Origin of the sequence: Hydrogenophaga atypica (assembly GCF_042665215.1) — a bacterium.
GTDB classification, from domain to species: Bacteria; Pseudomonadota; Gammaproteobacteria; order Burkholderiales; family Burkholderiaceae_C; genus Hydrogenophaga; species Hydrogenophaga defluvii_A.
Genome location: NZ_JBHTCA010000030.1, coordinates 1 through 43,752 on the forward strand (window position 1 = coordinate 1; position 43,752 = coordinate 43,752).

41 protein-coding genes, 1 tRNA gene and 1 pseudogene are annotated in these 43,752 nt (G+C 64.6%); 18 read left to right on the forward strand and 25 right to left on the reverse strand.

Annotation, left to right across the window (positions count from 1 at the left end; genetic code table 11):
- Positions 1-161 precede the first annotated feature (161 nt).
- Positions 162-467: pseudogene (locus ACFQPB_RS21065) on the forward strand (SOS response-associated peptidase family protein); the annotation flags it as partial.
- Between the two features lie 146 nt (positions 468-613).
- Here the strand turns inward: ACFQPB_RS21065 and ACFQPB_RS21070 are convergent.
- The 5 genes from ACFQPB_RS21070 to ACFQPB_RS21090 all read right to left on the reverse strand — a co-directional run bounded on the left by ACFQPB_RS21070 (position 614) and on the right by ACFQPB_RS21090 (position 2,543).
- Positions 614-907, reverse strand: a complete 294-nt coding sequence (locus tag ACFQPB_RS21070) for a hypothetical protein (protein ID WP_382227675.1) — start codon at positions 905-907, stop codon at positions 614-616.
- A 275-nt stretch (positions 908-1,182) separates the two neighbouring features.
- The gene (locus ACFQPB_RS21075; RefSeq protein ID WP_382227678.1) at positions 1,183-1,461 is read right to left on the reverse strand and encodes a hypothetical protein; all 279 of its coding nucleotides are present in this window, start codon (positions 1,459-1,461) and stop codon (positions 1,183-1,185) included.
- A gap of 203 nt (positions 1,462-1,664) precedes the next feature.
- Positions 1,665-1,883, reverse strand: coding sequence for a hypothetical protein (locus ACFQPB_RS21080; protein WP_382227680.1), 219 nt, complete (start codon positions 1,881-1,883; stop codon positions 1,665-1,667).
- A gap of 25 nt (positions 1,884-1,908) precedes the next feature.
- Complete coding sequence (locus ACFQPB_RS21085; RefSeq protein ID WP_382227683.1) at positions 1,909-2,160, reverse strand: hypothetical protein; 252 nt, start codon at positions 2,158-2,160, stop codon at positions 1,909-1,911.
- Between the two features lie 38 nt (positions 2,161-2,198).
- Positions 2,199-2,543: a hypothetical protein gene (locus ACFQPB_RS21090; RefSeq protein ID WP_382227685.1), complete on the reverse strand. Its 345-nt coding sequence runs from the start codon at positions 2,541-2,543 to the stop codon at positions 2,199-2,201.
- Positions 2,544-3,035: 492 nt separating this feature from the next.
- On the opposite strand from ACFQPB_RS21090, the gene ACFQPB_RS21095 reads away from it, so the two are divergent.
- Positions 3,036-3,878 carry an SIR2 family NAD-dependent protein deacylase gene (locus ACFQPB_RS21095; protein ID WP_382227688.1) on the forward strand — a complete coding sequence of 281 codons (843 nt, stop codon included), beginning with the start codon at positions 3,036-3,038 and terminating at the stop codon, positions 3,876-3,878.
- 803 nt (positions 3,879-4,681) lie between these two features.
- On the opposite strand, the gene ACFQPB_RS21100 is transcribed toward ACFQPB_RS21095, so the two are convergent.
- The 5 genes from ACFQPB_RS21100 to ACFQPB_RS21120 form a co-directional block, all read right to left on the reverse strand.
- Positions 4,682-4,757: transfer RNA gene (locus ACFQPB_RS21100), tRNA-Thr, on the reverse strand.
- A gap of 36 nt (positions 4,758-4,793) precedes the next feature.
- Positions 4,794-5,810: a class 1 fructose-bisphosphatase gene (locus ACFQPB_RS21105; protein ID WP_382198065.1), complete on the reverse strand. Its 1,017-nt coding sequence runs from the start codon at positions 5,808-5,810 to the stop codon at positions 4,794-4,796.
- A gap of 6 nt (positions 5,811-5,816) precedes the next feature.
- On the reverse strand, positions 5,817-8,525 hold the full coding sequence (gene pepN / locus ACFQPB_RS21110) for an aminopeptidase N (RefSeq protein WP_382227690.1): 2,709 nt from the start codon (positions 8,523-8,525) through the stop codon (positions 5,817-5,819).
- A 2-nt stretch (positions 8,526-8,527) separates the two neighbouring features.
- Positions 8,528-9,632 (reverse strand): peptide chain release factor 2 gene (gene prfB / locus ACFQPB_RS21115; protein ID WP_382198069.1). Its coding sequence is split into 2 segments (ribosomal slippage): positions 8,528-9,550 and positions 9,552-9,632, totalling 1,104 coding nucleotides; the frame shifts between segments, so codons are not numbered across the junction.
- A gap of 86 nt (positions 9,633-9,718) precedes the next feature.
- Positions 9,719-10,624: an alpha/beta fold hydrolase gene (locus tag ACFQPB_RS21120; protein WP_382227692.1), complete on the reverse strand. Its 906-nt coding sequence runs from the start codon at positions 10,622-10,624 to the stop codon at positions 9,719-9,721.
- Between the two features lie 25 nt (positions 10,625-10,649).
- Between ACFQPB_RS21120 and ACFQPB_RS21125 the strand changes: the two genes are divergently transcribed.
- On the forward strand, positions 10,650-12,377 hold the full coding sequence (locus tag ACFQPB_RS21125) for an acyl-CoA synthetase (protein WP_382227694.1): 1,728 nt from the start codon (positions 10,650-10,652) through the stop codon (positions 12,375-12,377).
- Between the two features lie 263 nt (positions 12,378-12,640).
- On the opposite strand, the gene ACFQPB_RS21130 is transcribed toward ACFQPB_RS21125, so the two are convergent.
- The gene (locus tag ACFQPB_RS21130) at positions 12,641-13,585 is read right to left on the reverse strand and encodes a LysR family transcriptional regulator (protein ID WP_382227697.1); all 945 of its coding nucleotides are present in this window, start codon (positions 13,583-13,585) and stop codon (positions 12,641-12,643) included.
- A gap of 181 nt (positions 13,586-13,766) precedes the next feature.
- Here ACFQPB_RS21130 and ACFQPB_RS21135 point away from each other — a divergent pair, with 181 nt between their 5' ends.
- From ACFQPB_RS21135 to ACFQPB_RS21160, 6 genes are read left to right on the forward strand one after another with little or no spacing between them, the layout of a single operon-like run.
- Positions 13,767-14,393, forward strand: coding sequence for an extracellular solute-binding protein (locus tag ACFQPB_RS21135; RefSeq protein ID WP_382227700.1), 627 nt, complete (start codon positions 13,767-13,769; stop codon positions 14,391-14,393).
- Positions 14,393-14,956 (forward strand): extracellular solute-binding protein, encoded by a 564-nt coding sequence (locus ACFQPB_RS21140; RefSeq protein ID WP_382227703.1) that lies wholly within the window; start codon positions 14,393-14,395, stop codon positions 14,954-14,956. Before ACFQPB_RS21135 ends, ACFQPB_RS21140 begins: the two co-directional genes overlap by 1 nt.
- Before the next feature lie 4 nt (positions 14,957-14,960).
- Positions 14,961-15,974, forward strand: coding sequence for an ABC transporter ATP-binding protein (locus ACFQPB_RS21145; RefSeq protein ID WP_382227706.1), 1,014 nt, complete (start codon positions 14,961-14,963; stop codon positions 15,972-15,974).
- Positions 15,971-16,924 (forward strand): ABC transporter permease, encoded by a 954-nt coding sequence (locus ACFQPB_RS21150; protein ID WP_382227709.1) that lies wholly within the window; start codon positions 15,971-15,973, stop codon positions 16,922-16,924. The genes ACFQPB_RS21145 and ACFQPB_RS21150 overlap by 4 nt, the downstream gene beginning before the upstream one ends.
- Positions 16,914-17,720, forward strand: a complete 807-nt coding sequence (locus tag ACFQPB_RS21155; RefSeq protein WP_382198082.1) for an ABC transporter permease — start codon at positions 16,914-16,916, stop codon at positions 17,718-17,720. Before ACFQPB_RS21150 ends, ACFQPB_RS21155 begins: the two co-directional genes overlap by 11 nt.
- Before the next feature lie 11 nt (positions 17,721-17,731).
- Positions 17,732-19,186 (forward strand): gamma-aminobutyraldehyde dehydrogenase, encoded by a 1,455-nt coding sequence (locus tag ACFQPB_RS21160; protein WP_382198084.1) that lies wholly within the window; start codon positions 17,732-17,734, stop codon positions 19,184-19,186.
- Between the two features lie 21 nt (positions 19,187-19,207).
- Here ACFQPB_RS21160 and ruvC read toward each other — a convergent pair whose 3' ends face one another.
- The 9 genes from ruvC to ACFQPB_RS21205 are packed head-to-tail and all read right to left on the reverse strand — an operon-like array spanning position 19,208 to position 27,938.
- Positions 19,208-19,756 (reverse strand): crossover junction endodeoxyribonuclease RuvC, encoded by a 549-nt coding sequence (ruvC, locus tag ACFQPB_RS21165; protein WP_382198085.1) that lies wholly within the window; start codon positions 19,754-19,756, stop codon positions 19,208-19,210.
- Positions 19,753-20,739, reverse strand: coding sequence for a phosphatidate cytidylyltransferase (locus tag ACFQPB_RS21170; RefSeq protein WP_382227712.1), 987 nt, complete (start codon positions 20,737-20,739; stop codon positions 19,753-19,755). The genes ruvC and ACFQPB_RS21170 overlap by 4 nt, the downstream gene beginning before the upstream one ends.
- Before the next feature lie 2 nt (positions 20,740-20,741).
- The gene (locus tag ACFQPB_RS21175; RefSeq protein WP_382227715.1) at positions 20,742-21,368 is read right to left on the reverse strand and encodes a lysophospholipid acyltransferase family protein; all 627 of its coding nucleotides are present in this window, start codon (positions 21,366-21,368) and stop codon (positions 20,742-20,744) included.
- Positions 21,369-21,378: 10 nt separating this feature from the next.
- Positions 21,379-22,119: a monofunctional biosynthetic peptidoglycan transglycosylase gene (gene mtgA, locus ACFQPB_RS21180; RefSeq protein ID WP_382227718.1), complete on the reverse strand. Its 741-nt coding sequence runs from the start codon at positions 22,117-22,119 to the stop codon at positions 21,379-21,381.
- Between the two features lies 1 nt (position 22,120).
- Positions 22,121-22,951: a shikimate dehydrogenase gene (gene aroE / locus ACFQPB_RS21185; RefSeq protein ID WP_382227720.1), complete on the reverse strand. Its 831-nt coding sequence runs from the start codon at positions 22,949-22,951 to the stop codon at positions 22,121-22,123.
- A 5-nt stretch (positions 22,952-22,956) separates the two neighbouring features.
- Positions 22,957-23,811 carry an energy transducer TonB gene (locus tag ACFQPB_RS21190; protein ID WP_382198093.1) on the reverse strand — a complete coding sequence of 285 codons (855 nt, stop codon included), beginning with the start codon at positions 23,809-23,811 and terminating at the stop codon, positions 22,957-22,959.
- A complete protein-coding gene (locus ACFQPB_RS21195) occupies positions 23,808-25,874 on the reverse strand; it encodes a ribonuclease catalytic domain-containing protein (RefSeq protein WP_382227723.1) in 2,067 nt (688 codons plus the stop codon). The genes ACFQPB_RS21190 and ACFQPB_RS21195 overlap by 4 nt, the downstream gene beginning before the upstream one ends.
- Before the next feature lie 60 nt (positions 25,875-25,934).
- Positions 25,935-27,320, reverse strand: coding sequence for a DNA repair protein RadA (gene radA, locus ACFQPB_RS21200; protein ID WP_382227726.1), 1,386 nt, complete (start codon positions 27,318-27,320; stop codon positions 25,935-25,937).
- 12 nt (positions 27,321-27,332) lie between these two features.
- Positions 27,333-27,938, reverse strand: a complete 606-nt coding sequence (locus ACFQPB_RS21205; protein ID WP_382227729.1) for a YqiA/YcfP family alpha/beta fold hydrolase — start codon at positions 27,936-27,938, stop codon at positions 27,333-27,335.
- Positions 27,939-27,960: 22 nt separating this feature from the next.
- On the opposite strand from ACFQPB_RS21205, the gene rodA reads away from it, so the two are divergent.
- The 5 genes from rodA to ACFQPB_RS21230 all read left to right on the forward strand — a co-directional run bounded on the left by rodA (position 27,961) and on the right by ACFQPB_RS21230 (position 32,252).
- Positions 27,961-29,118 carry a rod shape-determining protein RodA gene (gene rodA, locus ACFQPB_RS21210; protein ID WP_382227732.1) on the forward strand — a complete coding sequence of 386 codons (1,158 nt, stop codon included), beginning with the start codon at positions 27,961-27,963 and terminating at the stop codon, positions 29,116-29,118.
- Positions 29,115-30,014, forward strand: a complete 900-nt coding sequence (locus tag ACFQPB_RS21215) for an NAD(P)-dependent oxidoreductase (protein WP_382227735.1) — start codon at positions 29,115-29,117, stop codon at positions 30,012-30,014. Before rodA ends, ACFQPB_RS21215 begins: the two co-directional genes overlap by 4 nt.
- A gap of 44 nt (positions 30,015-30,058) precedes the next feature.
- Entirely contained in the window at positions 30,059-31,519 is a 1,461-nt protein-coding gene (tldD, locus tag ACFQPB_RS21220) for a metalloprotease TldD (protein ID WP_382227738.1), read from the forward strand.
- 116 nt (positions 31,520-31,635) lie between these two features.
- Positions 31,636-31,911 (forward strand): type II toxin-antitoxin system Phd/YefM family antitoxin, encoded by a 276-nt coding sequence (locus tag ACFQPB_RS21225; protein WP_382227764.1) that lies wholly within the window; start codon positions 31,636-31,638, stop codon positions 31,909-31,911.
- Complete coding sequence (locus ACFQPB_RS21230) at positions 31,911-32,252, forward strand: type II toxin-antitoxin system RelE/ParE family toxin (protein WP_382227741.1); 342 nt, start codon at positions 31,911-31,913, stop codon at positions 32,250-32,252. Before ACFQPB_RS21225 ends, ACFQPB_RS21230 begins: the two co-directional genes overlap by 1 nt.
- A 328-nt stretch (positions 32,253-32,580) precedes the next feature.
- Here ACFQPB_RS21230 and ACFQPB_RS21235 read toward each other — a convergent pair whose 3' ends face one another.
- Positions 32,581-33,462, reverse strand: a complete 882-nt coding sequence (locus ACFQPB_RS21235; RefSeq protein ID WP_382198115.1) for a patatin-like phospholipase family protein — start codon at positions 33,460-33,462, stop codon at positions 32,581-32,583.
- A 387-nt stretch (positions 33,463-33,849) separates the two neighbouring features.
- On the opposite strand from ACFQPB_RS21235, the gene ACFQPB_RS21240 reads away from it, so the two are divergent.
- Together ACFQPB_RS21240 and ACFQPB_RS21245 are read left to right on the forward strand one after the other, a co-directional pair.
- On the forward strand, positions 33,850-34,974 hold the full coding sequence (locus tag ACFQPB_RS21240; protein ID WP_382198117.1) for a 3-deoxy-7-phosphoheptulonate synthase: 1,125 nt from the start codon (positions 33,850-33,852) through the stop codon (positions 34,972-34,974).
- Positions 34,975-35,070: 96 nt separating this feature from the next.
- The gene (locus ACFQPB_RS21245) at positions 35,071-35,391 is read left to right on the forward strand and encodes a hypothetical protein (protein ID WP_382227744.1); all 321 of its coding nucleotides are present in this window, start codon (positions 35,071-35,073) and stop codon (positions 35,389-35,391) included.
- An 89-nt stretch (positions 35,392-35,480) separates the two neighbouring features.
- Here the strand turns inward: ACFQPB_RS21245 and mpl are convergent, their stop codons facing one another.
- Both mpl and ACFQPB_RS21255 read right to left on the reverse strand, forming a co-directional pair.
- Positions 35,481-36,980 carry a UDP-N-acetylmuramate:L-alanyl-gamma-D-glutamyl-meso-diaminopimelate ligase gene (gene mpl, locus ACFQPB_RS21250; RefSeq protein ID WP_382227747.1) on the reverse strand — a complete coding sequence of 500 codons (1,500 nt, stop codon included), beginning with the start codon at positions 36,978-36,980 and terminating at the stop codon, positions 35,481-35,483.
- Between the two features lie 39 nt (positions 36,981-37,019).
- Positions 37,020-38,651, reverse strand: a complete 1,632-nt coding sequence (locus ACFQPB_RS21255) for a long-chain-fatty-acid--CoA ligase (protein WP_382227750.1) — start codon at positions 38,649-38,651, stop codon at positions 37,020-37,022.
- A gap of 69 nt (positions 38,652-38,720) precedes the next feature.
- On the opposite strand from ACFQPB_RS21255, the gene ACFQPB_RS21260 reads away from it, so the two are divergent.
- The gene (locus tag ACFQPB_RS21260) at positions 38,721-39,320 is read left to right on the forward strand and encodes a hypothetical protein (RefSeq protein ID WP_382227752.1); all 600 of its coding nucleotides are present in this window, start codon (positions 38,721-38,723) and stop codon (positions 39,318-39,320) included.
- Positions 39,321-39,350: 30 nt separating this feature from the next.
- The gene (locus ACFQPB_RS21265) at positions 39,351-39,875 is read left to right on the forward strand and encodes a TlpA disulfide reductase family protein (RefSeq protein ID WP_382227755.1); all 525 of its coding nucleotides are present in this window, start codon (positions 39,351-39,353) and stop codon (positions 39,873-39,875) included.
- 21 nt (positions 39,876-39,896) lie between these two features.
- Here ACFQPB_RS21265 and ACFQPB_RS21270 read toward each other — a convergent pair whose 3' ends face one another.
- Together ACFQPB_RS21270 and ACFQPB_RS21275 are read right to left on the reverse strand one after the other, a co-directional pair.
- Positions 39,897-42,299, reverse strand: coding sequence for a sensor domain-containing protein (locus ACFQPB_RS21270; protein WP_382227758.1), 2,403 nt, complete (start codon positions 42,297-42,299; stop codon positions 39,897-39,899).
- On the reverse strand, positions 42,296-43,579 hold the full coding sequence (locus ACFQPB_RS21275; protein ID WP_382227761.1) for an HD-GYP domain-containing protein: 1,284 nt from the start codon (positions 43,577-43,579) through the stop codon (positions 42,296-42,298). Before ACFQPB_RS21275 ends, ACFQPB_RS21270 begins: the two co-directional genes overlap by 4 nt.
- Positions 43,580-43,752 lie beyond the last annotated feature (173 nt).

Genomic DNA, 43,752 nt, shown 5'->3' on the forward strand with positions numbered 1-43,752 from the left:
GCTCCTGGTGGCACTTCCACGGGCCAAGACCGTCGATGACTACGAGGCCTTGCTGCCCTGGAGCATCGCTGCGCTCAAGACCTGAACGGAAGGACTGCGCAAGGGGTGCGGTCTATTGACCGCTTACCGATGAACCGTGTTGGGAGACAGGCAAAAATGTCTGGTGGACGTTCAGCCGCGCCGACGGTGCGCCCTGGGGTCTGGCCGGCCTGTGGAACACCTGGGTGAACAAGGCCACGGGCGAGATGCACGAGAGCTACACCATGCTGACGGTGAACGCCGACGATCATCCCATCATGAGCCGCATGCACAAGCCCGACACAAAGCTACTAGCGGATCAGCAGGACAAGCGCAGCGTGGTGGCCATTGAGCTGGAAGACGTGGAACAGTGGCTGGCCGGCACTGTGGAGCAGGCACGCGAGCTGTTTCATCCGCCGCGCGTGGAACTGTTGGCCGTCACTCCCTGAGCTGGCCCTTGGCGACGATCTGGGCAAGTTGGCGGGCACCAGCCTGTTTACAAAAGCTAAATTCCGGGCCGCGTCGGGCGAGTGATGCCGGGCTGGCTCGCATCACCAAAGGCCAATGCCCACAGTTTTGGGTATGGCTGTAATCGTTATTCCTTCACCGTCCACTGAACATCAGGGCGAAAAGCCTTGTCGATGACTGGTGCGCAGATGTAGCGATAGCGGTATTTGGCTTCGTAAAGCTTACGCAATTCCTCACAGTGGGAAAGTGCCCACTCACCCTTAGGATCGTTGTAGTTCACAAGGTTAACAATGCTGTTTCCTTCCTGGACACTCTCGCGGTAAAGAGTGATCGGCTGGCTCTTTGACGGCTGGCCAAAAGCCGTGATCGCCAGGGGCATGGAAAGAAGCGCAACGATCAAAGGTCGAGCACGCACGGCCATTGTGAGGACTCCTGTGAAAGTTGTCGTAGGTGTACCGGACCTTACATCATGTCCGGGAGTGGCACGTTTCGTGAAACGTCAGTCCCCGCCCTGTCCCGGTGCTGTCCCATGAGACACGGGAAGCGACCGGCGAAAACCAAATGGTTTCCAGATGGTTTCGATTTGGAAACCGTCTGGGTCTTCAGGTGGGCAGCGTATCGGGTGGTCAATTTCCTGGCAGTCGACAGCCCTTGCCCTCGGGTGCCGCCCTGGTGGCAGAGCAAGGCATTAACACGTTATCTAATTGCTTCTGACGGTGTGACCAAGGTCTTACCGTTATACAAAATAGTGCTGGTCAAAAAGCCTCGGTCAATCAACACCACAGATGCGCCGACCTTAAGTACGGTGCATTTTCCAGCCATCATCAGTTGCGTAAGCGAGTTGCCGTCTGTGATGGCACTCAGGTACTCCTTTGATACACAGGCGGGGAGGGCTTGTCGCACCTGCTCTGCTGCTGCCGTTCCAACAGCGGCAAGCAAGCCAACTGACAATGAGACATGAGCTAGTTTTTTCACTTAACAACCTTGATTAGAGAGCCAACGATGGCATGGGGATTGAACGATTTGGGATAGCGTGGGAGCGTAAAGCAAGATGTCAGCGTGAGCCCATAGTTTGCCTGGGCCTCCCCAGAATATGGGATCATGGGTGAGGGCTACGCCGCCCGGAACTGGATCACCTCGGCGCCCACGCGCAGCTTGTCCAGACAGTCGGCCATGCGTCACCGGAGCAGGCGATAGGCGATTTCAACCAGCCACTTCATGGGCACGGGGATTTGGACTGGCTCTGGCGGTTCAGCGCGTTGATGCCGCCTCGGCGCGTGTAGGGTGGCAATGGTGCGTTGGTCGTTCACCTCGATGGTGGTTTTCATCGACTCTGGCAACAGCCCCAGCGGCTCGCGGTCGTAGTCGAACAGTCGGGGCTTGTGGTCGGTGGCCATGTGAGGCTCGGTGAAGCGGGTGCCGTTATTCGGGCGCTGCCTGAGCGATTCGAGGCGATGCCGGTGGGTAGTTGCGCCAAGCCCCCGGCGTGTTCATCAGCACTTCCTCGGGCGACTCGGGCACGTTGCGAATCTCCATCGAGCCCGGCACCTGTTGAGGGTCACGGTCGGGCCAGTAGTGCGTCGCCTCATCCGGTCGGTATTTGCCCTTCATCACGTACCGGCCACGGCCATCCTCGCGCTTGAGGGACCAACTCCAAAATTCTGTCGGCTTCATCGGCATCTCCTTTGCCGGCAGTCTGAGGCCCGGCCGTATCAAAAGGTGATCCGCTCGATTTCGGCTGCATTCAAGAGCATGTCGGTGTGCTCGTCACAGACATCGAAGTCGTCCGATAACGCCGCCCGAAGCTGAGCTACGAAGGCGCCGCAGTCTCGCGCGAGGGTGGCCAGCGAGTCGCCAGCCGGCCAGGGATGGTCGTCGTACACATGCCGCTCCCAGCGCTTGATGATGGAATTACCGGCTTCGATCAGCGTGCCGGGTAGCGGCAGCATGTTCAGGTCAATCGGGTAGTCGAAGCGCTCAAACGTTTCTGAGTTGCCAGACCAGACGCAGACGCCCACAAGGTTGTCGAAGAAGAATCGGAGTTTGTACTTGGCCATGGCGTTGCCTCCATGTTGGAGCTTTGGGAGCACACCGGGCCCAGCGCGTCAACCGCCCGAGCGGTTCCCCTTTTCCCAGGGGCCAAAGCGGTCGCCAGTGTAGTCCGGATGGCAACGGCTGTTCAACGTCCGTTCAACGGTTGCTCAACGTTCGCTGAACCCTTGCGGCGCAGGGACTTCACCGTGAGCGAGCGCGTGGAAATCGGCAAGGCGCTGGAGGGGGAGTTGTCCAAGCGGGTGGGTGTGAACTAGCACAAGAAGGGTCCGGAAAATTTTCCGGACCCACCAAAAGGCGACACCCGCGACCTCGCCGCCAAAGCTGCCGGCTTCGGCAACGGCAAGACCTACGAGCAGACCAAGGCTGTGCACGCGCGCGAAACCCCTGCGGCACAATCCCGCCCAGCCAAGGAGGCCATCGAGTGGCCGACAAAGTGTTGCAGGCATCGCCCCGCTTGGTGCCGGCGATGGCATCAGCGTGCGAAGATCGCTTGCATGGATAGCCATTCAGACCTGATTGACCACGCGGCAGATTTGATTGCTCAGTCACACGCGTTGGTGGTCGCGTGCGGTGCTGGCATGGGCGTTGACTCCGGGTTGCCCGATTTCAGGGGCACAGAAGGTTTCTGGCGTGCCTACCCAGCCCTCGGGCGCGAAGGGATCGAGTTTTACCGGATAGCGAACCCTCAGGCCTTTCACGTCAATCCGGCACGTGCGTGGGGCTTTTACGGCCACCGCTTGAACCTCTACCGTCAGACCAAGCCCCATGAAGGCTTTTCGCTGCTCAGTGGTTGGGCTGAAAAGACATTGGACGGCGGGTGTGTTTTCACCAGCAACGTGGACGGTCACTTTCAACTGGCTGCGCCCGACCTGAAGCCCATCGAGGAGTGCCACGGTTCAATCCACCACCTACAGTGCTTGGCAGGCTGCAGCCCCCAAATCTGGCCGGCTGACGAGTTTTCACCTGTGGTTGACGAGGTCAACTGTCTGCTGCTGAACGAGCCACCACGTTGCCCGAAATGCGGGGCGCTGGCTCGGCCAAACGTGATGATGTTTGGCGACTTTGATTGGCAAGAGGAACGCCAACAGAACCAGAGCAAAGCCCTTGAGCAATGGTTGTCGCGGGCTTCCCGTCCCGTGGTCGTGGAGATCGGTGCTGGAACAGCCATTCCATCGGTGAGGCACTTCACCCACCGAGTGCTGCACGAACTCGATGGCCGTCTGGTCCGCATCAATCCGCGCGAGTGGACTGTGCCAACACCAAGGGATGTAGGCATTCCAATGGGTGCGCTACAGACACTGCAAGCTATCGACAGAGCATTGGCAGAAAGGTGGTGACGAAACTGTCATGGTTGTTTGGCTGCCTATCTTCGGAAATTCCGAATCTGCAGGTCATCTTTTCACCGTGAACAGATTGGGCCCACACACCCGAATCGGGCAGTTGCGCCGACAGCCCCAACCGTCGCGTGCAACGGCAAGACCTACGCGGTGTAGGTTTTGATAGGTGGATGCACTAAGTGCGCCCCCCCAAGGCCACCCCTTAGCTGGCACCGCCGGCACTTGTTTGCAGGCTAACAAACCGCTGTCGTGGTGTCGGCCCAGGACTGGGCTACCGCACAGACTGTTGGCCACCCTAATGGTGCAACGTTGCACGATTTCAGCACAGCAGAAAAGCGGGCGGCTGAATCGGGCGCACAATACTTACCGCTCCGGTATCGCTTCGGGCGTTGGACGGCAGGACACTGTTTGCAATGGTGTCGAAATCCGTCGTACCGGGGTACTTTCTCATGCTGGTCATCGCCAGCGTCTTGCGCCAGCACCAGCGCAGACCATTCTGTCCACTTCGTGAAACCGCTAACCGTGCAGCACGCGTGCCGACGCGTTATTGGCGCGTGAACGACTCGTGACGGTCCGTGCACGAAGCGTGACCCTGGCAAAAGAAGCCTGGCGCGCGGCCGGGTGTGGTGGGTGGCCCAGATACTCAAATTTCCCGGAGCCGCACAGGTTGACCGGTTGGAAACGGGTGTTTGAAGCTGTCTGGACCGGCCTAGATTTGGCCAAGTTGCCTACAGATTGCCTACAAGCAACAGGCAAAAGAAAAGCGGGTTAGTGGTTACTTACCATCTAACCCGCTTGGATGTTGGTGCCGGAGAGAGGAGTCGAACCCCCGACCTTCTCATTACGAATGAGCTGCTCTACCAACTGAGCTACACCGGCGTAGCCCGAGATTCTAGCAAATCCTGGGCGGGGGTTTCAGGCCGGCGAGGAGGGATCGAGGTGGTATCGGGTGACGCGCTCGACTTCGTTCTTCGAGCCCAGGATCACGCTCACGCGCTCGTGCAGCTTGGTGGGCTGGATGTCGAGGATGCGCTCGCGGCCGTTGGTGGCGGCGCCACCGGCCTGTTCCACCAGCCAGCCCATGGGGTTGGCCTCGTACATCAGGCGCAGCTTGCCTGGCTTCTCGGGTTCACGCTTGTCCCAGGGGTACATGAAGATGCCGCCGCGGGTGAGGATGCGGTGCACGTCGGCCACCATGGAGGCGATCCAGCGCATGTTGAAGTCTTTGCCGCGTGGGCCTTCCTTGCCGGCCAGGCATTCGTCCACGTAGCGCTTGACCGGGGCATCCCAGTGGCGCATGTTGCTCATGTTGATGGCGAATTCCTTGGTGTCGGCGGGAATCTGCACGTTTTCCTGCACCAGCACGAAGGAGCCCTGTTCCCGGTCGAGCGTGAACATGGCCACGCCGTCACCCACGGTCAACACCAGGGTGGTTTGTGGGCCATAGACGCAGTAGCCGGCGGCCACCTGTTGCTTGCCCGCCTGCAGGAAGTCGCCTTCGTCCACACCCCGGTCACCTTCGGGCATTTTGAGCACGCTGAAGATGGTGCCGATGCTGACGTTGACGTCGATGTTGGAGGAGCCGTCCAGGGGATCGAACAGCAGCAGGTATTCGCCTTGCGGGTAGCGGTTGGGCACCACGTAGATGCCTTCCATTTCCTCGCTGGCCATGGCCGCCAGGTGGCCGCCCCATTCGTTGGCTTCGATCAGCACCTCGTTGGCGATGATGTCCAGCTTCTTCTGCACTTCGCCCTGCACGTTTTCGCTGCTGGCCGTGCCCAGCACGTCGCCTAAAGCGCCTTTGTTGACGGAGTGGCTGATGTGTTTGCAGGCGCGGGCCACCACTTCCAACAGCAGGCGCAGCTGGGGCGGGATGCGCCCGTCCACGCGCTGTTGTTCAACGAGGTAGCGGGAGAGGGAGATGCGTTTCATGGCGTGTCAATCTTTCAGGGCGTGGGTCACGACTTCGCGCACGTCGTTGCTCAGGTCGGGCTTGGCGGCCACGCGGGCAATGGCTTCACGGGCGGCGCTGCGGTAGGGCTCGGCCAGCTTTTTCCAGCGGTCCAGCGCGCGTGCCAGGCGGGCGGCCACCTGGGGGTTGAAGCCGTCGATATCCATCACGCGTTCGCTCCAGAACACGTAGCCACCGGCATCGGCGCGGTGGAAGGCGGCCGGGTTGGCCTGGCAGAAGGTGGTGAGCACACTGCGCGCGCGGTTGGGGTTGCGCGGCTGAAAGTCAGGGTGCTGCATCAACTGGCGCACGGTGGGCAGGATGTTGCCTCCACGGTCGGGCGCGCCGGCCTGCAGGGCAAACCATTTGTCAAGTGCCAGTGCCTCGTCTTTGAACAGCGCGTGGAAGCGCTGCAGCGCGGGCTTGGCCAGTTCACTGCCGCTGACCACCAGGGCCGACAAGGCATTGAAGCGGTCGGTCATGTTGCCAGCGTCCTTGAAGCGCTGGTAGGCCTTGCCCGGCCACACGGTGTTACCGCTGTCGGCGGCAGCCAGGCACAGGTGCGTGAGCGCCAACCCCGCCAGGGCGCGGCGGCCGGCGCTGGTGCTGTCGGGCGAGTAAGCGCCGTTGCCCTCAAAGGCCTCGAAGGCCCAGGCCCAGTCGTCGAACAACTGGCGCGCCATCTGGGCGCGCATGGCTTCGCGCACGGCGTGCACGCGCTGCGGGTCCACCTCGGCCAGTTGCTCGGCGATGTAGGTTTCGGCCGGCAGGGTCAGCACCAGGTCCTTGAAGGCGGCATCCAGATCGGGGTGACGCAGCACCGCGCGCATGGCGGTGATGAAGGCCGGATTCAGTGGCTCGGTGGGCACCGGGCCGGGCTCGTTGATGGCCTTGAGCGCGCGGCGCAGGGCCAGGCGTTGTGCGGCTTCCCAGCGGTTGAAAGCGTCGGTGTCGTGGGCCAGCAGCACCAGCAACTCGGCGTCGGTGTAGTCACATTCCAGCACCACCGGGGCGCTAAAAGCCCGCAGCAGCGAGGGCACGGGTTCGGCGTCGACGTTGATGAAGGTGAGCGTTTCGCTGGCCTGCGTCAGCACAAAGTTGCGCGTGCCGGCCTCGGCGTTGCTCCAGTGGGCCAGTTGCAGCGGCAGCTCGCGGCCTTCGTGACTGAGCAGCCCCAGGTTGACCGGAATCACAAAGGGTTCTTTGTGGTCTTGGCCAGGCGTGGTCGGGCAGCTTTGCGACAGGGTCAGCGTGTAGGTGCGCTCGGCGGCGTTGTAGGCGCCTTCGGCCTTCACGCGGGGCGTGCCGGCCTGGCTGTACCAGCGCTTGAACTGCGGCAGGTGGTTCGCGAGTTCGCTGCCGGGGTTGGCGTCGGCGATGGCTTGCGCGAAGTCGTCGCAGGTCACGGCCTGGCCATCAAAGCGCTCGAAGTACAGCTTCATGCCACGCGCAAAGCCATCACGGCCGACCAGCGTCTGCATCATGCGGACGACTTCGGCGCCCTTTTCGTAGATGGTGACGGTGTAGAAGTTGTTGATCTCGGCGTAGCTGTCGGGCCGCACCGGGTGGGCCATGGGGCCGGCATCTTCGGGGAACTGGGCGGTGCGCAGCACGCGCACGTCCTCGATGCGTTTGACCGCCCGCGCCGACGGGCTGGGGCACAGGTCCATGCTGAATTCCTGGTCGCGGAAGACCGTCAGGCCTTCTTTGAGGCTCAGCTGGAACCAGTCGCGGCAGGTGATGCGGTTGCCGGTCCAGTTGTGGAAATACTCGTGACCCACCACGCTTTCGATGTTGGCGTAGTCGGTGTCGGTGGCCGTGGCGGGGTTGGCCAACACGTACTTGGTGTTGAAGATGTTCAGGCCCTTGTTCTCCATCGCGCCCATGTTGAAGTCGCTGGTGGCGACGATCATGAAGCGCTCCAGATCCAGCGGCAGGCCGAAGCGGGCTTCGTCCCACACGACAGAGGCCATCAGCGAGTTCATCGCGTGTTCGGTTTTGTCCAGGTCGCCAGGGCGCACGTAGACCTGCAACAGGTGCTCAGCGCCATTGCGTGCGATCACTTTTTGTTCTCGGTGCACGAGCTTGCCGGCCACCAGGGCGAAGAGGTAGCAGGGCTTCTTGTGCGGGTCCACCCACTTGGCGAAGTGGCGGCCATCTTCCAAATCGCCGCTGTCCACCAGGTTGCCGTTGCTCAGCAGCACCGGGTAGAGCGTTTTCTCGGCCTTGAGGGTGACGGTGTAGGCCGACATCACATCGGGCCGGTCCAGGAAGTAGGTGATGCGGCGAAAGCCCTCGGCCTCGCACTGCGTGAAGAAGGTGCCCTGGCTCACGTACAGGCCCATGAGCTGGGTGTTCTTGGCCGGATTGCAGGTCGTGAAGATTTCCAGGTCGAAGGGCTCGGTGCCCCCGTCGTCCAAGCCCGGCAGGTTCTCCAGCACCAGCTGGCCGCCGTCCATTTTGAACGAGCAGCCACCGCCGTTGACCATGACCCGCGCGAGGTTCAGGTCCTCGCCGTCCAGGCGCAGCGGCTGCGTCGGCACGTCCGGGTTGCGGCGCAGGCGCATTCGGTTGAGCACGCGGGTCTTGGCCGGGTCGAGGTCGAAGCTCAGGTCGACGCTGTCGATCCAGAACGCCGGGGCGGCGTAGTCTTCACGGCGCACCACGGTGGTGGGGCCTTCACGCAGAGAAGTCATGTTCAGACGCCTTGTTTCAGTGATGCTTCGATGAAGGGGTCGAGGTCGCCGTCCAGCACCTTTTGTGTGGCGGAGATTTCGACGTTGGTGCGCAGGTCCTTGATGCGGCTGTTGTCCAGCACGTAGGAGCGGATCTGGTGGCCCCAGCCGACGTCGGTCTTGGTGTCTTCCAGCTTCTGCTGCTCTTCCATGCGCTTGCGCATTTCAAAGTCGTACAGGCGTGAGCGCAGGCGCTGCCAGGCGACGTCGCGGTTGCTGTGCTGGCTGCGGCCATCTTGGCACTGCACCACGATGCCGGTGGGGATGTGCGTCAGGCGCACGGCCGAGTCGGTTTTGTTGATGTGCTGACCACCGGCACCGCTGGCGCGGAAGGTGTCGGTGCGCACGTCGGCCGGGTTGATGTTGATCTCGATGGAGTCGTCGATCTCGGGGTAGACGAACAGCGAGGCGAACGAGGTGTGGCGCCCGCCCGAGCTGTCAAAAGGCGACTTGCGCACCAAGCGGTGCACGCCGGTCTCGGTGCGCAGCAGGCCAAAGGCGTACTCGCCTTCCACTTTGATGGTGGCGCTCTTGATGCCGGCGGTGTCACCCGGGGTTTCTTCTTCCACCGTGGCCTTGAAGCCCTTGCGTTCGGCGTAGCGCAGGTATTGGCGAAGCAGCATGCTGGCCCAGTCGCAGGCCTCGGTGCCGCCGGCGCCAGCCTGGATGTCGACAAAACAGTTCAACGGGTCGGCCGGGTTGTTGAACATGCGACGGAATTCGAGCTTTTCCACCTCGGCCTGCAGCTTGGCGCCTTCGGCCTCGATGGTGGCCACACCGGCCTCGTCGTCCTCAGCGGCGGACATCTCGAACAGCTCCGAGTTGTCGGCCAGTTCGCTGGTGAGTTGGTCCAGCACCAGCACCACACCTTCCAGTGAGCGTTTTTCCTTGCCCAGTTCCTGGGCGCGCTTGGGGTTGTCCCAGACGGTGGGGTCTTCCAGCGCGGCGTTGACTTCGTTGAGTTTCAGGGCCTTGGCATCGTAGTCAAAGATACCTCCGTAGCTCGACCACACGCGCGGTGAGGTCGGCCAGTTGGTTCTTGAGGCTGTTCAGGCGTTCGGCTTCCATGGGGCATCTTTCGAGAAGAGATTCGGGGCGGCCAGGGCAGAGGCGCTGGCGAAACCCCTCATTTTCTCACGCGGCGCTGCCCACGGTCATTGCGCCAGAAAATCCTCTATGAGCGCGGCCAACGCCTGGGGCTGGTCGTGGTGCAACATGTGGCCGGCGTCTGCCACCTCGGCGATGCGCACCTGGGGCACAGCCTGCAGCCGTTGGTGGTACTCGTCCAGGGTGTAGCGGCCCTTCCACCAGACGTCGAAGTGTTTGTCGGTGGACTCCACCGCCAGCACCGGTGCGCTGATGCGCTGGAAGATGGCTTGCACCTCGTCCACCCGGTACAGCTGAGCGTTCACGATCTTGTGCGCAGCGTCACCCAGCACCGCCCAGCGCCCATCGGCCTGCGGCGCGGCCCAATGCCGGGCCAGCCATTCGGCCTTGTCGGCGCTCAGGCGTGGGTTGGTTTTCATGAGCCGCGCCGCCACACCCGAGGCACTGTCGTAGGTGGTCAAGGCCAGGTCGCCGCGCGGCAGGCTTTTGAGCTGGTCCATCCACTGCGCGTAGCGGCCGGGTGCCTGCGCGGGCCGTGTGGCCGGCATGCCAAAGCCTTCCAGGTTGATCAGCCGGCGGATGCGTTCGGGCCGCACACCTGCGTACATCATGGCCACGTTGCCGCCCATGCTGTGGCCCAGCAGGTCGATGGGTTGGTCGCCCGCCAGGTGGTCCACGATGTGGTCCAGGTCGGCCAGGTAGTCGGGAAACCAGTAATTGTCGGTGGGTGGGCCTTCCGTCAGGCCGTAGCCGCGCCAGTCGGGGGCGATGATCCAGCGCTCGGCTTGCAGCGCATCCACCACAAACTGGAACGAGGCCGACACGTCCATCCAGCCATGCACCAGCACCAGTGGCGGCACACCGGCTTGGGGTGTGCCCCAGTGGCGCAGGTGGTAGCGCATGTGCCTGAAGGGCACAAACTCGGAGCGGGAAGGGCGTTGGGCTTGGTACATTTTCACGATCTTACGGAGACACACCATGCCCCGCAGTCCAGGCCGAGACAAACCTGCCGATCACTACGCCCACCTTCACGCGAACTTCCGTTGGCAGGTGCCCGCGCAGTTCAACATGGCCGAGGTGTGCTGCCGCCGCTGGGCCGCCACACCCGCCTTGGGTCGCGAGACCGCGCTCATTGCCGAGGGCCCCAACGCCCCGGCCCGACACCACAGCCGCGCCGAGCTGGCCGAGGCCGCCAACCGCCTGTCCAACCTGTTGCGTGGGCTGGGGGTGCAACGCGGCGACCGCGTGGCCATTGTGTTGCCCCAGCGGTTCGAGACGGCCGTTGCCTACATGGCGGTGTTGCAGCTGGGTGCGGTGGGCATGCCCTTGTCGCAGCTCTTTGGCCCCGAAGCGCTGGCCTTCCGCTTGCAGGACAGCGAGGCCGTGGTCGCCATCTGTGATGAGGCGACGCTGGCCAACGTGCTGTCGGTGCGCGCCGAATGCCCGGCCTTGCGGCAGGTGCTGGGTGTGGGTGCGGCCGGTGCTTCGGCCGACATCGATTGGGGCACGGCCCTGGCCAAGGTGCAAAGCCGCTTTGAATTGGTGCCCACCCTGGCCGACGACCCGGCCGTGCTCATCTACACCAGCGGCACGACCGGCAACCCCAAGGGGGCCTTGATCCCTCATCGCGCGTTGATTGGCAACCTGACGGGTTTTGTCTGCAGCCAGAACTGGTTTGGTTTCGATCCGTGGGATGCGAGCGTGAAGTCGGACGCCGTGTTCTGGTCGCCCGCCGATTGGGCCTGGACGGGCGGCCTGATGGACGCCTTGTTGCCCAGCCTCTATTTCGGCCGGCCCATCGTCGGTTACAACGGCCGCTTCACCCCGGAGGTGGCCTTCGAACTGATGCAGCGCCACGGCGTGACGCACAGCTTTTTGTTCCCGACCGCGCTCAAGGCCATGATGAAGGCCGTGCCCAAGCCTCGGGGCCGCTATCGACTGAAGTTGCAGGCCCTGATGAGTGCAGGCGAAGCCGTGGGCGACGCGGTGTTTGCCTACTGCCGCGAGCAACTGGGCGTGACGGTCAACGAGATGTTTGGCCAGACCGAGATCAACTACATCGTGGGCAATTGCAGCCGCCTGTGGCCGGCCAAACCCGGCAGCATGGGCAAGGGCTACCCGGGCCACCGCGTGGCGGTGATCGACGACGACGGCAACGAATGCCCGGTGGGTGTGCCGGGCGATGTGGCGGTGCATCGCCTGGATGCACACGGCCAGCCCGATCCCATCTTCTTTTTGGGCTACTGGAAAAACGAAGTCGCCACGCGCGGCAAATACACGGGTGATCCGGCCAGCAGTTGGTGCCGCACGGGTGACATGGCCACCCGCGACGCCGACGGCTACCTTTGGTACCAAGGCCGTGCCGACGACGTGTTCAAGTCGTCCGGCTACCGCATCGGGCCGAGCGAGATCGAAAACTGTCTGGTCAAACACCCTGCCGTGGCGAACGCGGCGGTGGTGCCCAAACCCGATGCGGAGCGGGGCGCCTTGGTGAAGGCTTATGTGGTGCTGGCGGCGGGCTTTGATGGCTCTCCATCTCTGGTGGTCGAGCTGCAAAAACATGTGAAGGGGCAACTGGCGCCCTACGAATACCCCAAGGAAATCGAGTTCATCGACGCCTTGCCCATGACCACCACGGGCAAGGTGCAGCGGCGGGTGTTGCGGTTGAGGGAGGAGGAATTGGCTTTGAAGTCGTCTCGTTCATAGACCTCGCGGGCTCGCGGGTGCGGGGTACGCTGCTCCGCGACTGTCCTCCGCCCCGCTGCGCGGGGCTCCCCCTTTATGTCGCTGCGCAGCGTACCCCGCACCCGCGAGCCGAAGTGCGGTTTGCATGCAAGCGTTCGCGTGCCTACAGGTGGGCGGTGACCGGGTGTCCGGCGCAGCGGCATAAAGGAGGAGGCCGAAGGCCGGGGGACAGCCGCGGAGCCGGATACCCGGTCGCCGCACACCGCCTCCGCCAAAAGGAAGCCTCAAGCCACAGGCCGCCGCGACCGCGACTGATCCCGCGCCACCTCGATGAATTCCAGCACCTCCGCCCGGGGTTGCGAACCGCGCCGCCACACCAGGCCCACGTCCACCGTGGGCACCGCATCGCGCAGGGTGCGCACCTCCACGTGTTCGGCGTCCAGCGTCCAGGGGCGGTACAAAAAGTCGGGCAGCACCGCCAGCCCTGCGCCCACACCCACCAGCGAACGCACCGCCTCCAGCGACGAGGTTTTCAGCACCGCCCTTGTCTTGAGCTGGTGGCGCGCCCACACGTTGCGCATCAGCACCTCGATGCGGTCGGCCTGCAGCACGATCTGGTCGTGCTCCGCGCATTCGGCCAGGCTCACCTCGGGCTGCGCGGCCAGCGGGTGGTCGGCCGCCATCCACACGCGGTTGGGTGAGCGCGTCAGCGTTTCGGCCACCAGCGCCTGCGGCTCGCCCAGGGCGTTGCTCACCATGATGGCGATGTCCAGCTCGCCGTTGATGAGCAGGTGCTCCAGAAAGGGCGGCGCGTCTTCCACCACGTGCAGGTCCACCCCCGGGCAGGTGCGCTTGAAGCGGGCGAACAGCTCCGACAGGTAATAGCCCGCCACCAGGCTGGTCACGCCCACGGCCAGGGTGCCACCCAGCGGTTGGGCGGCCTGCTGCACACCGCGTGTGGCGTCGGCCACGGCGCCAATCACCCGCCGCGCCTTGACCAGAAACCGGTGGCCTTCGGGCGTCAGTCGCATGCCCTTGGGGCTGCGCTCGAACAGCTGCAGCCCCAGCGCATCCTCCAGCTCCAGCACGCTTTTGGTGATGGCCGACTGCGCGATGTTGAGCATGCGCGAGGCGGCCGCCACCGAGTCGGATTCGGCCACGGCCAAGAAGTAGCGGAACTGTTTGAGTGTGAGGTGGCGGTTCATCTTGGTGCGCAGGCGGTTTGACATGCCCTGTTGCAGTGCAAAAACGATATGGGTAAACCCTAACTATCTATTTTTTAGATAGCTTACCGCAGGAATATTGAATTTTGAAAGTCGCTTGACCTTTCCTAGGATGCGTGCACTGACAACACGCCGGGTGGCGGGTTGCGGCAGTGCCAACTTCCTCCGATCGAAAGGTGACCGACACATGAAACCTGCACAACAACCCCTGGTCCGCGCTGTTGCCGGCGTGGTGGCCACCGCGTTCACGCTGGGCACGTTCGCGCCGCTGGCCCAGGCGCAGACCGCGCTCAAACAAATCGGCAAAGGCGAAGGCCAGGTCGACATCGTGGCTTGGCCCGGTTACATCGAACGTGGCCAGACCGACAAGAACTTTGACTGGGTGACCGACTTTGAGAAGAAGACGGGCTGCAAGGTCAACGTCAAGACCGCCGGCACCTCCGACGAAATGGTGGCGCTGATGAACGAAGGTGGCTTCGATTTGGTCACCGCGTCGGGCGACGCCTCCATGCGCCTGATCGCCGGCAAGCGGGTGCAGCCGATCAACGTGGACCTGATTCCCAGCTACAAAAACATCGACCCGCGCCTGCAGAAAGCGCCCTGGCACTACGCCAACAACACCCACTACGGTGTGCCCTACCAGTGGGGCTGGAACGTGCTGATGTACAACACCACCGTCTTCAAGGACAAGCCGCCCACCAGCTGGAACGTGGTGTTCGAAGAGATGAACCTGCCCGACGGCAAGAGCAACAAGGGCCGCGTCCAGGCCTTTGACGGTCCGATCTACATCGCCGACGCCCCGCGCTCTACCTGATGAAGAAAAACCCGGCGCTGGGCATCAAAGACCCCTACGAGCTCAACGAAACGCAGTACAAGGCCGCGCTCGACTTGCTGCGCGGCCAGCGCAAGCTGGTGGGCAAGTACTGGCACGACGCCTTTGTGCAAATCGACGACTTCACCAACGAAGGGGTGGTGGCTTCGAGCAGCTGGCAGTTCATGGCCAACATCCTGAAGAGCAAGAACCGCCCGGTGGCCACCGTGGTGCCCGTGGAAGGCGCCACCGGCTGGGCCGACAGCACCATGATGCACGCCGAGGCCAAGAACCCCAATTGCGCCTACATGTGGATGGAGCATTCGCTCAACCCCAAGCTGCAGGGCGATTTGGCGGCCTGGTTCGGCTCGGTGCCTTCGGTGCCTGCCGCCTGCAAGGGCAACAAGCTGCTGGGTGACGACGGCTGCGCGCGCCAGGGCTACAACAGCTTCGAGCGCATCAGCTTCTGGAAGACGCCGACCACCAAGTGCAGCACGCAGAACAACGCCTGTGTGCCGTACCACAAGTGGGTGTCCGACTACATCGCCGTCCTGGGCGGCCGCTGATCCCATGACCGTCGCCGTCACCCTTGAAGCCGTTTCCTGCGTGTTCGGCAGTGGCGCACAAACCGTGCGCGCTGTGGAACACGTGGACCTCACCATCGAGGGCGGCGAGTTCTTCACCTTGCTCGGGCCCTCGGGCTCGGGCAAGACGACCTGCCTGCGCATGATCGGCGGCTTCACCCTGCCCACCTCGGGGCGCATCCTCATCGGTGGACAGGACGTGTCGCAGCTGCCGCCCTATGCGCGGCCGGTGAACACCGTGTTCCAGGATTACGCGCTGTTCCCGCACATGAACATCCGCGACAACGTGGCCTACGGCCTCATGGTCAAGGGTGTGGACAAGGCCCAGCGCCTGCGCCGTGCCGACGACATGCTGGAGCTGGTGCGCCTGGGCGGCGTGGGCGACCGCCGCCCGGCCCAACTGTCGGGCGGTCAGCGCCAGCGGGTGGCCCTGGCGCGCGCGCTCATCAACGAGCCGCAGGTGCTGTTGCTCGACGAGCCTTTGGGCGCGCTGGATTTGAAGCTGCGCGAGCAGATGCAGACCGAGTTGAAGGCCTTGCAGCGCAAGCTGGGCATCACCTTTTTGTTCATCACCCACGACCAGCACGAGGCGCTTTCGATGAGCGACCGCATTGGCGTGTTCAACAACGGCCGGCTGGAGCAGGTGGGCACGCCGCAGGCCATTTACAACGCACCGGCCACACGTTTTGTGGCCGACTTTGTGGGCGCCGCCAACGTGTTCCAGGGCGAGCGCGCGCGCCAACTCGCTGGCGTGGACAGCGTGATGCTGCGGCCCGAACGTATTCAACTGGGCGCCGCCCACAGCGCACGCCTCAGCGGCCCAGTGCTGGACGTGCAGTATTTCGGCGCCTTCTCGCGCTTGCGCATGGACTGGGCGGGTGAGCCGGTGGTGGTGGACCTCAACCCACTTCAACTCCCGGTTGTGCCTGAAGCTGGCGACACGGTGCACCTGCACTGGAGCCAGGACGCTGTGCATGCGCTGCAGGGGGCGGCCGCATGAACACCATGACCTTGCCGGTGCCGATGGCCAGCGCTGGCGGCCCGCTGCGCCGCCTGTCGGACCTGCTCTACACCCGCCGTGGCCTGGCCCTGGGGCTGCTGCTGGTGCCGCCGCTGCTGTGGTTTGGTGTGGTCTACCTGGGTTCGTTGTTTGCGCTGCTGGCCAACAGCTTTTTTGGACTGGACGAGTTCTCTGGTGTGGTGGACCGCACCCAGCTTACCCTCGTCAACTTCCGCGACATGCTGCAGCCCGCCAACGTGGACGTGGTGCTGCGCACCGTGGCCATGGCGCTGGCCGTCACCGTGGCCTGCACCGCCATCGCCTTTCCCATCGCTTACTACATGGCCCGGTATGCGCGTGGGTCACAAAAGGCGCTGCTCTACATCGCGGTCATGCTGCCCTTGTGGTCCAGCTACCTGGTGCGCCTGTACGCGTGGAAGCTGTTGCTGGCCAAGGAAGGCGCCATCAGCTGGGTGCTGGCCGAGCTGCACCTGAGCTGGCTGCTGGAGGCGCTGCTGGCCACGCCGGGCATTGGCGGCAACTCGCTGTCGTTCTCTCGCCTGGGCACCTTCATCGTCTTCGTCTACATGTGGTTGCCTTTCATGATCCTGCCCATCCAGGCGGCCATCGAACGCATCCCCGGCTCGCTGCTCGAAGCCTCAGGCGATCTCGGTGCCAAAGGCAGCACCACCTTCTGGAAAGTGATCTTTCCGCTCGCCATGCCAGGCATCGCCGCCGGTTCCATCTTCACCTTCTCGCTCACCCTGGGCGACTACATCATCCCGCAGGTCATCGGCGACTCCACCCTGTTCATCGGCCAGGTGGTCTACCGACAGCAGGGCGTGGCCGGCAACATCCCGTTTGCGGCGGCTTTCTCGCTGGTGCCCATTGTGGTGATCGGGGTCTACCTGTGGATTGCCAAGAAGCTGGGAGCATTCGATGCGCTCTGATCCCAACAAAGCCGGCTGGGGCCTCAAAGCCGCCACCTGGGCCGGCGTGCTGTTCCTGCACATTCCGCTGGCGCTCATCATCCTCTACGCCTTCAGCGCGGAGGACAAAAGCTACGTTTTCCCGCCACCAGGCCTGACCACGCAGTGGTTTGCCGCCGCCTGGGCGCGCGACGACGTGTGGGCCGCCATTGGCCTGTCCTTCCGCGTGGCGCTGATCGCCACCGGCATCGCCATGGTGCTGGGCACCCTGGCGGCGGCGGGGCTGGCGCGCACCCGCTTTTTTGGGCGCGATGCGGTGTCGCTGCTGCTCATCCTGCCCATCGCGCTGCCCGGCATCATCACCGGCATCGCGCTGCGCACGGCCTACCACACGATGGAGATCCCGTTCAGCTTCTGGACCATCGTCATCGGCCACGCCACCTTCTGTGTGGTGGTGGTCTACAACAACGCGGTGGCGCGGCTGCGGCGCACCTCGCCGTCGCTGATCGAGGCGTCCATGGACCTGGGCGCCGACACCTTCCAGACCATCCGCCACGTCATCCTGCCGCAGCTGGGTTCGGCCTTGCTGGCGGGCGGCCTGCTGGCCTTTGCGCTGAGCTTTGACGAGGTCATCGTCACCACCTTCACCGCCGGTCAGCAGACCACGCTGCCCATCTGGATGCTGCAGGAGCTGATCCGGCCGCGCCAGCGCCCGGTCACCAACGTGGTCGCGGTCGTGGTCATCGTGCTGACCTTCATCCCCATCCTGGCCGCGTACTACCTCACGCGGTCCGACGAACAACCCAGCAGCCGCTAAGGAGCATCACCATGGGCAAGACCCCCGATTTCCAGAACGCCATCCACACCGAGCTGTTCATCGACGGCCAGTTTGTGGCCGGTGAAGGCGAGGCCGAGCGTGTGCTCAACCCGGCCACCGGCGAAATCATCGCCAGCGTGCCCGAGGCCTCGTACGAGCAAATCCACCGCGCCGTGCTGGGCGCCAACCGCGCCTTTGAAAGCTGGAGCGACACCACGCCGGGCGAACGTTCGCGCCTGTTGCTCAAGATCGCCGACGCCATCGAGGCCCATGCCGAAGCCTTTGCGCGGCTCGAATCGCTCAACTGCGGCAAGCCCTATGTGCGGGCACTCGAAGACGAAATCCCGGCCATCGCCGACTGCTTTCGCTTTTTTGCCGGTGCCGCCCGCACCATGAACGGCCCGGTCGCGGGCGAGTACCTGGGCGGCCACACCAGCCTGATCCGGCGCGACCCTGTCGGCGTGATCGGATCGATTGCACCCTGGAACTACCCGTTGATGATGGCCGCCTGGAAGGCCGCGCCGGCCCTCGCCGCCGGCAACACCGTGGTGCTCAAGCCGAGCGAACAAACCCCGCTGACCGCACTGCTGCTGGCGCGTGTGGTGGCCGACATCCTGCCCAAAGGGGTGTTCAACGTGGTGTGCGGCCGGGGCCAAAGTGTGGGCCAGCCCCTGGTGGAGCACCCCATCGTGCGCATGGTCTCGCTCACCGGCGACGTGTCCACCGGCCGCAAGATTCTGCAGGCCGCCACCGGCACTTTGAAGCGCACCCATCTGGAGCTGGGTGGCAAGGCACCGGTCATCGTGTTTGACGACGCCGATGTGGATGCGGTGGTCGAAGGCGTGCGCACCTTCGGCTACTACAACGCCGGCCAGGATTGCACGGCCGCCTGCCGCATCTATGCGGGCGCCAAGGTCTACGACCGCCTGGTGGCCGACCTCAGCGCCGCCGTGAAAACCATCAAGCTCGGCACGCAGGACGAAGACGGTGTGGAGATGGGGCCGCTGATCACAGACCGCCAGCGCGACCGCGTGGCCAGTTTTGTGGAGCGTGCGCAGATGCTGGGTCACATGGAGGTGACGGCGGGCGGCAAGATGCGCCCAGGCAACGGCTTCTTCTACGAACCCACGGTGATTGCCGGCGCCCGCCAGGACGATGAAATTGTGCGCCGCGAGGTGTTTGGCCCGGTGGTGTCGGTCACGCGTTTCACCGACCCCGACGAAGCCATCACCTGGGCCAACGATTCCGACTACGGCCTGGCCTCTTCGGTGTGGACGCAGGACGTGGGCCGCGCCATGCGCGTGGCGCGCAAGCTGCAGTACGGCTGCACCTGGATCAACACCCACTTCATGCTCGTCAACGAAATGCCCCACGGCGGCCTCAAGTCCAGCGGCTACGGCAAGGACATGTCGATGTACGCGCTGGAAGACTACACCGTGGCCCGCCACGTCATGGTCAAGCTCTGAGCCGCGACCCGGCGCGGCCGTTCAGTAGCTGCGCCCACCCTTGTACGCAGCGGTGGTGCGCGCCTGCAGGCTGGCCACTTTGTTGATGGCGTCCATGCTGCGGCCCACCTGGGCGTGGGTGATGCACAGGCCGAGGGCGTCGGCCGCGTCCTTGCCGGGCAGGCCGGGCAGTTGCAGCAGGCGCTTGACCATTTCCTGCACCTGCTCCTTCGCGGCCTTGCCGTGGCCGGTGACGGCCTTTTTGAGCTGCAGGGCGGTGTACTCGCGCACCTCCAGGCCGTTGGCCACAAGGGCGGTGAGGCAGCAGCCGCGCGCCTGGCCCAGCATCAGCGTGGCCTGGGGGTTGACGTTGACGAAGACAATTTCGCACACGGCGATCTGGGGCTGGTAGCGCTGCACCACCTCGCCGATGCCGTCGAACAAAATTTTGAGGCGGTGCGGCAGCAACACACCGTCGCCTGGGCTGGTGCGTATGGTGCCGCTGGCCACGTAGTGCAGGGCGGCGCCTTCGCTGTCCACCACGCCAAAGCCGGTGCAGGTCAGGCCGGGATCGATGCCGAGGATTCTCATAGGTTGAAGTACCAGCGCACCGAGTGGAAGAACACCGGTGCGGCAAAACACAGGGCATCCAGCCGGTCGAGCAGCCCGCTGGCACCGGTGACCGAACGCCCGCCGCCCCAGTGGGTGACACCCCGGTCGCGTTTGATGGCCTTCATCACCAGGTGCCCCAGGGAGCCCGAGGCACAGGCAATGAGTGCCATGCCCAGCGCCTGGCCCGGCACAAACGGCGTGAAGCCCGCCAGCAGCGCACCCAGCAGGCCGCCAGCCGCCAGGCCCGCTGCCCAGCTGCGCCAGTGGAAACTGGCACTGATGTCGGGCGCCACAGGGGCCTGCAGGCGGCGCGCCACCAGGTGCTGCACCAACATGCAGGTTTGCACCACCAGCACCAGAAAAAACACCAGAAAGGCGTTGCGGCCGGCAAAACGCGGGAAGTTGAGCACCATCAGCGCCGGCACGTGGCTCAGGCCATACACACAGACCATGATGCCCCATTGCAACTTGGCGTTGCGCTCCAGAAACCGCTGTGGTTCGTTGCCCAGGGCGCTGACCACCGGCAGGGCCAGAAACACATACACCGGGATGAACACGGTGAACAGGTTGTAGTGCCCACGCCAGACCAGTAGGTATTGCAAAGGCAGCACGACGAAGAAGGCCAGCACCAGGCTGCGGTGGTCGCTGCGGCGCGTGGGCGAGAGGCTGATGAACTCGCGCAAGGCAAAAAACGACATCAGCCCGAACAACACCGTGGCCACTTCGGCACCGGCGGCCCAGCCCACCCAGAACACGGTGGCCATGATCCAGGACACGCGCAGCAGCTGGCGGTCGTCGCGCCGACGCTGGTGTTGGCTGTCGTCCAGCACATCGTGTTGCCGGCGCTCGCGCAGCGACAGCAGCAGCATGGCCACGCTGGCGATGGCCAGCAGCCCGAACAGAAACACGAATAGCAGGCCAATCTGTTCGTTGGTGCTGAGGTTGCGCAGGAAGCCGCTCATGCTCAGATGTCTCTCAGGGCCATGACGGCATCACGCGCGCGCGCGAGAAAGGCCGTGCGCGCCTCGCCGGGTTCGACGCAGATGGGCGCGCCAAACGTCACCGAACACAAGACCGGCACCGGCACCACCTCACCCTTGGGCATGACACGCTGGACGTTGTTGATCCAGGTGGGCACCAGCACCACATCGGGGAAACGTTGGGCCAGGTTGTACAGGCCCGACTTGAAGGCCTGCGGGTCTTCGTGGTGACCGCGTGTGCCTTCGGGAAACAGGATGATGGAGTCGCCCTGGATCAGGGCTTCGATCAGAGGTTCCAGCGGGTCGGTCGCCTCACCATCGGGCCCCACCTGCTTCTGGCGGTCCACGTAGATGGCGTTGAACACCTCGGTGGTGATCCAGCGTTTGAGGGGGCTGGTGGTCCAGTAGTCCTTGGCGGCAATCGGGCGGGTGATGCCACGCAGCTCCTTGGGCAGCGCGGCCCAGATCAGCACCAGGTCGGCGTGGCTCTGGTGGTTGGCAAAGTAGATGCGCTGTTCGGCCTTGGGCGGGCAGCCATACCAGCGCGCCTGGGCCCCGGTGAGCAGGCGGATGAAACCCAGCAGCAGCCAGCCAAACACGCGCGCCATCATGGCTGTGCGCTCATGGGGCTTGCACCGCGCCCATGCGGGCGGCGATGGTGGCGGTGCGCCCGGCCAGGTAGGGCGAGCCGGGGCGGCTTTCGAAAAATTTGGGGCTGGGCAACATCACCGCCAGGCGCGCCGATTCGGTGGCGCTGAGCGACTTGGCGGTCTTGCGAAAGTAGCGCTGGGCAGCGGCTTCGGCGCCAAACACCCCTTCGCCCCATTCCACGCTGTTGAGGTAAATCTCCAGAATGCGGCGCTTGTCCAGCAGCAGTTCCAGCGCCAGCGTGAGCACAAATTCCTGGCCCTTGCGCAGCAGGTGCCGTTCACCCGACAGCAGCAGGTTTTTGGCCAACTGCTGTGTGATGGTGGAACCGCCCACGACTTTGGGTGGCTTGACCTTGCTCGGGTCTTTGGCTTTGGCGGCGCGTTTTTCGGCCAGCTCGGCGCGTTTGGCGTTTTTTTCCCAGGCCGTCTCGATGGCGTCCCAGTCCACGCCCTTGTGGTTGGTGAAATCGGCGTCCTCAGACGCCATCACCGCGCGCTTGAGATGGGGCGAGATGTCTTCGTAGGGCACCCATTGCTGGCGCCACTTGGGCACGCCCTGCTGTGCCATCGCCAGCCGCCAGGCTTCTGAGCGCATGAAGGCGGTGCTTTGGGGATCAACCACCGCCATCAGCGCGATGCGCAGCACAAAAAACAGCTGCAGCGCCAGCAGCGCGGCCAGCAGCCAGCCCAGCCAATGCAGCACCGAGCGCATGTCAGTGCGCCAGCGCCGCGCGGCGCTCGGTCAGCACCTGCGCGGCCGGCGGCATCACGCCGCGCCAGATGTAGAAAGCCTCGGCCGCCTGCTCCACCAGCATGCCCAGGCCGTCGCGCACGGTGGCGCCCTGGGCGCGCGCCCAATCGGCAAAGGGTTGCGACTTGGGGCCGTACATCATGTCCACCACCAGGGTGCCGGGGCGTATGGCACTGGCCGGCAGCGGTGGCTCAGCGCCTTGCAGGCTGGCAGCGGTGGCGTTGATCACCACGTCGAAGTGGCCCAACACGTCCATCAGGCCGCTGGCGAGCAGGTGTGCGCCGTGGCGTTTGGCCCAGTCGGCGTGGCGGTCTGTCACCTCTTGTGCCCGCGCCACGGTGCGGTTGCTCAGCACCAGCTCGGCCGGCCCTTCGCTGAGCAGCGGCCCGAGCACACCGGCACCCGCGCCGCCCGCGCCCACCAGCAACACGCGTGCGCCGTGCAGCGCCACGCCGGCGTTGCGGGTGATGTCGCGCACCAGGCCAATGCCGTCGGTGTTGTCGCCGTGCACGCCGTCGGCCTCAAACCAGAAGGTGTTGCAGGCCTGCGCCAGTTCGGCCCGGGCGCTGCGGTGCTGCACCCAGTCAAAGGCGTCGAGCTTGAAGGGCACGGTCACGTTGCCGCCGCTGAGGCCACCGGCACGTGCGGCTTCAATGCCTGGGCGGAAGCCCCCCAGCGGCAGCTCAAGGCGCTCGTACGTCAGCCGCTGGCCGGTCAGCTCGGCAAAGCGGGTGTGGATGGCGGGGGATTGGCTGTGGGTCACCGGGTGACCCACGACGGCGTAGCGGTCCATGGGGATCAGTTGCTCATCTGCTGCGTCTGCAGCGTTTCGTCGCGTGTGAAGCGGAAGCGCGACACCACCACGATCTGGTCGGCGCGCTGGCGCATGGCGGCATTGAAGCCGCCGAAAGACAGGCTTTTGACGATGGCCTCGGCACGCGCATCGAGCGCCTTCTGGCGCGAGCTTTCCACCACCTCGGTGGCCAGCACGCGGCCGTCAAAGTTGACGGTGATGACCATGGTGAGCTCGCCATAGAGTTTGCGCCCACCCACTTCGGGAAACTGGGTGGTGCCGCGGTCTTCGATCTTGCGCCGCAGTTCATCGTAGTACACCGCGTACACCGCCTCGCGCGTGGCCGGGCTGATGTAGCGCTTTTTGGGTCGCGCGTTTTCTTCGTTGATGCGGCGCTCGATTTCGGCCAGCACCTTCACCAGCGCCAGGCGGCGTTGCTCGCGCTCCTGCTCGTCGGGTGTGCGCTGGTTGTCGGGTGTTTCGTTGACGCGGTAGCTGGCGAGTTGTTTGCGAATCTGGGCCAGCATGCGGTTCTGCTGCTCCTTCATCGCCTCGATGCGCTTTTCTTCCTCCTCCACCGGGTCGCCCAGTCGTGCCTGAGCAGATGGAGGCAGGGGCGAGGTGGCGCGGCCGCGTTCGGCCTCGCCGCCGCCGGTGAGGTTGGCTTGCGCGATGGCCTGCGCCTTGTCGGGTTTGTCCTCGCTGCGGGCGTTGACCAGCACCACCTCCAGCGGCGTGTCCTGGAACACGCGGTTGAAGGCCTCGGGGTTGACGAAACGCACCGTCAACAGCGCCGCGTGCACGGCCACCGACACGCCCAGGGCGATCTGGAGGGGGCTGAACGCGGCGGGGGTTTTCACGAGGCCGGATTATCCGTGTCGGCGGCGGGCGCCGGAGCAGAAGCTGGGGCGTCGGCCTCCATGTCGACAGCGATGGCGAGTGGGGCCGCCAGCTCGTCGTCGCCCTCGTCCTCGGCCAGTGCATCCACGGCGTCCACCGCCTGGTCCAGACGCTCGATGACGGTGCCGCCCACGTCCAGGGAAATCAGGTCCATCGCACCCAGGCGCACGCGCACGTGGGCACCACGCGGCAGGCCATCGGCACCCATCACCTGCAGCACCAGGGGCAGGGTGTCGGCGCGCACCAGACCGTCCTTCATCACGGTGGCGGTGAGTTCGGTGGTGCCGGTCTGCTGCAGGTGTTTCAGGGTCCAGTAGCGTTCCATGCCACCCTGGAACTGGTTGTAGGCGCTGTAGGCACCGTCGAACGCGCTGATGATGGAGAACAGGTCGGCGTCCTTGGGCTTGAAGGGCGCAGCCAGTGCGGCGGTTTTGCCGTGGCGGGCGCAGGCGATGATCTGCCACTGGTTCACCAGGTCGGTGTAGCGGCGCAGGGGCGAGGTGCTCCACGCGTAGCACTTGACACCGATGCCCGCGTGCGGCTGGGCCTTGGTGCCCATGCGCACCTTCACACCGGGCGCCAGGCTGTGCTGGCTGCGGTAGATGCCGGGCACGCCGCAGTCGGCCAGCCACTGGCCCCAGGTGCTGTTGGCCACGATCATGGCCTCGGCCACCATCAGGTCCAGCGGGGCGCCGCGTTTGCGGGTGCTGATCAGCACCGTTTCGTCGCCCATCGGTTCGTCCCCGGCTTTGTCGGCCAGCTTGAAGCTGTAGTCGGGGCGGTTGAAGGTTTCGGGTTTGCCGCGCACCAACTCGCGCTGTGCCTTGAGGTGCTGGGCCAGGCGCCACAAAAACGCCAGTTGGGGTTGCAGGGCGGTCAGCTCGGGCGCGGCGGCGGTGTTGGCAACGCCGGCCAGCCATTCGGGAGTGATCAGGTCGTCCAGCTTGTCGTGGCGCAGGTTGTGTGCGATGGGCACGCGCTCCAGCTTGGTTTCGCTGGCGGTGAAGGTCAGCGTGGCCTCGTCGATGGTGACATAAAGAGACACCGCCGGGCAGTCGCGCCCTTCGTCCAGCGTGTAGGCCTGCACCACCGCGTCGGGCAACATGGTGATCTTGTGGCCGGGCATGTAGACGGTGGACAGGCGCGCGCGGGCGACCTGGTCCAGCGGGCCGCCGGGCGCAATGGCCAGGCCGGGCGCCGCGATGTGTATGCCCAGCGTGACGGTGCCTGTCCCGAGGCCTTGCACCGACAGCGCGTCGTCGATTTCCGTGGTGTGCGAGTCGTCGATGGAGAAAGCCTGCACGGCGGCCACCGGCAGCTCGCCTTCCACCGGCGGCGCCTGCAGCGCGGGAAAGCCCGTGCCGCGTGGGAAAAAGTCGAACAGGAAACGCTGCCAGTGGAACTGGTAGGCGCTGCTGATGGCGCCCACTTTTTCCAGCAAGGCCAGCGGCGCCAGGTGGGTCTGGCGTGTGGCCTCGGCCACGGCCTTGTATTCGGGCGCGTTTTTGTCGGGTTTGAACAGGATTTTGAACAGCTGCTCGCGCACCGGGGCCGGGCATTGGCCGGCCGCCAATTCAGCCGCCCAGCCGTCGATCTGCGCCTGCACCAGCTTCTTCTTCTCAATCGCGGCCAGCGCCTGCTGCACGATTTCGGCCGATGCCTTCTTGAAGCGGCCCTTGCCGGCGCGGCGGAAGTAGTGCGGCACCTCGGACAACTTGAGCAGCGCAGCGACCTGTTGGTCCACCGTTGGCGGATCGCTGAAATACACGCCCGCCAGGTCGGCAAAGCCGAATTCGTCCTCGGGCGCGAATTCCCAGGCCAGGTCGGCCTCCATGCCATCGGCCAGCGCCTGCGCAGACGCCAGCAGCGCGGCCGGCGCCGGCTTCTCGAACTTGAGCAGCGTGTTGGCGGCCTTGACTTTGACGCGTTTGCCCGAGTCCAGCTCCACCTGCAGCGAGCTTTCGGCTTCAGACAACACACGGCCGGTCAGGAACTTGCCGGCTTCTTCGAACAATGCAAACAAAAGGGGCTTTCGGGGTCGGTCTGGGAAGGGTCTGAGTTTACCGGGCGGGGTGTTCAGGGCTCAAAAACCCCGCACCACCTCCAGCGCGTCCTCAATCCGCTCCACCGCGTGGATGGTCATGCCGCTGAGGGCCGCCATCAAGGCCTTGTCGGACGCCTTGGGCGCGTTGGCCTTGGGCACCACCGCCACCGAAAAGCCCAGCTTGGCGGCTTCCTTCAGGCGCTCCTGGCCGCGCGGGGCGGGGCGCACTTCGCCGGCCAAGCCCACTTCGCCAAAGGCAATGAAGCCTTTGGGCAGGGCTTTGCCGCGCAGGCTGCTGGTGATGGACAGCATCACGGCGAGGTCGGCTGCGGGTTCGGTGATGCGCACACCGCCCACGGCGTTGACGAACACGTCCTGGTCCATGCAGGCCACGCCGGCGTGGCGGTGCAACACCGCCAGCAGCATGGCCAGGCGGTCGCGGTCCAGGCCCACGCTCAGACGCCGGGGCGAGGGGCCGCCGGTGTCCACCAGGGCCTGGATTTCCACCAGCATGGGGCGGGTGCCTTCCAGCGTCACCATCACGCAGCTGCCGGGCACGGGCTCGGTGTGTTGGCTCAGAAAGATGGCGCTGGGGTTGCTCACGCCCTTGAGGCCTTTTTCGGTCATGGCGAAAACGCCGATCTCATTGACCGCGCCAAAGCGGTTCTTGATGGCACGCACCAGGCGGAAGCTGCTGTGGGTGTCGCCTTCGAAGTAGAGCACCGTGTCCACCATGTGTTCCAGCACGCGCGGGCCAGCCAGGGCGCCTTCTTTGGTCACATGGCCCACCAGCACGATGGCGGTGCCACTGGCTTTTGCGGCGCGCGTGAGGTGGGCAGCGCATTCGCGCACCTGCGCCACCGAGCCGGGCGCCGAAGTGAGCTGGTCGGAGTAGACGGTCTGGATAGAGTCGATGACCGCAATCGCCGGCTGTTGTGCTTGCAGCGTGTGCAGGATTTTTTCGAGCTGGATTTCGGCCAGCACCTTGACCTGGCTCTGGTTCAGACCCAGCCGGCGCGAGCGCAGCGCCACCTGGGCGCCACTTTCTTCACCGGTGACGTAGAGCGTGCTCAGGCCGGCGCGTTGCAGCGCGTCCAGCGCCTGCAGCAGCAGGGTGGATTTGCCGATGCCCGGGTCGCCGCCGATGAGCACCACACCGCCTTCCACGATGCCGCCGCCCAGCACCCGGTCCAGTTCGTCCAGGCCGGTGGCACTGCGGTCCACGTCGCTGGCTTCGATCTCGGACAGCACCGCGATCTGCGCCGTGGGCGCGAGGGCGGCGAAACGGTTTTTGGCCGGGGCGGCCGGCTCGGCCACCGATTCCACCAGGGTGTTCCAGGCGTTGCAGTGCGGGCACTTGCCCAGCCAGCGCGGGCTGCTGCCGCCACATTCGTTGCAGGTGTAGAGGGTCTTGTCTTTGGCCATGGGGATGCCCGTTCAGGCGAGTTCCAGAAACTGCAGCACCTCACCCAGGTGATGGTCGAAGTCGCTCAGGGCGTGGTCGCCGCCAGTCAGCAGCTTGATGTGTGCGCCCACACATCCGCCCACCATCTCGCGCCAGTTCAGCACCTCGTCGCCCATAGCGATGAGCGCAAACGCATCGCGCAAGGGCAGGGCGATGGCGTTTTGCTGGGCTTGCAGTTCGGCCACAAAGCCAGGTTCAAAAAAGAAGCGCTCCTCGGGGTTTTGCCAGGTGGTCTGCTCGCCGATGTATTTGGCCAGGTCGCGCGCGGGCTGGATGGCGGGGTTGAGCAGCGCCACGCGGTAGCCCAGTTGGGCGTGCAGCCAGCGGGCATAAAACCCACCCAGCGAGGAGCCCACCACGGCCACCCGGTCGTGTGGCCAGTTGCGGATGCCGTCCATCACCAGCGCCATGGCCGCAGCGGGTGAGGGCGGCAGCTGAGGGCACCACCAGGTTGCGCCGGGGTGCTCCCGCGCCACACGTTCGGCCATCTGCCGCGCTTTGGCAGATTGAGGCGACGAACGGAAGCCGTGCAGGTAAAGCAGGTGGGTGGCGGTTGGGCGCGGTGTGGTGGCGGACATGGCACGAGGATAATTCACGCCCATGGCCGTTGTTTTTGATAGACCTTCCCTGTGGCAGCGTGTGCTGCCGGTGTTTCAGGGGTTCGATTTGCCCCTGGCGTTGGCGGTGTCCCTGCTCGCGGGCATGGGCCTGCTGGTGATGTATTCCGTGGGTTTTGACCACGGCAGCCGTTTTGCCGACCACGGCCGCAACATGCTGATCGCCGTGGGCGTGCTGTTTTTTGTGGCCCAGGTGCCACCGCAGCGGCTGATGGCGTTGGCCTTGCCCTTGTACCTGGGGGGCGTGCTGCTGCTGCTGGGGGTGGAGCTGTTCGGCATCACGCGCAAGGGCGCTACCCGGTGGCTGGACATCCAGGTCACGGTCATCCAGCCCAGCGAGCTGATGAAAATTGCCATGCCGCTGATGTTGGGCTGGTGGTTCCAGCGCCGCGAAGGGCAGTTGCGGCCGCTTGACTTTCTCGTGGCCGGCGCCTTGCTGCTCGTGCCGGTGGGGCTGATTATCAAACAACCCGACCTGGGCACCTCGCTGCTGGTGCTGGCCTCCGGGCTGTGGGTGATCTATTTTGCCGGTCTGAGCTGGAAACTCATCTTGCCGCCGGTGGTGCTGGGGGCGGTCGGCATCATCACGCTGGTGATCATGGGCGACGACTGGTGCCAGCCCGGCCTCGACTGGCAGGTGCTGCACGACTACCAGAAACAGCGCGTGTGCACCTTGCTTGACCCCACCAAAGACCCACTGGGCAAGGGTTTCCACATCATCCAGGGCATGATCGCCATTGGGTCCGGGGGGGTCTGGGGCAAGGGTTTCATGCAGGGCACACAAACCCACCTGGAGTTCATCCCGGAGCGCACCACCGACTTCATCTTCGCCGGCCTCTCCGAAGAGTTTGGCCTCGTCGGCGTCATCGGTCTGTTGCTGGCCTTTGTGTTTCTCATCTTTCGGGGCCTGGCCATTGCGATGGAGGCGCCCACCCTGTTCTCGCGTCTGGTGGGCGGCGCGGTCACGCTCAACTTCTTTGTTTACGCTTTTGTCAACATGGGCATGGTCAGCGGCATCCTGCCCGTGGTGGGCGTGCCGCTGCCCTTCATCAGCTACGGCGGCACGGCCATGGTCACGCTGGGCGCGGGTTTGGGCATCCTGATGTCGATTGCGCGTTCCAAGCGGTTGGTGCAAACATGAGTGCCGCGGTCCAGGTCGGCATCATTGGCGCGGGCAACATGGGTGGCGCCATGTTGGCCCGCCTGTGCGAGCGCGGCTGGCGCGTGGCCATGCACGACATCGACCCCGCGCGCTGCGACCAGGCCCGTCCCGTGGGGGCCGAGGTCTGCGCGGATGCCGCCGCCGTGGCGGCCCGCCTGGGCGATGGCGGTGTGCTCATCGTTGCCGTGGTGGACGCTGCGCAGACCGAGGCCGTGCTGTTTGGTGCCGCAGGTGCCGTGCCCGCGCTGCGCCCGGGCGGCACCGTGATGTTGTGCCCCACCATCGCGCCCGAGGTGGTGGCGCATTGCGCCGCCCGCCTGAACGAGCGCGGTGTGGCCACGCTGGACGCACCCATGTCAGGTGGTCCGGCGCGGGCGCGCGATGGCAGCATGAGCCTCATGTTGGCTGGCCCGCAGGCCGTGCTGGCGCAACATGCCGACTTGCTGGCCGATGTGTCCTCGCGCCGTTTTGTCGTCAGCGAACGCCCTGGCGACGGCGCCCGCACCAAGCTGGTCAACAACCTGTTGGCCGGCATCAACCTCGTGGGCGCTGCCGAGGCCCTGGCCCTGGCCGAGCGCATGGGGCTGGACCTGGGCACCACGCTGGATGTGATCGAACACAGCAGCGGCCAGAGCTGGATTGGCAGCGACCGCATGCGCCGCGCCATCGCGGGTGATCTGGCGCCCCGCGCCCACGTGACCCTGCTGGAAAAAGACACCGGTTTGGCCGTGGCCGCTGGTCGTGCGGTGGGGTTTGAAGGCCCGTTGGGTCAGCGCGTGGCTGCCGTGTTCCAGGCCGCCCATCAGGCGGGCATGGCGGAGCTGGACGATGCGGCCTTGTTGCAGTGGCTGCGCAACCCCAAACCTGCCGCTTGACCCCTGTGCTGTTGCCGTCTTGTCGGCCTTCCTACAATCACCCCATGATCGCCCGCGAACCCACCCTGGCACGCATTGCCACCGCCCAATCCCTTTTGCTCGACCCGTTTGGTCTGGACGAGTCCCATTTGCGCAAGGCGCTGGGCGAAATCATGAGCCACGGCGTGGACGATGCCGACCTCTATTTTCAGTACACCCGCTCTGAGGGCTGGAGCCTGGAAGAGGGCATCGTCAAGACTGGCAGCTTCAGCATCGACCAAGGGGTGGGCGTGCGTGCCGTGAGCGGGGAGAAGACCGCTTTTGCGTATTCCGACGACCTGTCCTGGGCCGCCTTGCAAGACGCCGCCCACACCGTGCGCACCATTTCTGCCCAAGGCCAGAACAAAAAGGCCAAAGTGGGCCCGCGCAAGGTGGCCAAGGCGCGCAGCCTGTACGCCCCCACCGACCCCATTGCCAGCCTGAACAGCACCGAAAAAGTGGCCCTGCTGGAAAAGGTGGAGAAGCTCGCCAAAGCCAAGGACCCGCGCATCGTGCAGGTGATGGCGGGCCTGGCCAGCGAATACGACGTGGTGCTGGTGGCGCGCGCCGACGGCACCCTGGCCGCCGATGTGCGCCCGCTGGTGCGCCTGTCGGTCACCGTGATCGCGGAACAGAACGGCCGCCGTGAAATGGGCTCCTCGGGCGGCGGTGGCCGTTTTGGTTTTGCCTACTTCGACGATGCCATGGCCCAGCGCTACGTGGACGAGGCCGTGGAATCGGCCCTGACCAACCTCGAATCACGTGCCGCGCCGGCCGGCGAAATGACCGTGGTGCTCGGCCCGGGTTGGCCCGGCGTGTTGCTGCACGAGGCGGTGGGCCACGGGCTGGAAGGTGACTTCAACCGCAAGGGCAGCAGCGCCTTCAGTGGCCGCATCGGCCAGCGCGTGGCGGCCAAGGGCGTGACCGTGTTGGACGACGGCACCATTCAGGATCGGCGCGGCTCGCTCAACGTGGACGACGAAGGCCACGCCACACAGAAAAACGTGTTGATTGAGGACGGCATCCTGCGCGGCTACATCCAGGACAGCCTGAATGCCCGCTTGATGGGTGTGGCGCCCACGGGCAACGGCCGGCGCGAAAGCTACGCCCACCTGCCCATGCCCCGCATGACCAACACCTACATGCTGGGTGGCGACCGCGATCCGAAAGAAATCATCGCCAGCATCAAGCGCGGCCTCTACGCCACCAACTTTGGTGGTGGCCAAGTGGACATCACCAGCGGCAAATTCGTGTTCTCTGCCAGCCAGGCCTACTGGGTGGAAAACGGCCAGATCCAATACCCGGTCAAGGGCGCCACGCTGATCGGCAACGGCCCCGAGGCCATGAAAAAAGTCAGCATGATCGGCAACGACCTGGCGCTGGACAGCGGTGTGGGCACCTGTGGCAAAGAAGGCCAGAGCGTGCCGGTGGGTGTGGGCCAGCCCACGCTGCGCATCGATGGGCTGACCGTTGGGGGCACCGCCTGACGTTTGCAACAGCTGTCAACGCTGTTGGGGCCGTGTTCACCTGATGGTGTCTCCGCACCTTGTGACGAGACTATTAAAAGACTATATTAAGACCTCCTCAGGTCCGAAGCATGGTCATGCGCTACTCATCACAAATCAAGCCCATCAGTTACCTCAAAGCCAACGCTGCCGAGGTTCTGACGCACCTCGCGGAGCAGCGTGAACCGATGGTCATCACCCAAAACGGTGAAGCCAAGGCTGTCCTGCAGGACGTCGCCTCGTTTGAAGAGACGCAAGAAACGCTGGCCTTGTTAAAAATGCTTGCGCTGGGAAATCAGGATGTAGCGGCTGGCAAGGTCAAGCCTGTGGCTGACGTCGTTATCCGCCTCCGCGCCAAGCGAACTTCAGCCTGATGGCAGGCGCATCTGCCACCTTTGAAGTCTTGCTCACCGAGGGTGCGGAGCAGGACTTGGAGGCCCTCCACGACCACATCTGCCAATTCGACTGTGTCGCCAACGCCAACGATGTGTTGGATGCGGTGATGGACATGGTGGATAGCCTGTCGAAATTCCCGGAACGCGGTAGCTATCCGAAGGAACTGGTCGGCCTTGGTATCAAAGAATACCGCCAAACCTTCTTCAAGCCTTACCGTGTGATCTACCGTGTCAGAGGCAGACAAGTCATCATTTACTTGATTGCGGACGGACGACGTGACATGCAAACCGTGCTCGCTCGCCGCCTGCTGGGCACTTGAGGTGACTCGCAGGGATCCGCCACAGTGCTTACAAACTCGGGAGGCCCGTCGGCACATGGCCCACTCCACAGGGCTTCCAAGCACGCGACCCCTACGGCCGCCAGAGCCGGCACCTGCCCGCCAGTGGCCAGCCACGCCGTGTGGGCCAACGCGAATACGTTCGGGACGTGCGGACCGCCTGATCGAAGTGCGCCAAGCAAGGCGGCAGGCATGGCAATCAGCGAAGACAAGCCGGTGATGATCGTGCCAGACATTGTGGGTTTCAGCCGAAGCTTGGCGGCGGCACGCGACTTTGCGGGCTGATCGTTGGTGGGGCGGCTTGATCGTTTCAGGTCCTGAGTCCATTCTTTTTTGATTTCAGCCACGCATGTGCGTCAGCCTGGCCAAGAGCAAAGGCTGAATCGACCGTCGCCCGATAGGTGCAGTCCCAGGTGGACACCGGGATTGGGCGGCTGGGTTGCCAATACCAGCGATGGTTTTGGAAAAAAATCGATGGTCTCTTCGGGTAATGCCGGGTCAGCAGCGTCAGTGAGTGCGTGTGGCGCGTTCCTGTCGGCAGTGGCGCGTTGTCCGTGTAACCACCGTCAAAGGCCGCATGGTGTCCCAGCAGTTGTGCTGGCATGATGGGTGGAGGTGCAGCGCTGGCTTTCAGCAGACGGTGTACATCTTCGATGGGCTGGCTGCCGTCAATCGGTAGAAATTCAAGGCGCAGCCCCAGCCAATGTGGCAAGCGTGGATGAAGTTTGTGTCGTACTTTGTTGTCTATGGCATAGGCCAGTGTTCCCATTCCGACACTCCCGGCCAGTCCCAGCAGGCGCGACGGTCTCGTGACCGCCACCAGTAACTTGGATGATTGCTCTGCCAAGCGCTGCAGGTTGTTTTGTGTGACGAATGCGGACAGCCAAGTCGGGTAGATGTGTTGGTGAGCAAACTCCATCCGAAGTGACAGCAGGCCGCGCCAACGAAAGTTGGCAGCGTTTCGTGCGTACAGCGCACGACAGGCATTGAGTGCTGTGGTTAAACCACCGGTTAGGGCTGCAGTCGCAATCGCGGCCCCTGCACTGGTGGCAATCAATTCACCAGGCAGTTCGTTGCCCTCGTCGAGCAGCGTGCTCAATATTCCAGCCTGCCACCAGCATCGATTGCCACCTCCGGCAAGCACCAAGGTGTCCGGCTCTCCTGGCCAGAATGGTATTTCCATCTTTTGCATTTTTCTCCCTATGCCCTACGGCAGATCACCTATTTTCTTTGTAATTCTGTCACGGCGATCTGTACGGCGATCTGTATGAACCGTTGTGCGATGGGCCCGTCCCCCACAGATTCGCCACGCGCGCGCTCTCTGTTGTGCGGGAGCGACGCGCTCCGCTGGTGGCCTACATGCGTTGTGCTACATTGGCATCCCATGAAAGCCGCCCGCTTTTACTTTGCTTACTTTTGGATCTCACGCGTCACCGACGGCAGAGAGGCACAAGCGTAAGCAAACGCGCAAGGCCAGCAAAATCTGAAAAACCGTCGGGACCCCCGGCGGTTTTTTTTTGCGCCACGTGCACCCACCACTGTTCCATCCGTTTTCAACCACCTGTTCGAGGAGTCAGCCATGAATGCCAAAGCCCACAGCCCCAGCCCCGAGTCCTGGTATGCGGCCGTCGAAAAAACCAGCGAAACCGACGACAAACGCATCAAGGACGTGACTGTGCTGCCTCCTCCCGAACACCTGATCCGCTTTTTCCCCATCCGTGGCACGGCCGTCGAGTCGCTGATCACCCAGACCCGCAAGTCCATTCACAACATCCTGCACGGCAAGGACGACCGCCTGCTGGTCGTGATCGGCCCGTGCTCCATCCACGACCCGGCCGCCGCGCTCGACTACGCACGCCGCCTCAAGCCGCTGCGTGACAAGTACGCCGATTCGCTGGAAATCGTGATGCGTGTCTACTTCGAAAAGCCACGCACCACGGTGGGCTGGAAGGGCCTGATCAACGACCCCTACCTGGATGAAAGTTTCCGCATCGATGAAGGCCTGCGCATCGCGCGCCAGTTGCTCATCGAGATCAACCGCCTGGGGCTGCCGGCGGGCAGCGAGTTCCTCGATGTCATCTCGCCGCAGTACATCGGCGACCTGATCGCCTGGGGTGCCATCGGCGCACGCACGACCGAGAGCCAGGTGCACCGCGAGCTGGCCTCGGGCCTGTCGGCGCCGATTGGCTTCAAGAACGGCACCGACGGCAACATCAAAATCGCGACCGACGCCATCCAGGCCGCCGCGCGTGGCCACCACTTCCTGTCGGTGCATAAAAACGGCCAGGTGGCCATCGTGCAGACCAATGGCAACAAGGATTGCCACGTGATTTTGCGTGGTGGCAAGGTACCCAACTACGACGCTGCCAGTGTGGCCGCCGCCTGCAAGGAACTGGACGCCGCCAAACTGCCGGCCACGCTGATGGTGGATTGCAGCCACGCCAACAGCAGCAAGCAGCACGAGAAGCAGATGGACGTGGCGCGCGACATCGGGGCACAAATCGCCGGTGGTTCGCGCAGCGTTTTTGGGGTGATGGTGGAAAGCCACATCAACCCCGGCGCGCAAAAATTCACGCCCGGCAAGGACGACGTGAGCAAGCTGGCCTACGGCCAAAGCATCACCGACGCCTGCATCGACTGGGGTCAGTCCGAGCAGTTGCTCGAAGGTCTGGCGCAGTCGGTGCTGGCGCGCCGCGCGCGTTGACAAACGACCACCCGCATGCCCGAGGGGGTATGCGGGCGGGTGGGCTTGGCGGCACAATGTGCAGGCAGTTCAACACGTCATCAGGAGTTTGCGGCCATGCGTTGCCAAGTCACCGTCAGTTGGGGCGAACACACCCAGTACACCTTCGATCTGGAAGAAGTGCAGCCCATGCCCCACGAACTGGCACGCCAGTGGCTGGACCAGCAGTTCACCGAAATGGAGTGCGAACCTTTGCGGCCCACAGGCAAGTTGCTGCTGGCCGACAAGGTGCTGGTGGTGGCCCAGGCCGCTGGCCAGAGCCGTTTTTCGCAAGAGGCCTACCGTCCGTGGGCCAACGCCTTTGCGCGCGCCGTGAGTGCGGTGTTGGCCAAGCCGGTGGTGCGCATCGACGTGCCGTCGCTGTCTGTCAGCTACTGAATACGGCCCCCACGCTCCGCCGCTGCGCGGGTCGCTGCCCCCCAAAGGGGACGGGGTCACCTTGGGGCGGCCCGGCGGTGACCCGATGGTCAGCGGAAGCGGGTCGCGAGCGCATCCAGCAAACGCTGGTGCACACCACCAAAGCCACCGTTGCTCATGCACAGCAACTGGTCGCCCGGCTGCGCCGCAGCCATCACCTGATCGACCAGCGTGGCGATGTCACCGGCCACCTGGGCACGCGTGCCCATAGGGGCCAGCGCCTCGGCTGCGTCCCAGCCCAGGCCGCCGCTGTGGCAAAACGCCAGGTCGGCCTGTTCCAGGCTCCAGGGCAACTGGCTTTTCATGGTGCCCAGCTTCATGGTGTTGCTGCGCGGCTCAAAAATGGCCAGGATGCGTGCCGCGCCCACCTGGCGGCGCAGGCCGTCCACCGTGGTGCGTATGGCCGTCGGGTGGTGGGCAAAGTCGTCGTAGACGGTGACGTTGGCCACCGTGCCACGCACTTCCATCCGGCGTTTGACGTTCTGGAACTGCCCCAAGGCCTCGGCGGCCAGCGCGGGCGCTACCCCCACGTGTTCGGCTGCCGCGATGGCGGCCAGGGCGTTGAGCTGGTTGTGCACGCCGCCCAAGGCCCAGCGCACACGCGCCACTTCGCGCCCTGCTTGCAGCACGGCAAAGTCATTCGGCTCGCCTTCGGCAGAAAAGTCGCTCACCGCCGCGCCGAAGCTGCGTTGCTCGCTCCAGCAGCCTTGGTGCAACACCCGCGCCAGGCTTTCTTCCAGCCCGTTCCACACCACACGGCCTTGTGAGGGCACGGTGCGCACCAGGTGGTGGAACTGGCGCTCGATGTCGGCCAGGCTGTCGAAGATGTCGGCGTGGTCGAATTCGAGGTTGTTGAGCACGGCGGTGCGGGGGCGGTAGTGCACGAACTTGCTGCGTTTGTCGAAAAACGCGGTGTCGTACTCGTCCGCCTCGATGACGAAGAGAGGCTGGCGGGTTGGCAGCGCGTTCTGCGCAGGTAAAGGAGGAGCCGGCGCAGCCGGCGGGGGACACGGAGCAGAGCGCGCTGCCAACCCGCCAGCCTCGCCTGCCCCCTCGCTTGTGTTGTTGACGGCACCGCCCAGGCGCGCCGATACACCAAAATTCAAAGGCACGCCGCCGACCAGGAAGCCCGGTTTCAATCCTGCGTATGCCAGCACCCAAGCCAACATCGACGTGGTGGTGGTTTTGCCGTGCGTTCCCGCCACCGCCAGCACATGCCGGCCTTGCAGGATGTGTTCGCTCATCCATTGAGGGCCGCTGGTGTAGGGTGCGCCGGCGTCGAGGATGGCTTCCATCAACGGGAATTTCGGTGATCCGTCGGGCAGGCGTGCCCGGCTGACCACGTTGCCGATGACAAACATGTCGGGCTTGAGCGCCATCTGGTCCGCGCCAAACCCCTCGATCAAATCAATGCCCAGCGCGCGCAACTGGTCGCTCATGGGCGGGTAGACGCCGGCGTCGCAGCCGGTCACGGTGTGGCCCGCCTCGCGGGCCAGGGCCGCCACGCCACCCATGAAGGTGCCGCAGATGCCGAGGATGTGGATGTGCATGGCCGTGATTATCGCGGGCCGTGGCAACCCGACTTCGGCTCAGTTGGGGAACATCTGCCGCAGCTTGAGCTTCCAGAATTTGCCGGTGGAGGTGCGTGGCACCGCGGCTATGAACTCGTAGCGCTCGGGCAGTTGCCACTTGGCAAAGTGGTTTTGCAGCAGGTGGGCGTTGAGCGCGGCCGCCTCTGCCGTGTGGCCGGGCTTGATGACCACACAGGCCAGCGGGCGTTCGCTCCATTTTTCGTCGGGAATGGCGATCACGGCGGCTTCTGCCACGGCGGGATGGCCCATGAGGGCATTCTCCAGATCGACGGAGCTGATCCATTCGCCGCCCGATTTGATGAGGTCTTTGGTGCGGTCGGTGATGCGCAGAAAACCCAGCGTGTCCACCGAGGCCACGTCGCCGGTGCGCAGCCAGCCATCGGGGGTGAACTTCTCTTCGCTCACCGGCACCTCGTGGTAGCCGCCGGTGATGAAAGGGCCGCGCACCTGGATTTCACCGACGGCCTGCCCGTTCCAGGGCGCGTCCTGGCCGTCATCGCCTCGGATGCGCAGGTCCACCAAGGGCACAGGCACGCCGGCCATGGCGGCACGCCGGTAGCGCTCGACCTGGGGCGCGTTTCGCAACTCGGCCTTGGGGTAAGACACCGCCGCCAGTGGCGATGTTTCGGTCATGCCCCAGCCTTGCAACAACCAGATGCCATGCGCGTCGAAGGCGCGGATGAGTGATTCAGGCACCGCCGCCCCGCCCACCAGTGAGCGCATGCCCTGGGGCAGTTTCCAGCGGCCGTGTTGAGGGTGGGCCGGGTCTTGTGCGGCACTGTAGGCCTGGATCATCCCCATCCAGATGGTGGGCACGCCCAGCGACAGGGTTGGCGGCTCCAGCGTCATCAGGTCCAGCAGATCTTCAGGGTGCAGATGGGGCCCGGGGAAAACCAGTTTGGCCCCCGTCAGGATGGCTCCGTAAGGCGTGCCCCAGCAGTTGGCGTGGAACATGGGGGTGACGGGCAGCAGCACGTCGGAGCCTTTGAGGCCCCAGAAATCGCCCATGCAGGCCACCAGCGTGTGCAGGAGGGTGGACCGGTGCGAATACACCACCCCTTTGGGCCGGCCGGTGGTGCCCGAGGTGTAGCACATGGCCACGGGGTCGGTCTCGAGGTGGGGCGCCGGTGCCCAGGCATCGGGGTCGGCGCTGCCCAGCCAGGCTTCGTAGTCGGTGAAGCCGGCGGGCACGCTGGTGCCTGAAAACGGGAACACGATCACGTGTTCGAAGGCGTGAAGGTGTTTGAATTGCCCGTACAAGGGCAACAACACGTCGTCCACGATGAGCACCCGGTCTTGCGCGTCGGCGGCGATCCAGCCGATTTCCTCGGGTGCCAGGCGCAGGTTCAGCGTGTGCATCACGCCACCGGCGGCGGGGATGCCGAAGTAGCACTCCAGGTGGGCGTGGTGGTTCCAGCACAGGGTTGCCACGCGTTCGCCTTTTTGCAGGCCCAGGCCGGCCAGCGCCGCCGCCAGCGCTCGGGTGCGCCGGTGCCATTCGGCGTAGCTGTGGCGCACCAGCGATTTGTCGGGCCGCCGCGAAACGATTTCCTGCGTGGGAAACAGTGCACCCGCCCGCTCCAGCACATGGTTGAGCGACAGGGGCACGTCCATCATGGTTGTCAACATCTTGCCTCCACTGTGGTTTTGGCCACTGTACGGAGCGCCCCGGCGTCGCGCAATGCACAATGTCGCGCAATGGACAGCAGCGTCAAACACGAGATCGCCGCCACCGCCGCCCGGCTGGTGGTGGAGGAGGGCCTGGAATACGGCCCGGCGAAGAAGCGCGCGGCCAAACAGCTGGGTATGCCGCAGCGAGGCGAACTCCCGGACAACCGGCTGCTTGAAGCGGCGGTGCGCGAATACCTCGACCTGTTTTGCGCTGACACACAACCCGGCGAGCTGCGCGCGCTGCGCGAACTGGCCCTGGTGTGGATGGAGCGCCTGGCCGAGTTCCGCCCTCACCTGGGCGGTGCGGTGTGGCACGGCACCGCAACGCGGCTGAGCGACATCTACCTTCAGCTGTTCTGTGACGATCCCAAATCGGCCGAACTGGCTTTGATTGACAAGCGGGTGGACTACGAGCCGCGCACCGTGACCGGCTTCAACGGCAAGCCGGTGGAGGCCCTGAGCTTCAACAGCCGCTGCGATGCGCTGGGTGAATACATCGGGGTGCACCTGCTGATCAACGATGCCGACGACCAACGCGGCGCCCTGCACCTGGACGATCAGGGGCGCAAACCACGGGGCGATGTGGCGGCCCTGCGGGCCATGCTGGTGGCCGAGGTGGGCGGTTGAACTTTTGCGCAATGGCGCGTTCCTTCAAGCATGAACAAACGATCTCTTCTGACCGGTGGCGTGGCCGCGCTGGCGGGCGCACTGGGTGCCGGCTGGGCGTGGTGGAAATTCCAACCGCACGCGCCAGCCGACGGCGCGGCCGAGCTGTGGTGGTCGCAGCAATTCGAAACCCCTGACGGAACGCCGTTGGCGGTGGCGCCGTGGCGTGGCAAACCTTTGCTGGTGAACTTCTGGGCCACCTGGTGCCCGCCCTGTGTGGAAGAGTTGCCGTTGCTCAACGCTTTCTACCGCGAGCAGCAGGCGCGCGGCTGGCAGGTGGTGGGTGTGGCCATCGACCAACCCAGCGCGGTGCGCCGGTTCACGCAGAAGCTGCCGCTGGCTTTTCCCGTCGCCATCGGTGGTTTGCAGGGCACCGAACTGAGCAAGGCCTTGGGCAACAGCAGTGGTGGCCTGCCGTTTTCGGTGGCCTTCAATTCGCGCGGTGGGGTGGCTGAACGCAAGCTGGGGCAGCTCAAGCCAGACGACTTGGCGCAGTGGGCGGGCGCCATCGCCTGATGCGCTGGCGGGGTCGTGGCCTCAGGCGCTCGACAGGCAGCGCTGCTCAAACTCCGCTGCGGGCAAGCCCGGTGCACTCAGAAAACCTTGGTACTGGTCGCAGCCCACCTGCGCCAGGAATCCCCGCTGCGCTTCGGTTTCCACGCCCTCGGCCACCACATCCAGCTTGAGCGCGTGTCCCATCTGCACCACCGCCGTCACGATGGCGCGGTCGCTGTCCTGTTCGTGTAACGACGCGATGAAGGAGCGGTCGATCTTGAGTTTGTGGATGGGAAACTGTTTGAGGTAGCCCAGGCTGGAGTAGCCGGTGCCAAAGTCGTCGATCGACAGCTTGACACCGAGTGCCGCCAAGGCCTGAAGCCGCTCCAGCGCCTCGTCGGCATCGTGCACGAGGATGGACTCGGTCAGTTCCAGCTCCAGCAGGTGGTGTGGCAGGCCGCTGTCCCGCAGGGCTTCGGCCACCGTGTCCACGTAGTGGGCTTGCTGGAACTGCAGGGCCGACACGTTGACAGACACCCTGATCGCTTTGCCGGCGTTGGCCCACAGCGCGGCTTGACGGACCGCTTCCTGCATCACCCACAAACCGAGGTGGACGATGAAACCCGATTCTTCGGCCACCGGGATGAACACCGCGGGCGACACCTGACCCAACTGCGGGTCGTGCCAGCGCAGCAGGGCTTCGCAGGCGCGCATTTCGCCGCTGACCGTGTCCACCTGGGGCTGGTAGTGCAGGGCAAAGCGGCGCTCGGCCAGTGCCTCTCGCATGGCGTGGTCCATCTTCACCCGCGCCAGCAGGTCCACGTTCATCTGCGGCTGGTAGAAGCGGAAGTTGCCTTTGCCACGTTCCTTCACCCTGTACATGGCGGTGTCGGCGTGTTTGATCAACTCGTCCAGCGTGCGGCCGTCTTCGGGCTGCATGGCGATGCCCATGCTGCAGCTGACGCTGAAGTTCATGCCATCCAGCTCGATGGGCCGAGACAGCGCGTCCAGGATGCGCTGGGCCGTCACCTCCGCCGCCCGCGCGTCGGCCTCGTGCAGGTGGATCACAAACTCGTCACCGCCCAGGCGGCTGAGGGTGTCGGTCTGGCGCAGGCAGCCTTTGAGGCGTTGCGCCACCTCGATCAGCACGCGGTCGCCGAACAGGTGACCCAGCGAGTCGTTGATCTGTTTGAAGCGGTCGAGATCGAGGAACAGGATGGCGAAACGGGTGCCTTCGCGTTGCGCCAGGTGCAGGGCGTGTTCCACCCGTTCGGTCAGCAGCAGGCGATTGGGCAGGCCGGTCAGCGGGTCGCTGTAGGCAAGTTGCTCGATGCGTTGTTGTGCCGCGAGTTTTTCGGTCAGGTCCTTGGCAAACACGACGATGTTGCGCGGGTTGCCGTGGTTGTCGCGCAGCATCACCCACGAGGCCAGGACGGCGAAGGCCGAACCGTCGGGGCGGCGGTGCCAAGCCTCGCCCTCCCAGAAGCCGTTGGCCATCAGCTTCTCATCGATCTGGGTGGTCAGCTCCGGGTCGTGTGGCGAAAAGAACAGGTCGCGCGAGGAGGTGCCCAGCAGGCTGTCGGTGGGGCACTCAAGCAGCCGGCCGGCTGAAGGGTTGACGACCAGGATCCGATAGGCCGGGTCGGTGACGAAGATGGCGTCCAGGCTGGACTCGAACACCTTGGCCGCCAGTTGCAACTGGTTTTCGGCCGCCAGGCGCTCGGTGATGTCGCGAAAGGAGTACACACGCCCGATGGGCCGGCCGCGGCCGTACTGGGGCAGCGTCACGCGCTCCAGCACACGCCCGGACCGCAGCACCAGCATGTCGTTGCCCTCCAGCAGGGGGGAGCGCGTGATCTGGCGCAGCCGCTGGCTGTAGTTCTCGCTGTCGGCCACCTGGCTGCCCAGGTGGGCGTGGATGGCGGCATCGTCGCGCTCCACCAGCAGCGGCTCGGGAATGTCCCACAGCTGCGCAAAATGTTGGTTGTAGCCCCGGATGGCGCCGTCGAGGTCGCACACCAGAATGCCGTCGGCGGTGGACTCCAGCGTGGCCCGCAGTTCGGCCACCAGCTTCTCCAGTTCCCCTTCCACGCGGCGCTGTTCGCTGTGGTCCAGGATGCCCACCACGTAGCACTGGTTGATGTCGTCCACCCGAACGCGGCTCACACGGCGCTCGATCTGGATGGCCTGCCCGTCGGCGCGGCGCAGAAGGGTTTCCGACTGGATGTGGTCACTCTGGCCGGCGGCCACGTCTTCCCAGAAGAAAATGTCCTCGGGCGAGGCCGTCATTTCGATCACGGGGCGGCCGACCATGTCGTCCGGGTTCAGGCCCTGCAGCGAACACGCGGCCTGGTTCACGGCCACGATGCGCAGCGTGAGCGGGTCCACCACCCACACAGCCTCCAGCATGCCTTCGATCAGGGGTGCCCAGTCGATGGCTCTCATGCGTTGCTTGCCACCACGAGAGGGTCCACCGAACGCTCAAAAAAATAACAGATGCGCTGACGGGGCGAGAGGTAGTCGATGGTGGCCTTGGGCAGTTGCAGCGGGGGCACGCTGCGCTTGATGCCCAAGTCCTTGGCCTGCTCCAGGTCCAGGATCAGCGCCTCGTCCTTGGGGACCGAGGGCTCGTGCACGATGATGCGCGGGCGCAGGGGGCGCGAGGAGTTGACCGACACCACCATGGCGTAGCGCGCATCCACGAGCTGCACGACCGAGCCCGGCGGGTAGACACCCATCATGCGGATGAAGGCGCCCAGGGTTGTGGTGTCAAAGCGGGTCTTCATCTGCGCGAAGATCAGGGACAGCGCCTCGTGTGGCGTCAGCGCGCCCGACGGGTTGCCCGGGTTGCACAGGTTGTCGTAGCGGTTGACCAGGGCCAGTATTTTGGCCAGCGGGCCGATCTTGTCGCCCTTGAGGCCCAGGGGGAAACCGGTGCCATCTTCCATCTCGTGGTGTTGCGAGATGCCCAGCGCCGCGTTGGCGGACAGGGCCATCTGTTTGGCCAGCGTGACGCCGTGCCCCACGTGGCTCTGGTAGAGCTTGTGCTCCGCGGGTGTGAAGTGGTCTTCGCGGAAGCGCACCCGGTCGGGCAGGCGCGGTTTGCCCATGTCGTGCAGCATGGCGGCTGTGCCAAGGTCGTTCAATGCATCGGCCGAGAGGCCCATGGCCTTGCCCAACAACAGGCTCAGCACAGTGACATTGACCGAGTGCAGTGCCGCGCGGTCGCCCAGGCCTTCGGACAGCAGGCGGATCACCGCATCGCCGTCGCCGAGCATCTGCTGGACGAAGCCGCCCACCACGGTCTCGCAGCGCGCGCGGGCCGCTTGCGCGTTGTGGTCGAGTTCATCGATCAATTGGCGGTAGCCCCGTGCGGCTTCGGCAAACTGCTTTTCGCACAACAGCAGGCTCTGCTTCTGGGCTTGCAACTGCGCGCGGCGCGCCTGGCGTGCCTGCTCGGCCTCCTGGGCCGCCTGGGTGAGGGGGGCATTGGCGACCACTGGCGTGGGCGCGGGCGTGTCAGCTGCTGCCGGTGCGTCGCTTTTGTCTGCCGCGTAGCGCACGGTTTTCAGGCCCAGCGAGCGGATGGTTTCGATCTGTTGCTGGCTGCTGATCTTGAAGCTGCTCAGCGGAAACGGGTGGTCCATCCAGCCCAGGTCCAGGTGCACAAACATGCCTATGCGCAGGTCGGCCACGGCGATCGACGTTGTGGGGCTGTCTTTCATGGCGTGGCGGATGGGTGTTGCAGTGCGGTGCTTTGTGCCATTATGTCGCAGATTCAACTACAAAGTGCACCGAATTTCAGTGTAACGGACGAATCTCCAAGCCCATGAACACCTCGTGGGGAGTGCGGTAGTTGAGGCACTTGCGGGGTCGGTGGTTGAGCCGGTAGAGCGCA

Bases quoted from the DNA above. Each gene is read 5' to 3' on its own strand.
- ruvC (WP_382198085.1), bottom strand. From the start codon at position 19,756: ATGAGAATCCTCGGCATCGATCCCGGCCTGACCTGCACCGGCTTTGGC.
- tldD (WP_382227738.1), top strand. From the start codon at position 30,059: ATGATCGCCCGCGAACCCACCCTGGCACGCATTGCCACCGCCCAATCC.
- ACFQPB_RS21160 (WP_382198084.1), top strand. From the start codon at position 17,732: ATGGGCAAGACCCCCGATTTCCAGAACGCCATCCACACCGAGCTGTTC.
- ACFQPB_RS21240 (WP_382198117.1), top strand. From the start codon at position 33,850: ATGAATGCCAAAGCCCACAGCCCCAGCCCCGAGTCCTGGTATGCGGCC.
- ACFQPB_RS21260 (WP_382227752.1), top strand. From the start codon at position 38,721: ATGGACAGCAGCGTCAAACACGAGATCGCCGCCACCGCCGCCCGGCTG.
- mtgA (WP_382227718.1), bottom strand. From the start codon at position 22,119: ATGCGCTCGGTGCTGCATTGGCTGGGCTGGCTGCTGGCCGCGCTGCTG.
- aroE (WP_382227720.1), bottom strand. From the start codon at position 22,951: ATGGACCGCTACGCCGTCGTGGGTCACCCGGTGACCCACAGCCAATCC.
- pepN (WP_382227690.1), bottom strand. From the start codon at position 8,525: ATGACTTCTCTGCGTGAAGGCCCCACCACCGTGGTGCGCCGTGAAGAC.
- ACFQPB_RS21265 (WP_382227755.1), top strand. From the start codon at position 39,351: ATGAACAAACGATCTCTTCTGACCGGTGGCGTGGCCGCGCTGGCGGGC.
- ACFQPB_RS21085 (WP_382227683.1), bottom strand. From the start codon at position 2,160: ATGAAGCCGACAGAATTTTGGAGTTGGTCCCTCAAGCGCGAGGATGGC.
- ACFQPB_RS21275 (WP_382227761.1), bottom strand. From the start codon at position 43,579: ATGAAAGACAGCCCCACAACGTCGATCGCCGTGGCCGACCTGCGCATA.
- ACFQPB_RS21070 (WP_382227675.1), bottom strand. From the start codon at position 907: ATGGCCGTGCGTGCTCGACCTTTGATCGTTGCGCTTCTTTCCATGCCC.
- ACFQPB_RS21215 (WP_382227735.1), top strand. From the start codon at position 29,115: ATGAGTGCCGCGGTCCAGGTCGGCATCATTGGCGCGGGCAACATGGGT.
- ACFQPB_RS21150 (WP_382227709.1), top strand. From the start codon at position 15,971: ATGAACACCATGACCTTGCCGGTGCCGATGGCCAGCGCTGGCGGCCCG.
- ACFQPB_RS21105 (WP_382198065.1), bottom strand. From the start codon at position 5,810: ATGAAACGCATCTCCCTCTCCCGCTACCTCGTTGAACAACAGCGCGTG.
- ACFQPB_RS21235 (WP_382198115.1), bottom strand. From the start codon at position 33,462: ATGCAAAAGATGGAAATACCATTCTGGCCAGGAGAGCCGGACACCTTG.
- ACFQPB_RS21145 (WP_382227706.1), top strand. From the start codon at position 14,961: ATGACCGTCGCCGTCACCCTTGAAGCCGTTTCCTGCGTGTTCGGCAGT.
- ACFQPB_RS21135 (WP_382227700.1), top strand. From the start codon at position 13,767: ATGAAACCTGCACAACAACCCCTGGTCCGCGCTGTTGCCGGCGTGGTG.
- ACFQPB_RS21245 (WP_382227744.1), top strand. From the start codon at position 35,071: ATGCGTTGCCAAGTCACCGTCAGTTGGGGCGAACACACCCAGTACACC.
- ACFQPB_RS21120 (WP_382227692.1), bottom strand. From the start codon at position 10,624: ATGTACCAAGCCCAACGCCCTTCCCGCTCCGAGTTTGTGCCCTTCAGG.
- ACFQPB_RS21205 (WP_382227729.1), bottom strand. From the start codon at position 27,938: ATGTCCGCCACCACACCGCGCCCAACCGCCACCCACCTGCTTTACCTG.
- ACFQPB_RS21140 (WP_382227703.1), top strand. From the start codon at position 14,393: ATGAAGAAAAACCCGGCGCTGGGCATCAAAGACCCCTACGAGCTCAAC.
- ACFQPB_RS21225 (WP_382227764.1), top strand. From the start codon at position 31,636: ATGCGCTACTCATCACAAATCAAGCCCATCAGTTACCTCAAAGCCAAC.
- ACFQPB_RS21080 (WP_382227680.1), bottom strand. From the start codon at position 1,883: ATGGCCACCGACCACAAGCCCCGACTGTTCGACTACGACCGCGAGCCG.
- ACFQPB_RS21175 (WP_382227715.1), bottom strand. From the start codon at position 21,368: ATGATGGCGCGCGTGTTTGGCTGGCTGCTGCTGGGTTTCATCCGCCTG.
- ACFQPB_RS21255 (WP_382227750.1), bottom strand. From the start codon at position 38,651: ATGTTGACAACCATGATGGACGTGCCCCTGTCGCTCAACCATGTGCTG.
- ACFQPB_RS21125 (WP_382227694.1), top strand. From the start codon at position 10,650: ATGCCCCGCAGTCCAGGCCGAGACAAACCTGCCGATCACTACGCCCAC.
- ACFQPB_RS21230 (WP_382227741.1), top strand. From the start codon at position 31,911: ATGGCAGGCGCATCTGCCACCTTTGAAGTCTTGCTCACCGAGGGTGCG.
- ACFQPB_RS21095 (WP_382227688.1), top strand. From the start codon at position 3,036: ATGGATAGCCATTCAGACCTGATTGACCACGCGGCAGATTTGATTGCT.
- ACFQPB_RS21155 (WP_382198082.1), top strand. From the start codon at position 16,914: ATGCGCTCTGATCCCAACAAAGCCGGCTGGGGCCTCAAAGCCGCCACC.
- mpl (WP_382227747.1), bottom strand. From the start codon at position 36,980: ATGCACATCCACATCCTCGGCATCTGCGGCACCTTCATGGGTGGCGTG.
- ACFQPB_RS21090 (WP_382227685.1), bottom strand. From the start codon at position 2,543: ATGGCCAAGTACAAACTCCGATTCTTCTTCGACAACCTTGTGGGCGTC.
- ACFQPB_RS21170 (WP_382227712.1), bottom strand. From the start codon at position 20,739: ATGAGCGGCTTCCTGCGCAACCTCAGCACCAACGAACAGATTGGCCTG.
- ACFQPB_RS21270 (WP_382227758.1), bottom strand. From the start codon at position 42,299: ATGAGAGCCATCGACTGGGCACCCCTGATCGAAGGCATGCTGGAGGCT.
- rodA (WP_382227732.1), top strand. From the start codon at position 27,961: ATGGCCGTTGTTTTTGATAGACCTTCCCTGTGGCAGCGTGTGCTGCCG.
- radA (WP_382227726.1), bottom strand. From the start codon at position 27,320: ATGGCCAAAGACAAGACCCTCTACACCTGCAACGAATGTGGCGGCAGC.
- ACFQPB_RS21130 (WP_382227697.1), bottom strand. From the start codon at position 13,585: ATGTCAAACCGCCTGCGCACCAAGATGAACCGCCACCTCACACTCAAA.